General features: G+C 64.4%; 50 protein-coding genes and 1 riboswitch (1 of these 51 running past the window's edge). Of the genes, 27 read left to right on the top strand and 23 right to left on the bottom strand.

The features are described 5' to 3' along the window. The 5 genes from FJ967_RS27910 to FJ967_RS27890 form a co-directional block, all read left to right on the top strand. Positions 1–498, top strand: partial view of a phosphoserine transaminase gene (locus FJ967_RS27910; RefSeq protein ID WP_140735531.1) — the end only. It extends 678 nt beyond the left edge of the window; the window shows 498 of its 1,176 coding nt (coding positions 679–1,176); its start codon lies off the left edge, out of view; the stop codon is at positions 496–498. A 64-nt stretch (positions 499–562) separates the two neighbouring features. Further along, positions 563–2,164 carry a phosphoglycerate dehydrogenase gene (gene serA, locus FJ967_RS27905; RefSeq protein ID WP_140735530.1) on the top strand — a complete coding sequence of 534 codons (1,602 nt, stop codon included), beginning with the start codon at positions 563–565 and terminating at the stop codon, positions 2,162–2,164. Positions 2,165–2,654: 490 nt separating this feature from the next. After that, a complete protein-coding gene (locus tag FJ967_RS27900) occupies positions 2,655–3,341 on the top strand; it encodes a gluconate 2-dehydrogenase subunit 3 family protein (protein ID WP_246675415.1) in 687 nt (228 codons plus the stop codon). 2 nt (positions 3,342–3,343) lie between these two features. Next, the gene (locus tag FJ967_RS27895) at positions 3,344–5,110 is read left to right on the top strand and encodes a GMC family oxidoreductase (RefSeq protein WP_140735529.1); all 1,767 of its coding nucleotides are present in this window, start codon (positions 3,344–3,346) and stop codon (positions 5,108–5,110) included. Continuing rightward, a complete protein-coding gene (locus FJ967_RS27890) occupies positions 5,107–6,324 on the top strand; it encodes a cytochrome c (RefSeq protein WP_140735528.1) in 1,218 nt (405 codons plus the stop codon). Before FJ967_RS27895 ends, FJ967_RS27890 begins: the two co-directional genes overlap by 4 nt. Positions 6,325–6,337: 13 nt before the next feature. Here FJ967_RS27890 and FJ967_RS27885 read toward each other — a convergent pair whose 3' ends face one another. After that, entirely contained in the window at positions 6,338–7,234 is an 897-nt protein-coding gene (locus FJ967_RS27885) for a DMT family transporter (RefSeq protein ID WP_140735527.1), read from the bottom strand. A 212-nt stretch (positions 7,235–7,446) separates the two neighbouring features. Between FJ967_RS27885 and FJ967_RS27880 the strand changes: the two genes are divergently transcribed. Both FJ967_RS27880 and FJ967_RS27875 read left to right on the top strand, forming a co-directional pair. After that, entirely contained in the window at positions 7,447–8,745 is a 1,299-nt protein-coding gene (locus FJ967_RS27880; protein ID WP_140735526.1) for an adenylosuccinate synthase, read from the top strand. A gap of 75 nt (positions 8,746–8,820) precedes the next feature. Continuing rightward, positions 8,821–10,539 carry a hypothetical protein gene (locus FJ967_RS27875; RefSeq protein ID WP_140735525.1) on the top strand — a complete coding sequence of 573 codons (1,719 nt, stop codon included), beginning with the start codon at positions 8,821–8,823 and terminating at the stop codon, positions 10,537–10,539. Positions 10,540–10,562: 23 nt separating this feature from the next. On the opposite strand, the gene FJ967_RS27870 is transcribed toward FJ967_RS27875, so the two are convergent. Genes FJ967_RS27870 through FJ967_RS27855 form a run of 4 tightly spaced genes read right to left on the bottom strand, consistent with a single transcriptional unit; the run spans position 10,563 to position 13,640 of the window. Further along, positions 10,563–10,862, bottom strand: a complete 300-nt coding sequence (locus FJ967_RS27870; RefSeq protein WP_140735524.1) for a CcdB family protein — start codon at positions 10,860–10,862, stop codon at positions 10,563–10,565. Then, a complete protein-coding gene (locus FJ967_RS27865; RefSeq protein ID WP_140735523.1) occupies positions 10,862–11,104 on the bottom strand; it encodes a type II toxin-antitoxin system CcdA family antitoxin in 243 nt (80 codons plus the stop codon). The genes FJ967_RS27870 and FJ967_RS27865 overlap by 1 nt, the downstream gene beginning before the upstream one ends. A gap of 54 nt (positions 11,105–11,158) precedes the next feature. Beyond that, positions 11,159–12,979 carry an ABC-F family ATP-binding cassette domain-containing protein gene (locus tag FJ967_RS27860; protein ID WP_140735522.1) on the bottom strand — a complete coding sequence of 607 codons (1,821 nt, stop codon included), beginning with the start codon at positions 12,977–12,979 and terminating at the stop codon, positions 11,159–11,161. 1 nt (position 12,980) lies between these two features. Continuing rightward, positions 12,981–13,640: a thiamine diphosphokinase gene (locus tag FJ967_RS27855; RefSeq protein WP_140735521.1), complete on the bottom strand. Its 660-nt coding sequence runs from the start codon at positions 13,638–13,640 to the stop codon at positions 12,981–12,983. An 87-nt stretch (positions 13,641–13,727) separates the two neighbouring features. After that, a riboswitch (TPP riboswitch) is annotated at positions 13,728–13,842 on the top strand. A gap of 43 nt (positions 13,843–13,885) precedes the next feature. Here FJ967_RS27855 and thiB point away from each other — a divergent pair. The 4 genes from thiB to FJ967_RS27835 all read left to right on the top strand — a co-directional run bounded on the left by thiB (position 13,886) and on the right by FJ967_RS27835 (position 19,014). Beyond that, complete coding sequence (gene thiB, locus FJ967_RS27850; protein ID WP_140735520.1) at positions 13,886–14,884, top strand: thiamine ABC transporter substrate binding subunit; 999 nt, start codon at positions 13,886–13,888, stop codon at positions 14,882–14,884. 8 nt (positions 14,885–14,892) lie between these two features. Beyond that, positions 14,893–16,518, top strand: coding sequence for a thiamine/thiamine pyrophosphate ABC transporter permease (thiP, locus tag FJ967_RS27845; RefSeq protein WP_140735604.1), 1,626 nt, complete (start codon positions 14,893–14,895; stop codon positions 16,516–16,518). Beyond that, positions 16,511–17,287 carry a thiamine ABC transporter ATP-binding protein gene (gene thiQ, locus FJ967_RS27840; RefSeq protein ID WP_140735519.1) on the top strand — a complete coding sequence of 259 codons (777 nt, stop codon included), beginning with the start codon at positions 16,511–16,513 and terminating at the stop codon, positions 17,285–17,287. Before thiP ends, thiQ begins: the two co-directional genes overlap by 8 nt. A 320-nt stretch (positions 17,288–17,607) precedes the next feature. Next, complete coding sequence (locus FJ967_RS27835; protein ID WP_246675414.1) at positions 17,608–19,014, top strand: M48 family metalloprotease; 1,407 nt, start codon at positions 17,608–17,610, stop codon at positions 19,012–19,014. A 40-nt stretch (positions 19,015–19,054) separates the two neighbouring features. Here the strand turns inward: FJ967_RS27835 and FJ967_RS27830 are convergent, their stop codons facing one another. Continuing rightward, positions 19,055–19,918 (bottom strand): RNA polymerase factor sigma-32, encoded by an 864-nt coding sequence (locus tag FJ967_RS27830; protein ID WP_140735517.1) that lies wholly within the window; start codon positions 19,916–19,918, stop codon positions 19,055–19,057. A gap of 320 nt (positions 19,919–20,238) precedes the next feature. Here FJ967_RS27830 and FJ967_RS27825 point away from each other — a divergent pair, with 320 nt between their 5' ends. The 3 genes from FJ967_RS27825 (at position 20,239) to FJ967_RS27815 (ending at position 22,592) form a co-directional block, all read left to right on the top strand. Beyond that, complete coding sequence (locus FJ967_RS27825; RefSeq protein WP_140735516.1) at positions 20,239–21,012, top strand: amino acid ABC transporter substrate-binding protein; 774 nt, start codon at positions 20,239–20,241, stop codon at positions 21,010–21,012. Positions 21,013–21,150: 138 nt separating this feature from the next. Beyond that, the gene (locus tag FJ967_RS27820) at positions 21,151–21,831 is read left to right on the top strand and encodes an amino acid ABC transporter permease (RefSeq protein WP_140735603.1); all 681 of its coding nucleotides are present in this window, start codon (positions 21,151–21,153) and stop codon (positions 21,829–21,831) included. Beyond that, positions 21,828–22,592, top strand: coding sequence for an amino acid ABC transporter ATP-binding protein (locus FJ967_RS27815; protein ID WP_140735515.1), 765 nt, complete (start codon positions 21,828–21,830; stop codon positions 22,590–22,592). Before FJ967_RS27820 ends, FJ967_RS27815 begins: the two co-directional genes overlap by 4 nt. Positions 22,593–23,060: 468 nt before the next feature. On the opposite strand, the gene FJ967_RS27810 is transcribed toward FJ967_RS27815, so the two are convergent. The 6 genes from FJ967_RS27810 to FJ967_RS27785 all read right to left on the bottom strand — a co-directional run bounded on the left by FJ967_RS27810 (position 23,061) and on the right by FJ967_RS27785 (position 31,099). Beyond that, positions 23,061–23,642, bottom strand: a complete 582-nt coding sequence (locus FJ967_RS27810; protein WP_006327799.1) for a CarD family transcriptional regulator — start codon at positions 23,640–23,642, stop codon at positions 23,061–23,063. A 369-nt stretch (positions 23,643–24,011) separates the two neighbouring features. Continuing rightward, positions 24,012–24,350: a ferredoxin FdxA gene (fdxA, locus tag FJ967_RS27805; protein WP_140735514.1), complete on the bottom strand. Its 339-nt coding sequence runs from the start codon at positions 24,348–24,350 to the stop codon at positions 24,012–24,014. A gap of 235 nt (positions 24,351–24,585) precedes the next feature. Next, a complete protein-coding gene (locus FJ967_RS27800) occupies positions 24,586–24,972 on the bottom strand; it encodes an RNA-binding S4 domain-containing protein (RefSeq protein ID WP_140735513.1) in 387 nt (128 codons plus the stop codon). Between the two features lie 15 nt (positions 24,973–24,987). Beyond that, positions 24,988–28,338: a helicase-related protein gene (locus FJ967_RS27795; protein WP_140735512.1), complete on the bottom strand. Its 3,351-nt coding sequence runs from the start codon at positions 28,336–28,338 to the stop codon at positions 24,988–24,990. Positions 28,339–29,069: 731 nt separating this feature from the next. Then, on the bottom strand, positions 29,070–29,795 hold the full coding sequence (gene phbB / locus FJ967_RS27790) for an acetoacetyl-CoA reductase (protein WP_140735511.1): 726 nt from the start codon (positions 29,793–29,795) through the stop codon (positions 29,070–29,072). Positions 29,796–29,920: 125 nt separating this feature from the next. Next, on the bottom strand, positions 29,921–31,099 hold the full coding sequence (locus tag FJ967_RS27785; protein WP_140735510.1) for an acetyl-CoA C-acetyltransferase: 1,179 nt from the start codon (positions 31,097–31,099) through the stop codon (positions 29,921–29,923). Here FJ967_RS27785 and FJ967_RS27780 point away from each other — a divergent pair. Beyond that, positions 31,086–31,313 (top strand): hypothetical protein, encoded by a 228-nt coding sequence (locus FJ967_RS27780; protein WP_140735509.1) that lies wholly within the window; start codon positions 31,086–31,088, stop codon positions 31,311–31,313. The two genes, FJ967_RS27785 and FJ967_RS27780, sit on opposite strands and share 14 nt — an antisense overlap. A gap of 81 nt (positions 31,314–31,394) precedes the next feature. Next, positions 31,395–32,003: a polyhydroxyalkanoate synthesis repressor PhaR gene (gene phaR, locus FJ967_RS27775; protein WP_140735508.1), complete on the top strand. Its 609-nt coding sequence runs from the start codon at positions 31,395–31,397 to the stop codon at positions 32,001–32,003. Between the two features lie 99 nt (positions 32,004–32,102). Here phaR and FJ967_RS27770 read toward each other — a convergent pair whose 3' ends face one another. Both FJ967_RS27770 and FJ967_RS27765 read right to left on the bottom strand, forming a co-directional pair. Further along, positions 32,103–32,570, bottom strand: a complete 468-nt coding sequence (locus FJ967_RS27770; protein ID WP_181176170.1) for a GNAT family N-acetyltransferase — start codon at positions 32,568–32,570, stop codon at positions 32,103–32,105. 47 nt (positions 32,571–32,617) lie between these two features. After that, positions 32,618–33,037, bottom strand: coding sequence for a rhodanese-like domain-containing protein (locus FJ967_RS27765; RefSeq protein WP_140735506.1), 420 nt, complete (start codon positions 33,035–33,037; stop codon positions 32,618–32,620). Positions 33,038–33,123: 86 nt separating this feature from the next. Here FJ967_RS27765 and ftrA point away from each other — a divergent pair, with 86 nt between their 5' ends. After that, a complete protein-coding gene (gene ftrA, locus FJ967_RS27760) occupies positions 33,124–34,134 on the top strand; it encodes a transcriptional regulator FtrA (RefSeq protein ID WP_140735505.1) in 1,011 nt (336 codons plus the stop codon). 18 nt (positions 34,135–34,152) lie between these two features. Here the strand turns inward: ftrA and FJ967_RS27755 are convergent, their stop codons facing one another. Further along, entirely contained in the window at positions 34,153–35,292 is a 1,140-nt protein-coding gene (locus FJ967_RS27755) for a citrate synthase (protein ID WP_140735504.1), read from the bottom strand. A 93-nt stretch (positions 35,293–35,385) separates the two neighbouring features. Between FJ967_RS27755 and FJ967_RS27750 the strand changes: the two genes are divergently transcribed. Beyond that, complete coding sequence (locus FJ967_RS27750; protein ID WP_140735503.1) at positions 35,386–36,474, top strand: citrate synthase/methylcitrate synthase; 1,089 nt, start codon at positions 35,386–35,388, stop codon at positions 36,472–36,474. A 206-nt stretch (positions 36,475–36,680) separates the two neighbouring features. Next, positions 36,681–37,811 (top strand): patatin-like phospholipase family protein, encoded by a 1,131-nt coding sequence (locus tag FJ967_RS27745; RefSeq protein WP_140735502.1) that lies wholly within the window; start codon positions 36,681–36,683, stop codon positions 37,809–37,811. A 32-nt stretch (positions 37,812–37,843) separates the two neighbouring features. On the opposite strand, the gene FJ967_RS27740 is transcribed toward FJ967_RS27745, so the two are convergent. Beyond that, on the bottom strand, positions 37,844–38,836 hold the full coding sequence (locus FJ967_RS27740) for a methionyl-tRNA formyltransferase (RefSeq protein WP_140735501.1): 993 nt from the start codon (positions 38,834–38,836) through the stop codon (positions 37,844–37,846). 107 nt (positions 38,837–38,943) lie between these two features. Further along, a complete protein-coding gene (locus FJ967_RS27735; RefSeq protein ID WP_140735500.1) occupies positions 38,944–40,398 on the bottom strand; it encodes an aldehyde dehydrogenase family protein in 1,455 nt (484 codons plus the stop codon). A 230-nt stretch (positions 40,399–40,628) separates the two neighbouring features. Here FJ967_RS27735 and FJ967_RS27730 point away from each other — a divergent pair, with 230 nt between their 5' ends. The 4 genes from FJ967_RS27730 to FJ967_RS27715 all read left to right on the top strand — a co-directional run bounded on the left by FJ967_RS27730 (position 40,629) and on the right by FJ967_RS27715 (position 47,181). Further along, a complete protein-coding gene (locus FJ967_RS27730) occupies positions 40,629–41,705 on the top strand; it encodes a substrate-binding domain-containing protein (RefSeq protein ID WP_140735499.1) in 1,077 nt (358 codons plus the stop codon). 765 nt (positions 41,706–42,470) lie between these two features. After that, positions 42,471–43,637 carry an efflux RND transporter periplasmic adaptor subunit gene (locus tag FJ967_RS27725; protein WP_140735498.1) on the top strand — a complete coding sequence of 389 codons (1,167 nt, stop codon included), beginning with the start codon at positions 42,471–42,473 and terminating at the stop codon, positions 43,635–43,637. 82 nt (positions 43,638–43,719) lie between these two features. Further along, positions 43,720–46,890, top strand: a complete 3,171-nt coding sequence (locus FJ967_RS27720; protein WP_140735497.1) for an efflux RND transporter permease subunit — start codon at positions 43,720–43,722, stop codon at positions 46,888–46,890. 132 nt (positions 46,891–47,022) lie between these two features. Next, the gene (locus FJ967_RS27715; protein ID WP_140735496.1) at positions 47,023–47,181 is read left to right on the top strand and encodes a DUF3309 family protein; all 159 of its coding nucleotides are present in this window, start codon (positions 47,023–47,025) and stop codon (positions 47,179–47,181) included. 2 nt (positions 47,182–47,183) lie between these two features. On the opposite strand, the gene FJ967_RS27710 is transcribed toward FJ967_RS27715, so the two are convergent. Beyond that, on the bottom strand, positions 47,184–48,143 hold the full coding sequence (locus FJ967_RS27710) for an SDR family oxidoreductase (RefSeq protein ID WP_140735495.1): 960 nt from the start codon (positions 48,141–48,143) through the stop codon (positions 47,184–47,186). A gap of 112 nt (positions 48,144–48,255) precedes the next feature. Here FJ967_RS27710 and FJ967_RS27705 point away from each other — a divergent pair, with 112 nt between their 5' ends. Continuing rightward, complete coding sequence (locus FJ967_RS27705) at positions 48,256–49,164, top strand: LysR family transcriptional regulator (RefSeq protein ID WP_140735494.1); 909 nt, start codon at positions 48,256–48,258, stop codon at positions 49,162–49,164. On the opposite strand, the gene FJ967_RS27700 is transcribed toward FJ967_RS27705, so the two are convergent. The 3 genes from FJ967_RS27700 to FJ967_RS27690 form a co-directional block, all read right to left on the bottom strand. After that, on the bottom strand, positions 49,128–50,303 hold the full coding sequence (locus FJ967_RS27700; protein WP_140735493.1) for an MFS transporter: 1,176 nt from the start codon (positions 50,301–50,303) through the stop codon (positions 49,128–49,130). The two genes, FJ967_RS27705 and FJ967_RS27700, sit on opposite strands and share 37 nt — an antisense overlap. A gap of 126 nt (positions 50,304–50,429) precedes the next feature. Further along, positions 50,430–50,738, bottom strand: coding sequence for a DUF1244 domain-containing protein (locus tag FJ967_RS27695; protein ID WP_140735492.1), 309 nt, complete (start codon positions 50,736–50,738; stop codon positions 50,430–50,432). 81 nt (positions 50,739–50,819) lie between these two features. Further along, on the bottom strand, positions 50,820–51,617 hold the full coding sequence (locus FJ967_RS27690; protein ID WP_140735491.1) for an N-formylglutamate amidohydrolase: 798 nt from the start codon (positions 51,615–51,617) through the stop codon (positions 50,820–50,822). A gap of 245 nt (positions 51,618–51,862) precedes the next feature. Here FJ967_RS27690 and FJ967_RS27685 point away from each other — a divergent pair, with 245 nt between their 5' ends. From FJ967_RS27685 to FJ967_RS27675, 3 genes are all read left to right on the top strand, one after another. Further along, entirely contained in the window at positions 51,863–52,351 is a 489-nt protein-coding gene (locus FJ967_RS27685) for a DUF1036 domain-containing protein (protein WP_140735602.1), read from the top strand. After that, positions 52,348–53,781, top strand: a complete 1,434-nt coding sequence (pyk, locus tag FJ967_RS27680; protein WP_140735490.1) for a pyruvate kinase — start codon at positions 52,348–52,350, stop codon at positions 53,779–53,781. The genes FJ967_RS27685 and pyk overlap by 4 nt, the downstream gene beginning before the upstream one ends. Before the next feature lie 255 nt (positions 53,782–54,036). Next, positions 54,037–54,690 carry a L,D-transpeptidase gene (locus FJ967_RS27675; RefSeq protein ID WP_140735489.1) on the top strand — a complete coding sequence of 218 codons (654 nt, stop codon included), beginning with the start codon at positions 54,037–54,039 and terminating at the stop codon, positions 54,688–54,690. Here FJ967_RS27675 and FJ967_RS27670 read toward each other — a convergent pair. Both FJ967_RS27670 and FJ967_RS27665 read right to left on the bottom strand, forming a co-directional pair. Continuing rightward, positions 54,687–55,205: a hypothetical protein gene (locus tag FJ967_RS27670; protein ID WP_140735488.1), complete on the bottom strand. Its 519-nt coding sequence runs from the start codon at positions 55,203–55,205 to the stop codon at positions 54,687–54,689. The genes FJ967_RS27675 and FJ967_RS27670 overlap by 4 nt on opposite strands. 43 nt (positions 55,206–55,248) lie before the next feature. Then, positions 55,249–56,316: an alpha/beta hydrolase gene (locus tag FJ967_RS27665; RefSeq protein WP_140735487.1), complete on the bottom strand. Its 1,068-nt coding sequence runs from the start codon at positions 56,314–56,316 to the stop codon at positions 55,249–55,251. Positions 56,317–56,333 lie beyond the last annotated feature (17 nt).

Raw genomic sequence — 56,333 nt, 5'->3', positions numbered from 1 at the left:
ATTTTCCGGCTGACCTCCGGCGGCAAGCTGATCGAGGGCATCTTCAAGGGCGAAACCATCAACACCCCGTCGATGCTTTGCGTCGAGGACTATCTCGACGCGTTGAACTGGGCGAAGTCGATCGGCGGCCTCGATGCGCTGGTTGCCAGGGCCGATGCCAATGCCGCCGTGCTCGACCGGTTCGTGGAAAAATCATCCTGGCTCGGCCATCTCGCCGTCGCGCCGGCGACGCGCTCGAACACGTCGGTATGCCTGTCGTTCAGCGACCCGGACATCGCGGCGCTCGATGCCGACGGTCAGGCGGCTTTCGCCAAGGGGCTGGTCTCGGCGCTCGACAAGGAAGGCGTCGCTTACGACATCGGCTCCTATCGCGATGCACCGCCGGGCCTGCGCATCTGGTGCGGCGCCACCGTCGAGACCGCCGATCTCGAAGCGTTGCTGCCCTGGCTCGACTGGGCCTTTGCCAGCCAGAAGGCGTCGCTCAAAGCGGCCGCCTGAGATTTCATGGCGGCCCGCGGGCCGCCATTCCCCCCAATCATCCAATTCTTTCATGGAGGCCGCCATGGCGCCCCGCGTTCTCGTCTCAGACAAACTCTCCACCACCGCCGTACAGATCTTCAAGGACCGCGGCATCGAGGTCGACTACCTGCCCGATCTCGGCAAGGACAAGGAAAAACTGCTCGAAGTGATCGGCCAGTATGACGGCCTCGCGATCCGCTCCGCGACCAAGGTCACCGAGAAGCTGATCAACGCCGCGACCAATCTGAAGGTCGTCGGCCGCGCCGGCATCGGCGTCGACAATGTCGATATCCCAGCGGCAAGCCGCAAGGGTATCATCGTGATGAACACGCCCTTCGGCAATTCGATCACCACGGCCGAGCATGCCGTGGCGATGATCTTCGCGCTCGCGCGCCAGATACCGGAAGCCAACGCCTCCACCCATGCCGGCAAGTGGGAGAAGAACCGCTTCATGGGCGTCGAGATCACCGGCAAGACCCTGGGCGTCATCGGCTGCGGCAATATCGGCTCGATCGTGGCGACGCGCGGCGTCGGGCTGAAAATGCATGTCGTGGCCTTCGATCCGTTCCTGTCGGACAAGCGCGCCGAGGAGCTCGGTGTCGACAAGGTAGAGCTCGACGAACTGTTCGCCCGTGCCGACTTCATCACGCTGCACACGCCGCTGACCGACAAGACCCGCAACATCATCGACGCGGCGGCCATCGCCAAGATGAAGAACGGCGTGCGCATCATCAACTGCGCCCGTGGCGGGCTGGTCGTCGAGGCCGATCTGGTCGCGGCGCTGAAGAGCGGCAAGGTGGCGGGTGCCGGCATCGACGTGTACGAGGTCGAGCCAGCGGAACAAAATGCGCTGTTCGGCATGGAAAACGTGGTGGCGACACCGCATCTCGGCGCCTCGACAGCGGAAGCGCAGGAGAATGTCGCGCTGCAGGTCGCCGAGCAGATGGCTGACTACCTGATCAAGGGCGCAGTCTCCAATGCCATCAACATGCCGTCGATCACGGCGGAAGAAGCGCCGCGGCTGAAGCCCTTCGTCAAGCTCGCCGAAGTGCTCGGCGCCTTTGTCGGCCAGGTCACAGAGGATCCGATCACCGAGGTCGAGATCCTGTTCGACGGCTCGACCGCGACCATGAACACGCGCGCGCTGATCAGCGCCGCGCTTGCCGGGCTGATCCGGCCGCAGGTTGCCGACGTCAACATGGTCTCGGCGCCGATCATGGTGAAGGAGCGCGGCATCATCGTCGCCGAGGTCAAGCGCGACAAATCGGGCGTGTTCGACGGCTACATCAAGCTGACCGTCAAGACCGAGCACATGACGCGCTCGATCGCCGGCACCTGCTTCTCCGACGGCAAGCCGCGCTTCATCCAGATCAAGGGCATCAACCTCGACGCCGAGGTCGGCCAGCACATGCTCTACACCACCAACGCCGATGCGCCAGGCATCATCGGCCTGCTCGGCACTGTCTGCGGCGAGAACGGCGTCAACATCGCCAACTTCCAGCTTGGCCGCAACCGGCCGGGCGGCGACGCCATCGCACTGCTCTATCTCGACGCCCCGTTCCCGGAAAAGGTGCTGGCGCAGGTGCGAGACCACAAGTCGATCGACTCGGCAAAGCGGTTGCAGTTCGACGTCGGCGCGATCTAGGCGTCCCCCACACCCTCACGGGTGACACGCAGACCAATACGACGCCCCGTTTGCCGGCATGCAAGCGGGGCGTTTGCGTGTCCGCCGGCACCCATCCGGCGGGTTGCACCGTTGCCGCCAGACGCGATGCAGGATGGGATGGCAGGCCTGTTGCGGCCCAGTCAATCAGGCCATCGCCGGAGTGCGGTCGACGCCCCCTTGTCGCAACCGTCTCCAAGACTATATCGTTTAGTTGTCAGTACATTAGCGAGTTAGGATAAGCACAATGGCTGGCCTAATCTAACGATTTCGTGATCTGCTTGACGATCCCGGTTTCTTTCCGCAGGCTGACGCCAATTGACGAGCATGATCTGAACTTAACTTCTTTTGTCATGATTTCGCACCTAACGTAAGGCGCGCTGGTTTTGCTGTCGAGGAGGCTTCGATGGATCGTCACAATACTGTCCGATTGAGCCGGCGTCTTTTCTTATCTTCGGTCGCGATGTTTACGATGACGGCAACCTCGGCAAGCTTTGCCCGATCCCTGTCGGGCTCGCTGCCCTGGGTGCCACTGTCGTCCGATCCGCCGACGCAGGTGGTGCCTGGTGGCTGGCAATTCTTCACGCCCCAGGAAGCGGCCCTGGTCGAGGCCATCGTGGACCGCATCATCCCCGCCGATGATCTCTCGATGGGCGGCAAGGAGGCCGGCTGCGCCGTCTATATAGACCGGCAACTGATGGGCGCGTTCGGGACATCGAGCCGGCTCTACACGAAAGGGCCGTTCCTGCCGGGATTGCCCACGCAGGGATACCAAGGCGAAGCCAATCCGGCACAGCGCTACCGAGCCGGCCTTGCCGCCATCGACGCGTTCCTGAAGCAGCGCGACGGCAAGACGTTCGCCGAGCTCCAGCCTGCCGACCAGGATGCGTTCCTGACCGCCATGGAGGCCGGAAAGGTCGAGTTGCCCAATGGCGTCAAGGCCGCCGGCTTCTTCGGATTGCTGCTGCAGAACACGATGGAAGGGTTCTTCGCCGATCCGGTCTATGGCGGCAACAAGGACATGGTGTCGTGGCGCATGCTCGGCTTCCCCGGCGCGCGCTATGACTACAGGGATCACGTCAGCAAGCACAATCAGGCTTACCCGCGACCGCCCGTCTCCATCGAGGGCAGCCCGGAATGGCTCGTGAAAAGGAGCTGACCATGACGACGATACTGCCCCGCAAGGATGTCGTGATCGTCGGCCTCGGCTGGACGGGGTCGATCCTGGCGCATGAGCTCACCGACCAGGGCCTGGATGTGCTGGCCATCGAGCGCGGCCCTTGGCGCGACACGGCGACCGATTTCAACATCGGCTACGCGCAGGACGAACTGCGCTACAGCGTGCGGCGCGACCTGTTCCTGCAGCCGGCGGTGGAAACGCTGACGATGCGCAACGACCCCTCGCAGACGGCGCTGCCGATGCGCGATTTCGGCTCGTTCCTGCCCGGCAACGGTGTCGGCGGCGCCGGTGTGCACTGGAACGGCCACACCTGGCGGTTCTGGGATTCGGACTTCCAGATCAAGACCAACCTGACCAAGCGATACGGCGCGGCACGGATCGCTGATCTCCAGGTCGAGGACTGGGGCGTGACCGGCGCCGAGATGGAGCCCTATTACGACCAGTTCGAATATCTGGCGGGAATCTCGGGCAAGGCCGGCAACATCAAGGGCAAGCTGCAGGACGGCGGCAATCCGTTCGAGGATCCGAGGGCGCGGGACTATCCGAACCCGCCGATGGAGATGACCTACGCGCCGACCCTGTTCGCCAATGTCGGCCGGTCGATGGGGTTGCATCCGTTTCCGACGCCGTCCGCCAACATGTCGCGGACCTATGTCAATCCGCTCGGCATCACCATGGGGCAATGCACCTATTGTGGTTTCTGCGAGCGGTTCGGATGCGCCAATTATTCCAAATCGAGCGCCCAGACGACCATTCTTCCCGTCCTGATGAAGAAGGCCAATTTCGAGGTCCGGACCGACAGCGAGGTGCTGCATGTCGATCTCGCGGCCGGCGGCAAGTCCGCGCGCGGTGTCACCTATGTCGACACATCAGGGCAAGAATTCTTCCAGCCGGCTGATCTCGTGCTTCTATGCGCCTACGGCCTGCACAATGCGCGGCTGATGATGCTGTCGGGCATCGGCAAAATCTATGATCCCGTCACCGGCGAAGGTACGGTCGGGCGCAATTACTGCTACCAGACCAATGCCGGCGCGCAGGTGTTCTTCGACGACAAGAACTTCAATCCGTTCATTGCCGCGGGTGCGCTCGGCCAGACGATCGACGACTTCAACGGCGACGCCTTCGATCACAGCGGGCTCGACTTCGTCGGCGGCGCGGGCATCAACTGCATCCCGACCAATGGGCGTCCGATCGGGACAAGGCCGACGCTGCCCGGCACGCCCAAATGGGGCAGCGCCTGGAAGAAGGCGACCGTCGCGGGCTACAAGAGCACGCTCGGCTTTTCCTCGCAGGGCAGCAGCTATGCGACGCGCACCAATTATCTCGACCTCGACCCTACCTACAAGGATCGCTTCGGCAGGCCGCTGATGCGCATGACCTTCGATTTTCCCGACAACGACATCAGGATGTCGAATTATCTCTGCGACCGGATGGAGGAGATCGCCAAGGCGTCTGGCGGCAAGCAGTACAATGTCGCGCGCCGCAAGAAAGGCTGGGACAGCGTCCCCTATCAAAGCACCCACAATACGGGTGGCGCCATCATGGGAACGGACCCGAAAAGAAGCGCGGTCAACAGTTTCCTGCAAAGCTGGGATGTGCCCAACGTCTTCGTCATCGGCGCGTCGGCCTTCCCGCAGAATGCCGGCAAGAACCCGACGGGAACGGTCGGCGCGCTCGCCTTCCGCGCCGCCGATGCCATTCGCACCCAGTATCTGCGCAATCCCGGCGCACCGCTGGTGCAGGCATGAGGACGCCCGCTGCCACACTGTGTGCCGGCGCGGCGCTGCTGGCGATCACGCCGGCGCTCGGCGCCGATCAGGCCGACCAGATCATTCGCGGCCACTACCAGGCCGTGCTCGGCGATTGCGCGGGCTGCCACACAAGGCCAGGCGGCAGGCCGCTGGCCGGTGGCCTGCCGCTCGCGACGCCGTTCGGTGCCCTGGTCCCGCCCAACATCACACCCGACCACGAGACGGGCATCGGCAACTGGTCGCAGACCGATTTCCGCAACATGATGAAGACCGGCATCGGCCATGATGGCGTGCGGCTCTATCCCGCCATGCCATACCCCGCCTACACCAGGATGACCGAACAGGACATTGCCGACCTCTGGGCGTACCTCACCACGGTCGAGCCGGTTTCAAACAAGGTCGAGGCTAACCAGTTGCCATTCCCGCTGAACATCCGGCTGTCGATGTGGGGCTGGAACCTGCTGAACTTCAGCGAGGCAAGCTTCCAGGCCGATCCCTCCAAGTCCGCGGAATGGAATCGCGGCGCCTATATCGTGCAGGGAGCCGGGCACTGCGGCACCTGCCACACGCCCAAATCCTTCCTGGGCGCCGACCAGGACACCAGCTTCCTGCAAGGGGCGTCGCTGCAGGGCTGGTTTGCCCCCGACATAACCAACAATGCACAATCCGGCCTTGGCAAGTGGTCGGAAGCGGATGTGGCCACCTATCTCAAGACCGGCGTCAACGCGCATTCGACCGCGTCCGGTCCGATGGCCGAGGCGATCGAGAACTCGACCTCTGAAATGACGGATTCCGATCTCAAGGCCATTGCCGTCTATCTCAAGAGCCTGGGATCCGACACCGCCAACGCGCAGGCGCCCAAACCCGACGAGGCGCGGATGGTGGCGGGCGAGGCGATCTACCATGATAATTGCTCGGCCTGCCATGGCGGCGATGGCGCCGGGGCCGGGGCGTTGTTCCCGACCCTGGTCGGCAACTCCATCGTCGCGCAAGGCAATCCTGAAACGCTCGCCCGTGTCGTTCTCGCCGGAAGCCAGGCGGTGCACACGGCCGGCGCGCCAACGACGCCTGCGATGCCGTCGCTGGCATGGCGGCTGAAGGACCAGGAAATCGCCGACGTGCTGACCTATGTGCGCGGCAGCTGGGGCAATTCCGCTGCGCCGGTCGCGTCGGACGATGTCGCGGCGGTGCGCAAGGAATTGGTGCCGTAAATCCACATGCCCGTCAGGGACCGGGAGCCATCCTGCGCCCGCTATATTCGGCGAGCGCGATGCCGCCCAGTACGAGCACGAGCGCCAGTGCCTGATAGAGCTGGAAGGTCTCGCCGACGATCAGCACGGAAAGCAGCGTGCCGAAGATCGGCACCAGATTGATGAACAGGCCGGCGCGATTGGCGCCGATCAGTTCATTGCCCCTGATATAGGTCATCTGCGAGATCACCGAAGCGCCGATCGCGGTATAGGCGATGACGGCCCAGCCGCTGGCATCGGGCACGATCACCTTGCCGGCGGCGGCCTCCCACAGGAAGAAGGGCAGCGAGGTGATGAGTGCTGCAAACGACATGGCAAGCATCAGGCTCTGCCAGCGCATGGCCGGCTTCAGCCGCAACCCGACCGAATAGCCGCTGTAGAGGATGACGGCGACGAGCATGATGGCGTCGCCGAAATTGAGCTCCAGCGTCAGCAGCCGGCGCGGATCGCCATGGCTGGCGGTCAGGACGACGCCGAGGATGGTCAGCACCACGCCGGCGATCTGCGCCCAGTTCACGCGCAAACGGAAGAGAACGAAATTGGCTGTCATGATCAGGATCGGCATCGCCGCCTGCTCGATCGAGACGTTGATGGCGGTCGTGTAGTTGAGCGCCGTGTAGAAGATGGTGTTGAACAAAGTGAAACCACTGGCGCCCAGCGCCGCCAGCACGAACCAGTGCCTGCGCACGACAGGCCAATCCTCCTGGATCGTGCGCCAGCCGATCGGCAGCAGGATCGCGACCGCCAGCATCCAGCGCAGGAAGACCAGCGTCATCGGCGAGACATGGCCGACCGCCAGCTTGCCGGCCACCGAATTGCCGCCCCACAGCAAGGTGGTGAGCAGCAGGAACATGTAGGCGTTTCGATGCATCGCGGGCTTCCGGCCGCGAAATGGGCCGCGGTGTTTGCCGGCCTATTGCCCCCATCAGCCCAAGTAAATGATGTCAAAGCCGAAAATTGTTGTGCCTCAGGGCATTTTCGACGGCAAAGAAAGGTCGCACTCGCGAGGGCTTGACGCTATAGAGGCCTGTCGTTTCGAACCATATCCAAGCCGCGCGGCGGCGCTCTCAAGGGAAAAGAAACATGGCCAATGTGGTGGTCGTCGGCTCGCAGTGGGGCGACGAAGGCAAGGGCAAGATCGTCGACTGGCTGTCGGAGCGCGCCGATGTGGTGGTGCGGTTCCAGGGCGGCCACAATGCCGGTCACACGCTGGTCGTCGACGGCAAGGTCTACAAGCTGTCGCTCTTGCCTTCAGGCGTCGTGCGGCAAGGCAAACTGTCGATCATCGGCAATGGCGTGGTCTTCGATCCGCATGCTTTCGTCGCTGAAGTAGCCAAACTCAAGGCGCAAGGCGTCGAGGTGACGCCGGATCGCCTGAAAATAGCCGAAAACACGGCGCTTATCCTGTCCGTGCACCGGGAGCTGGACGGATTCCGTGAGGACGCCGCCTCCAATTCCGGAACGAAGATTGGCACGACGCGCCGTGGCATTGGCCCCGCCTATGAAGACAAGGTGGGCCGGCGCGCGGTTCGGGTGATGGACTTGGCGGATTTGGAAACGCTACCCTTGAAGGTCGACAGGCTGCTGACGCACCACAATGCGCTGCGTCGCGGGCTCGGCCATGGCGAAGTCACGCATGACGCGATCATGCAGGAATTGACCTCGGTCGCGAACGACATCCTGCCTTACATGGACCGGGTCTGGAAGGTGCTCGACGACAAGCGCCGCGCCGGCGAGCGCATCCTGTTCGAGGGCGCGCAAGGCACGCTGCTCGACATCGACCACGGCACCTATCCGTTCGTCACCTCGTCCAACACGGTCGCCGGCCAGGCGGCCGCCGGCTCGGGCGTCGGCCCTGGCGCCATCGGTTATGTGCTCGGCATCACCAAGGCCTACACGACGCGCGTCGGCGAGGGCCCGTTCCCAACCGAGCAGAAGAACGAGGTCGGCGAGTTCCTCGGCACGCGCGGCCATGAATTCGGCGTCGTCACCGGCCGCAAGCGCCGCTGCGGCTGGTTCGACGCGGTGCTGGTGCGCCAGGCGGTTGCGGTCAACGGCATCAAGGGCATCGCGCTGACCAAGCTCGATGTGCTCGACGGGCTGGACGAGATCAAGGTCTGCACCGGCTACCGTCTCGACGGCGAGACGATCGACTATCTGCCGGCCAGCCAGGGCGCGCAGGCGCGGGTCGAACCCATCTACGAGACGCTGGAAGGCTGGAAAGGCACCACCGCCGGCGCGCGCAGCTGGAACGACCTGCCGGCGCAGGCGGTCAAGTATGTCCGGTATATAGAAGAGTTGATCGGCGCGCCGGTGGCGCTGCTCTCCACCAGCCCGGAACGGGACGATACGATACTTGTGACCGATCCGTTTCAAGACTAGTTTCTCAAGCCTTTCCGGGCATTGCGGCTGATTTGCGGGGGCCGGCGCGGAAACAAAATACAGGTCGACCGAAGCATGGCAGATTTCGTTGCTGTTCTGAAGAAAACGATAGACAATCTCAGCGACCAGTCGCCGGAGATGCGGGCGAAGGTCTATGACAAGGCCCGCGCGACGATTGCAGCCAAGATTGCCCTGCGCGATCCGCCGCTTTCACCGTCGGATGTCGCCAAGCAGAAGCGCGGCCTGGAAGATGCGATCGCCAGCGTCGAGCGCGGCTACGCCAAAAGCGTGCCGGAAACGGACCCGCTGGCCGAACTGGAGCACATCTTTTCCTCCATCGACCGCAACAAGAACCAGCCAAGTCACGCCAAGCAGCCGGTGAAGGCCGAGGCCGCCATTCCAGCCCCGTCACCGTATCGGCCTGCCCCGGCGGCGCCGGAGCCGTACAAGCCGGCACCGCCCGCGCCAAGGCCCGCGCCTTACACACCCGCTCCCGCCGCAAAGGTCGAGCCAAGCTGGCAAAGGCCGGCGTCGACGCAACCTGCCCCCGATTTTTCGGAAAAGACCTTGCCGGGGATGGACGCGGACAGGGATGAAGACCAGGACGACGTCTTTGCCAATGACGAAGCGCCGGCATCCGGCGACGCTTTCGAGCGGCTTCGCCCGGCCGCCCGCAAGCGCAGCTACGGCGGGCTGATCGCCGCCGTCGTCGCGCTGCTGGTCGTTGCCGGCGGCGGTTACGGCATCTGGCTGAACAAGGATGCCTTCGGCAAGATGCTGGGCCTGGACGGCAACAAGGTCGTTGCCAAGACCGAACCGGTGAAACCGGCACCGGCCAAGCCTGCGACCGATGCCGCGGCGGCGCCGCCGGCGACAGGCGCCGAAGGCACGAAATTCACGCAGCGGCTGACGCCCGAGGGCGGCGAGACCGACCCCGGCCCGGCCGGTGGACAAAGTGGCATAGGCGAGGGTGAATCCGTCGCAGCGCTGACGACGCCGCCGACGGCAACGAATGCACCGGCCGCTTCGACGCCGGCCGTTCCCGTGCCGGCTGCCGGTACGCCCGCAGCAGGTGCGCCGGCCGCGACCACACCTGCGGCAGGCGCCGCGCCCGCGACGCCGCCCGCCGATGGTGCCGCACCCGCGACGCCGCCCGCCGATGCGGCCGCCGCCACACCGCCCGCACCGGCTGGCGCCGCACCGGCTGGCGCGGCTCCGGCCGCGACGCCAGCCTCCGTGCCGGTCGGCCAGAAGGCCATTTTCTATGAAGAGCGCACCAGCACCGCGCAGGGTTCGGCCGAGCCCGGCAGCATCGTGTGGTCGCTGGTGCAGGAATCGCCTGGCGGCGACTTGCCACCGGAGCCCGCGATCCGTGCAGAGGCGACCATTCCCGGCAAGGACATCCAGTTGCGCATGACGATCCGCCGCAACACGGACCAGACCCTGCCGGCGAGCCACATCATCGAAATGATCTTCCTGACGCCCGACGGCTTCGACGGCGGCGGTGTCGACAATATCCTGCGCGTCGCCATGAAGAGTTCGGAACAGGATGCGGGTTCCCCGCTGATCGGCATCCCGGCCAAGATCGCCGACGGTTTCTTCCTTGTCGCGCTCAACGACACCAAGGCCGACGAGGACGCCAACATGACCCTGTTGCGTGGCCAGGACTGGATCGACGTGCCGGTCGTCTACAAGACCGGACGGCGGGCGCTGCTGACCATGGAAAAGGGCATTCCCGGCGAGAAGGTGTTCGACGAGGCGATCAAGGCCTGGCAGGCCAAGACCGCGGGGTGAGCACTGCCCAGGGCTTCTGTTTTTCAGAACCCTTGGAACAGCATGTCGAGCGCGGCGACGATGTCGTCGTGATGCCTGGCGAGATTTCCTTCGGCCGCCCGCAGTTCGGCGGCCGTCAAAGCAGACATGAATTGGGTGACCATCACATGGTCCCTGCCATCGATCCTGAAGATCGGGTTTAGTCTGCGGGCCGGCAACGGTGCCGTTTCCGGCGGCAAGAGCGGAACGACTACCTTGGTGGCGAGGTGTTCCAGCAGATCGGACTGAACATCGAGAAGATAACCGTCGCTTCCAGCCATCCGGTAGAAATCATAACGGGCCATCAAAACAGCCGATATTTGGCCAGAGGCAGGCCGTTGCGCTTGACGTAATCGTTCGAGCTTTCGATCGCTGCCTTGTTCTCTTCCTGCCAGCGGCGCGTCTTTTCAGCAGAAATTGCTTTTGCGATTCCTTGCTCGGCAGCCCGAGACATGTTGATGCCCAAAGCCTTGGCCTCTTCGATCAATCTGGAGTCAATCGAGGTGTTGACCGATTTGCGCTGTGGTTTTGCCGTCGATTGAGGCATAGAGCACCTCTCTATGCGCATAAAGTAAGCACATATCTGCGTGTAGGCAACAGCCTACCCCTCCATCTCCTCGCGCAGCATTTCCAGTTCCAGCCATTCCTCCTCCAGCGCCGCCAGCGTGGCGCGCTCCTTGTCGAGGGCGGCGATCGTTTTCTGGAACGAGACCGGATCGCGCTCGTAAAAGGCGGGGTCGGCGATGTTGTTCTCCAGCCGCGAGATCGACGCGGTCACCGCCTCGATCTTCTTGGGCAGGGAATCCAGTGCGAACTTCTGCTTGAAGGACAGTTTCTTCGCCGGGCCTTTGGGCGCCGCCGGCTCGCTCTTGGCTGGCGCCGGCGTCTCGCCGTTCTCGGCCTTGGCGCGCGCCTTGCGGTCGTCGAGCCTGGTGCCGCCGCGTTGCGCCAGCATGTCGGAATAGCCGCCGGCATATTCCACCCAGCGGCCGCCGCCATCGGGCGCGATGACGCTGGTGACGGTGCGATCGAGGAAATCGCGGTCGTGGCTGACCAGGATGACGGTGCCGGCAAAGCCCGCGACCAGTTCCTGCAGCAGTTCCAGCGTTTCCATGTCGAGATCGTTGGTCGGCTCATCGAGCACCAGAAGGTTCGCCGGCCGCGCCAGCACGCGCGCCAGGATCAGCCGCGCCCGCTCGCCGCCGGACAACTCGCGTACCGGCGTGCGCGCCTGTTCCGGCTTGAACAGGAAATCCTTCATGTAGGAGACGACGTGGCGCTGCTCGCCATTGATGACGAGGTTCTCGCCGCGCCCGTCGGTCAGGTACTGAGCCAGCGTCTCCTGCGGGTCGACGGCCTCGCGCTTCTGGTCGAGCGTGGCGATCTCCAGATTGGTGCCGAGCCGCACCGAACCGGCGTCCGGCGCAAGTTCGCCGGTCAGCATCTTCAAAAGCGTCGTCTTGCCGGCGCCGTTCGGTCCGACCAGACCGACACGGTCGCCGCGCTGAATGCGGGTCGAGAAGCCCTTGACCACGGTGAGATCGCCAAAGCTCTTCTCGATGTTCTTCGCCTCGATCACCAGCTTGCCGGATTCGGCGGCGTCGCTCGCGACCATGGTTGCGGTGCCCTCGGCGCCGCGATGGCCGCGGAAGCGCTGGCGCATCGTCTGCAACTCGCCGAGGCGGCGCATGTTGCGCTTGCGCCGCGCCGTCACGCCGTAGCGCAGCCAGTGCTCCTCGCGCACGATCTGGCGACCGAGCTTGTGCTGCTCGCGCTCTTCTTCTTCCAGCACGAGGTCGCGCCATTCCTCGAAATGGCCGAAACCCTTGTCCAGCCGGCGGGTCTGGCCACGGTCGAGCCAGACGGTGGCGCGCGAGACGCGTTCGAGGAAGCGGCGGTCATGGGAGATGACGATGAGCGCCGAGGAGGTGCGGACGAGCTCTTCTTCCAGCCATTCGATCACCGAGAGATCAAGATGGTTAGTCGGCTCATCAAGCAGAAGGATGTCCGGTTCCGGCGCCATGACGCGGGCAAGGGCGGCGCGCCTTGCCTCACCGCCGGACAGGTCGCCTGGCCGTTCGTCACCCGACAGGCCAAGATGCTCCATCAGGTAGCTGGCGCGGTAAGGGTCATCGGCCGGCCCCAGTCCCGCCTCGACATAGGCGCGGACATTGGCGAAGCCGTCCATGTCGGGCATTTGCGGCAGGTAGCGCACCGTCGCCGAAGGCTGGCGGAACACCTCGCCGTCCTGCGGCTCGATCATGCCGGCGGCGATCTTGAGCAGCGTCGACTTGCCTGACCCGTTGCGGCCGACCAGTGCGATCTTGTCGCCGGCCGAAGCGGTCAGGGCGGCGCCATCGAGCAGCGGCGTGCCGCCGAAGGTCAGTCTTATCCCGTCGAGATTGAGAAGAGGCGGGGCCATGTCAGCTTTCGGGCAGTGGATAGGGATGGGCAAGCAGCAGCGCGCGGCCGTGGCCGAGCGTGATTTCGAGGCGGCCCCCGGTCCTGTCGAACTTGACCTCGTTGGAAATGGTCAGCGACGAACCGAACGCCACCTCGACCTTATCGAGCGGCCATTTGGCGCCGGTGACGGTCAAGCCTGAGAGTTCGGAAAAGCCGAGAATCGAAAACAGCGTGCCGTCGGCATAGTCGAAGCCGGCGGTTCCATGCAGCATGGGGACGCCTTCCTGGGCGCCGCTGGTCAAGAGCACATCCGTCCCGGCCTCGGCCAGCCGCAGGCCAAGCGCCAGATGCAGGAAGGCGTGGTCGGCGCGCTTGCCGCCGAAGGCGCCCGCCAGCACGAGACGGGTCGCCCCGCGGTCGAGCGCCGCCGCGATCGCCAGTTCGCCATCGGTCTTGTCCTTCTCCGCCGGAAAGGTCTGGCGGGGCACGGCGGCGAGATCGGCGGGCAGGCCGGCCGGCACCGAATCGAAATCGCCGACCCACAGTTCCGGGACAAGGCCCAGCATCCGCGCATGGCCGATGCCAGCGTCGGCGGCGATGACACGCGAGGCCTCGACCTGGCGGTCGAGCCGGGGCGTGCGGATGAGATCGCCGCCAAGCAGGATGGTGAATGTGCTCATATCCCGTCGCCCTTACCAGCCCGGCACGGGAAACGGAAGGCGGCAAACTCCCACTTGCGCGCCTCATCGGCCCGGCCTATGTGTCGAAACGCTCTAACGGGGTGCCGGACGCGAATTTCGTGGACCGGCTGAGAGGCAGTCTCGCCAACCCGCTGAACCTGATCCGGTTTGTACCGGCGGAGGGATTAGACGTTTCGGACAGTCCGACGCCTCAATTCCTTTCAACGCAAACGAAGGAGGCGCCGATGCGCACGTTTTTATACTCTCTTGTCTCGGCAGCGGTCGTGGCGCTGTCCGGGCCGGCCTTGGCCAAGGACAAGCTCACCGTCTACACCTATGAGAGCTTCACCGCAGACTGGGGCCCTGGCCCGGTGGTGAAGAAGGAATTCGAGGCCGAATGCGGCTGCGACGTCGAGTTCGTCTCGGTCGCAGACGGCGTCGCCCTGCTCAACCGCGTCAGACTCGAAGGCGCTTCGACCAAGGCCGACATCGTGCTCGGCCTCGACACCAATCTCACCGCCGACGCCAAGGCCACAGGCCTGTTCGCGCCGCATGGCCCGGTATCGGATGCCGCTGTGCCGGGCGGCTGGACCGACGACACCTTTGTCCCGTTCGACTACGGTTACTTCGCCGTCGTCTATGACACGGAAAAATTGAAGAGCCCGCCCAAGAGCCTGAAGGACCTGGTCGAGGGCAGTGCCGACGACAAGATCGTCATCCAGGATCCGCGCACCTCGACGCCGGGCCTCGGCCTGCTGTTGTGGGTGAAGTCGGTCTATGGCGACAAGGCGCCTGAGGCCTGGGCCAAGCTCAAGACCAAGGTTTTGACCGTGACACCGGGCTGGAGCGAAGCCTACGGCCTGTTCACCAAGGGGGAGGCGCCGATGGTGCTGTCCTACACGACCTCGCCGGCCTACCACATGGTCGCCGAGAATACGGAGCGCTATCAGGCGGCCTCGTTCGAGGAAGGCGAATACCTTCAGATCGAAGTCGCCGGCATCACCACCACGGGGGCGAAGAATCCGCTGGCGGCGAAGTTCATGGCGTTCATGACCGGGCCGAAATTCCAGGACGCAATCCCCGAGACCAACTGGATGTTCCCGGCCGGCAAGACCGACAAGCCGCTCAACCCGGCCTTCGACAGACTGGTCAAGCCGACCAAGACCTTGCTGTTCAGCCCCGAGGAAGTCGCCGCCAACCGCAAGGCCTGGGTCGATGAATGGCTGGCGGTGATGAGCAAGTAGGCGAAGCGATGGCGCTGGCGCGTCCGACCGATCCTCGCATCGCCGCCGGCGTCATCGCGCTGGCGGCGATCACGCTGCTGATCGGCGGAGCGTTCCTGGGGCTGCTGTTCGAAGGCGCGCACGATCTCTCCGGCGCCTGGGCGGCGTTCGATCCCTATCTGCTGCGTGTCGTGCGCTTCACGCTGTGGCAGGCGGCGCTGTCGACGCTGCTTTCGGTCGTGCCGGCGCTGTTGGTGGCGCGTGCGCTGTCGCGGCATCCGCGCTTCTTCGGCCGTGGCTTCATCCTGCAGCTTTTCGCCCTGCCCCTGGCGCTGCCGGCTATCGTCGCGGCGCTCGGTATCCTGGCGCTTTATGGCCGCGCCGGTTATTTCGCCGGCTTGTCCAGCGCCGTCGGCGGCCAGGACTGGCCGGGCATCTATGGCCTGTCGGGCATTCTCGTCGCTCATGTCTTCTTCAACCTGCCGCTGGCCACCCGCCTGTTCCTCGAGGCGTTGCAGACCATTCCCTCCGATCAGTGGCGACTGGCGAGCCAGCTCGGCATGGGAGCGCGGCCGGCGTTCCGGCTGATCGAGTGGCCGGCGCTGCGCGCCGCCTTGCCGGGTATCGCAGGCCTGGTCTTCATGCTTTGCGTCACATCCTTCACCATCGTGCTGACGCTTGGCGGCGGGCCGGCCGCGACCACGCTTGAGGTCGGCATCTATCAGGCGTTGCGCTTCGATTTCGATCCCGCGAGGGCGGTGACGCTCACTTTCTTGCAGATCGCCCTGACCTTTGTCGTGGTGCTGGTGCTGACGCGGCTTGGCGCCAATGTCGCCGGCGACGCCAACCTGCCGGTTGCGCCGCGCCGCTATCCCCAGGTCAACGGGGCTGAGGCCTCGTTGAACGCCGCGCTGATCGTGGGGGCGCTGCTGTTCGTCGCCGGGCCTATGGCCGCGACCGTGACAGCGGGGCTGAGCGCCGATATCGGCCGGCTGGCAGGCGAGGCCGCTGTCCGGCAGGCGACACTGACCAGCGCCGCGTTCGCCTTGCTGTCGGCGCTGCTCTCGGTGATGCTGTCGCTGGCATTGACCATGGCGCGCGGGGCGCTGGCGCTCAACCGGCGCTCCGGTCCAAAGACACTGCTCGAACACGCGACCGACACCGGCGCTGGCTTTGTCCTGGTGGTGCCGCCGATCGTCATTGGCGCCGGCTGGTTCCTGTTGCTACGCCATGCCGGCGACGTCTTTGCCATCGCTCCGCTCATGGTCGTCACCGTCAACGCTGTCATGGCGATGCCTTTCGCGCTGCGTGCAGTCCGGCCCGCCTATGACGCGGCAAGCGCGAGGCACGAACGGCTCTGCGCGCAGCTCGGCATTTCCGGCCTGGCCAGGTGGCGGCTCATCGACTGGCCGTCAATGCGGCGGCCACTGGCCACCGCCTTTGCCTTCGCCATGGCGCTGTCGCTCGGCGATCTCGGCGTCATCGCGCTGTTCGGCAGTGATTCCGTCCAGACATTGCCCTACCTTCTCCTGGCGCGCATGGGCAGCTATCGCACGCAGGACGCTGCCGGCCTGGCACTGCTGCTGGGCCTGGTCTGCCTGGCACTGGTGCTGGCAGCGGACCGGTTGGGAAAGGGGACGGCACGCGATGTCTGACAGGGCAACCGGCGGCAAGGGAATGCCGGTGCGGCTGGACAGGGTTTCGTTCAGCTATGGCGAGGCGCCACTCGGCTTCGACGTCGCGTTCACCGCGGCGCAGATCACCGCCATCATGGGGCCGAGCGGTTCGGGAAAGTCGACACTGCTCAATCTGGTGGCCGGGTTCGAGACGCCGCAGGCCGGCCGCGTCCTGATCGGCGGAGCCGATGTCGGCGCCGCGCCGCCGGCCGCGCGGCCGGTGTCGATGGTGTTCCAGGAAAACAACCTTTTTGCCCATCTTTCCGTCGAGCAGAATGTCGGGCTTGGCCGTTCGCCATCGTTGCGGCTGGCCGAAGCCGACCGCGCCGCTATCGCGGATGCCTTGGTCCGTACCGGCCTTGCCGGCAAGGAGAAGCGGTTGCCGCGAGAACTTTCGGGCGGCGAGCGCCAGCGCGTCGCCCTGGCCCGCGTGCTGGTGCGTGATCGTCCGGTGCTGCTGCTCGACGAGCCCTTCGCCTCGCTCGGGCCAGCCTTGCGCGACGACATGCTCGATCTGGTTGCCGGCCTCCACGCCGAGCGCGGCATGACGGTGCTGTTCGTTACGCACCAGCCGCAGGATGCCCGCCGCATCGCAGAGCAGGTGGTGTTTCTGGACAATGGCGCCGTCGCCGCCACGGGTACCGCGGACGATTTCTTCGCCGGGGCTGGTCCGGAGGCGTTCCAGCGCTATATCGGCGACAATGCCGGGCATGCCGTATCACGAGATATTGCCCGGAAGCCGACATAATTTACGGTCAAACCGGCTTCAGGCGAAGGGACGCTTGCTTGCCATGGTCTGCGTAGTGTGGCTAGGTCCGCCCTACTGGTCCGGCACAGGCCGTGATTTGCCTACAGCATCCGCCGCACGCCCCGAGGGACGCGTGACGGATGCTGTAGCAGTTGTTTTTTGCGCATGACGGTTCCGAAGATCGCCCCCGATTTTCATGATCATGCGCCAGGACCCGAAAGGAAGCCGTTCTGGCGATCGGCGTTGACAGACCAAGACTAAACCCGCTGGCGCGCTTTCTGGCGCTGGCCGGCTTTGCCGTGGCGCTCGCCAGCTGCCAGATGTTCACGCCTCCAGACGTGCAGGAATCCGGCTTCCAGCCATCCGACAAGCCGATCACGGTCGACAATGTCGTTGCCAACAGCAAGCTCGCCGAGATGGCCAAGGCGCAGCATCCACGTATCCTGGCCACTTATGGCGGTGAATATTCCGATCCCAAGCTCGAGCGCATGGTTGCCAAGGTCGTCGGCAATTTGACCGTCGTGTCGGCCAACCCGACCCAAACCTATCGCATCACCATCCTGAATTCGCCCAACGTCAATGCCTTCGCGTTGCCGGGCGGCTATCTCTACATCACGCGCGGCCTCCTGGCGCTGGCCAATGATTCGTCCGAGCTCGCCGCCGTCATCGCGCACGAGATGGGCCACGTCACCGCCAATCACGGCCTGCAGCGCCAGCAGCTAGAGGCCGAGGAAGGCCTGGCGACCAAGGTGGTTTCGGATGTGCTCGGCGACAGCCCGACGGCCAAGGCGGCGCTGATCCGCGGCAAGCTCAGGCTGGCGCAATTCTCGCGAAACCAGGAGCTGGAGGCGGATGCCATCGGCATCAAGTCGATCGGCGAAGCCGGTTACGATCCTTACGCCGCCGGCCGTTTCCTGCAGTCGATGTCGGCCTATACCGATTTCCGCTCGATATCGGGCGCCACCGATGCCAGCCTCGACTTCCTGGCCACGCACCCGAACACGCCGCAGCGCATCGATCTGGCGCAACGCCACGCCCGCAATTTCGGCGCCCCCGGCGTCGGCACGCGCGACCGCGATTCGTTCCTCGCCGGCATAGACGGCCTGCTTTACGGCGATACGCCCGAAGAAGGCTATGTGCGTGGCGAGACCTTCCTGCATCCAGGCCTCGGCGTGTCGTTCACGGTGCCGGACGGTTTCATCATCGACAATTCGGCGGCGGCGGTGACGGCGACCGGGCCCGGCGACATAGCGATCCGCTTCGATGGCGTTTCGATCGACAAGAACCGCGCCTTGACCGATTACATCAGAAGCGGCTGGGTCGCCGGCCTCGATGACACGAGCGTCAAGCAGGAAACGATCAACGGTAACGAAGCGGCGACCGCCCATGCCGGTGCCGAAGGCTGGCAGTTCGACATCGCGGTGATCCGCGCCGGCGGCCAGGTCTATCGCCTGCTTACCGCTGCCCCCTCCGCCAGCACCTCGCTGGAGACGGTGGCGCGTTCGGTCAGCGGGTCGTTCCGCATCCTGAGCCCGGCTGAAAAAGCTGCCTTGAAGCCGCTGCACATTCGCGTGCTTACCGTGCAGCCAGGGCAGACCATGGGTTCGCTCGCCGCGCAGATGGTGGGCGTCGACCGCAAGCTCGACCTCTTCCGCGTGCTCAACGCGCTGTCGCCAGGCGCGGCGGTTTCGGCCGGCGACAAGGTCAAGATTGTCACCGACAAATAGACGCCGGACGACGGATCGGGCTGCGGTCGCTACGGCGGGTTCAGGCGGCGGTCGCCAGGAATTCCGGGTTCTGCTTCACCAGCGCCACTTTCAGCTTTTCCATGGCGCGGGCCTCGATCTGGCGCACGCGTTCCTTAGAAATGCCGAGCGTCTCGCCCAGCGCCTCGAGCGTGGCGCCCTCGTCGCTCAGCCGGCGCTCCTCGATGATCCGGAGTTCGCGCGCGTTGAGCGCGCAAAGCGCTGCCTTCAGCCATACCGAGCGGCGTTCGACATCAATCGTGTCGCCGGCGACTTCATCGGGCAGGGGATCATCCGAGACCAGGAAGTCCATCCGCTCGGTGGCGCCGGAATCGTCGGCAAGAGGCATGTTGAGCGAAGAATCGGGAGCCGACAGCCGCGAATCCATCATCGCCACATCGGCTTCCGACACACCAAGCGCAACCGACACCTCGCGATAGAGCGTCTCGTTGGAGAGCGGCTCGGCGCCGTTCGCCAAACGGGCGCGCAGGCGCCGGAGATTGAAGAACAGGGCTTTCTGCGCCGAACTGGTACCGCCGCGCACGATCGACCAGTTGCGCAGGATATAGTCCTGCATCGAAGCGCGGATCCACCAGGTCGCGTAGGTGGAAAACCGCACCTCGCGCTCGGGCTCGAAGCGGGCGGCGGCCTCCAGGAGACCGACATGTCCTTCCTGGATCAGATCGCCGAGCGGCAGGCCGTAATGACGAAACTTGGACGCCATGGAGATGACCAGCCGCATATGCGCCACGGTAATGCAATGCAACGCGTTCTGGTCGTTGTCCTGTTTCCAGCGCAAGGCGAGCAGATGTTCCTCGTCGCGCTCGAGATAAGGCGCCTTCATCGCCGCGCGGACCATGATCCGTCCTGCCGTTTCTTCCATCATAAGGCGCTCCCTGGCTCAGGCGATGCGAATGACAAGTTGGCAGGCACCGGGTTGAAATGGCGGCGTCGTGCCCTACAGCAGCCAAAACTGCCACGCGCGGGAAAGGTTCCGCTAGCGCGGGCGAGCGAGCGATGACGTGCGGGCGATTTCGACGCGGTTGCCCGGAACCTCAAACGCTGCAAGATAATTCCTTTTTGAGAACTTGATTTCTTGAATCAGCTCTCTTTGAAATTTCATTCCTTATTTTTTCGACCTGCATCTGTCATTTTCCAGCCCTCACAACATGCCTGACATCAGGCCAAGGACGGGATCACAGAAAAATGAATTGGCTCAAGTCGCTCATTATCGCCGGAACGCTGCAGGCGCTCGCCGTTGCCTCGGGTCATCCCGGCGCCAATCTCGACCAGATCAAGCAGGCCGGCGTCATCAAGGTCGGTACGGAAGGCACTTACGCGCCTTTCACCTATCATGATGCTTCCGGAGCGCTGGTCGGCTTCGACGTCGAGATCGCCAAGGCGATCGCCGACAAGCTTGGCGTCAAGGTCGAGTTCCTCGAAGGCAAATGGGACGGCTTGATCGCCGGCCTCGACGTCAGCCGTTATGATGCTGTCATCAACGAGGTCGGCATCACTGACGCCCGCAAGGCCAAGTATGATTTCTCCGATCCCTACATTGCTTCCAAGGCAGTGCTGATCGTGCGCGGTGACAACACCGACATCAAGAGCTTCGCCGATCTCAAGGGCAAGAAGTCGGCCCAGTCGCTGACCTCCAATTTCGGCAAGCTGGCCGAAACGAACGGCGCCGAACTGGTCGGCACCGACGGCTTCGACCAGTCGATCCAGTTGCTCCTGACCGGCCGCGCCGACGCCACCATCAATGACAGCCTGTCCTTCCTCGACTTCAAGAAGCACAAGCCCGACGCCAATGTGAAGATCGCCGCCCAGGAAGAGAACGCCGATTACTCCGGCGTCATCGTGCGCAAGGGCGATCCGGAGCTGGTCGCGGCCATCAACAAGGCGCTGGCCGACATCAAGACCGACGGCACCTACCAGAAGATCGCCGACACCTATTTCGGCCAGGACGTGTCGAAGTAATTCACTCAGGGGTCCGGCTGCCGGCCCCCGAAACCTGCTCAGCGGCGGGCCGTCTTTGACGGCTCGCCGCTTTTGTCGTGATATGGCCGGCGCATTCGCGCTTCGATGACGCCGTTCGTCCATTCCGGAGGATCCTTCGTGCCGCACTGGCTGCAACTGATGCTGGAGTCGCTGCCTTCGCTGCTCTGGGCCGCCTTGATCTTCACCGTGCCGCTGACGCTGCTGTCCTTCGTGCTGGGCCTCACCGTCGGGCTGGGCGCGGCGCTGGGCCGGCTGTTCGGGCCAAAGCCGGTGGTCGCGCTCGTGCGCTTCTATGTCTGGATCTTCCGCGGCACGCCGCTCCTGGTGCAACTGTTCCTGATCTTCTACGGCCTGCCGTCGGTCGGCATCCTGCTCGACGCCTTCACCGCGGCGTTGATCGGCTTCACCCTCAACATCGGCGCCTATACATCGGAGATCATCCGCGCGGCGATCGGCTCGGTGCCCAAGGGCCAGTGGGAGGCCGCCTATTCGATCGGCATGACCTGGAGCCAGGCGATGCGGCGCACCATCCTGCCGCAGGCGGGGCGCGTCGCCGTGCCGCCGCTCTCCAACACCTTCATCTCGCTGGTCAAGGATACGTCGCTGGCCGCGGCCATCACCGTGCCGGAGATGTTCCAGGCGGCACAGCGCATCGTCGCCACCACCTATGAGCCGCTCATCCTCTATGTCGAGGCGGCGATCCTCTATCTGGCGCTGAGTTCGGTGCTGTCGGCCCTGCAGACACGGCTGGAGGACCGGCTCAACCGCTATGGCGGCTTCCTGGAGGCGCGCTCATGATCGGCCTCACCAACATTGAAAAGCGTTTCGGCGACAACCTCGTGCTGAAGGGGGTGAGCGTCACCATCGCCGAAGGCAGCGTCACCGCGCTGGTCGGGCCTTCGGGCGGAGGAAAGAGCACGCTGCTGCGCTGTATCAACCTGCTCGAGATCCCGACCTCGGGCACAGTGCGGATCGGTGACGAGACGCTCGAGTTCCGTCCGGGGGTGAAGGTGCCGGCGGCCGACATCAGGCGCCTGCGGCTGCAGACCGGCATGGTGTTCCAGAACTTCCAGCTGTTTCCGCACCGCACGGCAATCGAGAATGTCATGGAAGGCCTGGTCACGGTGCTGAAATGGCCGGAGGCACGGGCGCGCGAGCGGGCGCTCGCCCTGTTGGAAAAGGTCGGCATGGCACACAAGGTCGACGCCTGGCCGGCGACGCTGTCGGGCGGCCAGCAGCAGCGCGTGGCGATTGCCCGGGCACTGGCGCCATCGCCGAAGGTGCTTTTGTGCGACGAGCCGACTTCGGCGCTCGACCCGGAACTGGCGCAGGAGGTGGTCGACGTGCTGGGTCAACTCGCCAGCGAGGGAACGACCATGGTGATGGCGACCCATGATCTGCGGCTTGCCTCCAAAATCGCCCAGGAAGCCGTGTTCCTCGAAGCCGGCGTGATCGTCGAACAGGGGCCATCCGCCACGCTGTTCGGCAATCCGGAGCGCGAACGGACGAAGCGCTTCATCGCGACGCTGAAGCAGGAAGCGGCGCAGAAGGAAGGCTGAGTCCTCTACCTCCCCCTTGTGGGGAAGCCGGACCGAAGGTCCGGGTGGGGGCGGCGGCGCACTTGGCGCATGCATTGTCTTGTGCCGCGCTGGTCGACCCCCACTTCGTCTCGGCTTCGCCGAGCCATGCCGGGGCGAGCCACGGGTCTCGCCCGTCCTTCGGACCCCCCGATCGACGGGTAGAGGAAAGGCGCGAGCCTGTTGCCGCCAACGCTTTTCCAAAGGGGCTCCCTTCCTTTCCCTCCGGAGGGGGAAGGTGGCGCTGCGAAGCAGCGACGGATTGGGGGAACCACGTGGCAATCAAGCCCCGGGCCGATCAGTCACGCCAATCACAGATATGCACAGCGTAGTCCCACTTGTGAGGAGGGGTTAGGGTGGGGTACTCGTAGAGCGAAAGCCTCTCTGGTCGTCCAAAACAAAAAACCCGGCGCGAGGCCGGGTTTTTCGTGAACTCTAGGACAAAGGGATTCAGGCAGCTTCTTCCTGCTCGGCTTCCTCATTGTCGGCCTTGGCGCCGCGCTTGGGGCCCTTGTTGAGATTGACCTCGATCAGGCGCACGGCTTCGGTTTCCGACATGCGGTTGACGGCCGCGATCTCGCGGGCCATGCGGTCGAGAGCCGCCTCATAGAGCTGACGCTCGGAATAGGACTGCTCCGGCTGGTTGTCGGCACGATAGAGGTCGCGCACGACTTCCGAAATCGAGATCAGGTCGCCCGAATTGATCTTGGCATCATATTCCTGGGCGCGGCGCGACCACATGGTGCGCTTGACGCGGGCGCGGCCCTGCACGACCTTCAGCGCGCGCTCGACATAATCCTCTTCCGACAGCTTGCGCATGCCGATCGAGGTCGCCTTGGCGACCGGCACCTTCAGGCGCATCTTGTCCTTCTGGAAGTCGATGACGAACAGTTCCAGCTTGTGGCCAGCCACTTCCTGCTCGTCGATCGAAACGATCTGGCCGACGCCATGCGCCGGATAGACGATGTACTCGCCGGTCTTGAAACCGTGACGCGCGGCCGTGGACTTCTTCTGCGGGGTGATCGTTGCCATTACGCCCTGAACTCCTTGTTGTGGGCCGGCGGCGGTGCCGGCTGAACTCACGTGATCGGGGTCACCGATCATTAGCCGCACAACAGATGAACCCACCGGAAAAGCCGGGACCGGCAAACCGCACGAATTGCGACCGCCTGGCCCAGATTGCTCTGGTCCGGAGTGGGATTTTCACCTTTCAGTGATTTGGGGCGTCTGCGCCATAAATCGACGTTGTGTCACCGGCATGTTTCGTTGGTGTAACACAAAAAGTCGGAAGAATCAAGGTTTTGCTGCATAAGCGAAGGCCACAGCTCTGCCCCGCCTGTCAAGGCGGTTAATGCACCATGCCTCTTACGCAGCGTCATACCGGTCGAAACGGTAGCGCTGTCAGTCGCCTTCGCCGGGTTCGGCGGAGAAATACTTCTCGAACTTTCCGGTCTCGCCGTCGAAGGTCTTGGCGTCAGCCGGCGGCTCCTTCTTGGCGGTGATGTTGGGCCATTTCTCGGCATATTCGGTGTTGATCTGCAGCCATTTGTCGAGGCCGGACTCGGTGTCGGGCTTGATTGCGTCGGCCGGGCATTCCGGTTCGCAGACGCCGCAGTCGATGCACTCGTCGGGATGGATGACGAGCATGTTCTCGCCTTCGTAGAAACAGTCGACCGGACAGACTTCGATGCAGTCCATATATTTGCATTTGATGCAGTTGTCGGTCACGACATAGGTCATCGGTCGGCTCCGGGACGTCCCGTTTTTGTTGGCTTTTTCCGTGAGGTAACGCCTTTAGCGGCGGCTTGCAAGGGTCGCTATTCCCAGTCGGGCGGGGGTTTGGGAATGGAAATCCAGAAGGGCGGCGCCGCAAGAGCCTGACATGCCGCGCCGGCGGGCTCGTTTGCCGGTGCCGGTTTGGCTTTCGGTTGGCGTTGTCCTGGCCGAGCGCACCCCAGCGCCGGGTTGACAGGGCTCAATCGTCGTCGAGCAACCGGTCGGTCTGGCGGCGTTCTTTTTTGGTCGGGCGGCCGCTTCCTGCCTCGCGCAGCGCCGGAATGGCATCGGGTGGCGCGTCGCCCTTCGGTGCGGGCGGCGGCGACATGTCTTCGTAAAGCGTGCGGGCTTCTTCGGCCGGACCGCGCCGCGCACCGGTGCCCAGCACCTTCCAGACGAAGATGCGCCGATCCAGCGTGATGGTGAGCACATCGCCCGGCTTGACCAGATCGGAAGCCTGCGCTGCTTTGTCGCGATTGATGCGCACGCGTCCGGCGACCACCAGCTTGGCGGCCAGCGAGTGCGATTTCACCGCGCGCGAGAAGAACAGCCATTTGTCGATGCGCTGGCGGCCTTCGACAACCATGGTCTGGCGCCGGGTCTACTTCTTCAACTGGTCGCGCAAGGCGGCGAGTTTGGCGAAGGGCGAGTCTGGATCGAAGCGTACCGGGCGCTCCTCGCGCGGCTTGGGCTGGAACGCAGGCTTACCGCCTTGCGGTCCGCCCTTGCCTTCCGGCCTGCCACCCTTCCAGTCCGGCCGGCCCTCGCGGCGGTCGGGACGATCGCCCTGCGGGCGGCCGTCGCGGCGCTGTTCGCCTTCGGTGCCCGGCTTGGGCTTGAACTTCGAGCGGTCGAAGCGCGGCTTGCCGGCACCGTCACGCCGGCCTTCATGCGCGGGACGCTCTCCTGGTGCGGCGGGTGCACCGGCGACATCGCCCGGCGCATTGCCACGGCCGCGTGGCTGGCCGTTGCGCTGGCGATTGTTGCGGCCTTCGTGGTGACGCGGGCGCTGGTCGAAACGCCCTTGCCGCCACAGCAGGATGGGCTTTGGCGCCTCGGCTTCGACGGCCGGCTCAGCAGCAGCTTCCGCCACTTCCGCCGATGTGGAAGCTTCAGCGGCCGGTTCCGATGCTGCTTCGTCCCCTGGCGCGGCTTCAAGCGCGGCCCGGGGTTCAACCGGCGCCGGCTCGGCGGCCTCGACAGCAGCTTCGGCTGCAGGCGTCTCTTCATCCGCAGCCGTCGCATCCGAGTGCTCTTGCGCAACGGCTTCAGCCGGGGTGTTGTCGGCAACGATTTCAGCGTGACCCTCCGGCTGGGTCTCCTGGGCGGTTGCCGCATCCGGCGAGGGCTGCGACCCGTCGACGGCTGACACTGCCGCCTCTTGTGCTGCCTCGGCTTGTTCGGCGCGCGCGGCTTCTTCGGCCGCGAGCTTGGCCACGGCGGCTTCCCGCGCGGCACTGTCTTGCGCTTCGAGGCGTGCCTTGACTTCCGCCGCCGGCTTCGGCTCGGCGCGATAGCCGAGGCCCTTGAGGATCTCTTCCATGTCGTCGGCGGTCGCGCCGAGGATCGACATCATCGGCGGCGTCACCATGAAGGCCTGGCCGTCATAGGCGCCGTCCGGACGCTGGCCGAGGCCGGGCTTCCAGTTGGTCGCCGGCCGGATCAGGTCGGCCAGACGCTCCAGAATGTCGATGCGCACGGCGCGACGGCCGAGATTGCGGTAGCCGGCAAGCTTGTAGAAGGCCTTGTCGAAGGCCGGATCGATGACAACCGAGGTGCGGCCCGACGCCAGTGCATGGACGACGTCGCCGAAGCCGGGCTTGTCCTTGCCATCGTTCTTCAGCACCCACAGCAAGGTCACCAGTCCGGCCGGCGCGGGCTTGATCAGCGCCGGCACGAAGACATGATAGGCGCCGAAGCGCACGCCGAGCCGGCGCAGTGCCGCGCGGCCTTCCTGGTCGAGCGACTTCATCTCCTCGGCAATGTCGCGGCGGTTGATGAGACCGAAATTCTCGACCAGCTGGAAGGCGATGCCACGGCCTATGCCGGAAATCTGCTCGGCGTTCTTCAAGTCGACCAGCGGCTTCAGCAGGGATTCTATCTGGAAATTGACGAAGCGTTCGGCGCGCGCGGCGACCTTGTCGCGCGCCGGGCCGGTCAGCTGTTCGTCGGCCAACAGCACCAGCCGCGGCTTCAGCGTGTCCTCGCCTGAAACCAGCGTGCCGATCGGCGCACCGATCCAGCGCAACGTGCCGTCGGAGCCAAGCGCCAGGTCGCCATTGGCGCAAGAGCCGAAGCGTTCGGCACGCGCCTCGAATTCGGCGGCCAGCGCCTTCTGCGCGGCCGTGCGCACGGCCTTGGCGTCTTCGCCGCCGGCAGTCTGGTCGGCAGTGAAGCGGAACCCCTGCAACTCGCCGACATGATGGCCTTCGACAAGGACGGTTCCGGTAGGGCTAATTTCGGCTTCAGGCATTGTATTTTCTCTAAGGCGCCGCATGAGGACGGAAGTCCTGCGGTCTACGAAGCGTTTCGTCAACCGCTCATGCAGCGCATCCGACAATCTGTCTTCGATTTCGCGCGTCTTTTCCTGCCAGTGTGCCTGATCGGCCAGCCAGCCGGGCCGGTTCGACACGAATGTCCAGGTGCGGATCTGGGCGATGCGGTGCGACAGCGTGTCGATGTCGCCCTCGGTGGTATCGGCGCGGCGCACCTGCTCGGCCATGTAGTTTTCGTCGACATGGCCGCGCTTGGCGAGGTCCATGTAGATCGAGGCGATGAGGTCGGCATGCTGGGCCGGTGCGATCTTCCTGTAGTCGGGGAGCGCGCAGGCCTCCCACAGCAGGGCAACCCGTTTGGTGTCGGTGGCAAGCGCGCGGATGTCGGCGTCGCGGGACAGATATTCCAGCGCCTGCGCGTCGACCGCTGGCAGCGCGCGCGTCAGTCCCTCCACCGGCGCGTTGGTTTCAATCGAGCGCTTCAGCGCGTCCAGGCTGGCGAAGTCGAATTGGGCGGTGCGCCATTGCAGCACCTTGACCGGCTCGAAGTCATGGCTCTCGATCTTCTGCACCAGGTCCTCGTCCAGCGGATCGACCTGGCCGGTGACGCCGAACGTGCCGTCGCGCAGATGGCGGCCGGCGCGCCCGGCGATCTGACCGAGCTCGGCCGCCGTCAGATTGCGATACTGGTAGCCGTCGAACTTGCGGTTCTGGGCGAAAGCGACGTGGTCGAGATCGAGGTTGAGGCCCATGCCGATGGCATCGGTGGCGACGAGATAGTCGACATCGCCCGACTGGAACAATGCCACCTGGGCGTTGCGGGTGCGCGGCGACAGCGCCCCGAGCACAACCGCCGCGCCACCTTGCTGGCGGCGGATCAGTTCGGCGATGGCGTAGACCTCGTCGGCGGAAAAGGCGACGATCGCCGTGCGCCGGGGCAGGCGGGTCAATTTCTTGGACCCGGCATAGGCCAGGTGCGACAGCCTCGGCCGCGTCACCACCGAGACGCCCTTCAGCAGGCGCTGGAGAATGCCGTGCATGGTGGCGGCGCCGAGCAGCAGCGTTTCCTGACGGCCGCGCAGATGCAGGATACGGTCGGTGAAAATATGGCCGCGCTCGAGATCGCCGGCAAGCTGGACCTCGTCGATGGCGACGAAGGCGGCGTCGGTCTCGCGCGGCATGGCCTCGACGGTACAGACCGAATATTTCGCGCCCGGCGGCTGGATCTTCTCCTCGCCGGTGATCAGCGCGACCTTGTGGGCGCCGACCTTTTCGCAGACCCGGCCGTAGACTTCCCGCGCCAGCAACCTCAGCGGCAAGCCGATGACGCCGGTTTCGTGCGCCACCATGCGCTCGATGGCCAGATGGGTCTTGCCGGTGTTGGTCGGCCCAAGCACGGCGGTCACGTCGCGGCCCGACAGGATCAGCGGCTCGGTGTGTTTGTGCTGAATGTTCATCGGCTCGGAAGTAAGGCTTTCTGGCCTCTCGTGGTCGGGAGCGTGCCTGGACGGCGCGTGTGACAGCCGACACATAGGGATTTCGAGTGCGAAGCGAAAGCGGAATGTTCCGGCGCCGCTTCGGAAGACGCCGGCCTTACCCGCAAATCAGCCCGCGCTTAACAGGTGGAACGAGTCTGGAACGAATCGGCGACGAATCGCTGACTCCGGGAGATTCAGCTTTTGTTCACGGCTAGATATGGATTCTATGACGATGACTCTCACCACATGCTGAATCCGAAAACTGGCCCGTTTTATGCTAGGCGGGGCTTGGCGTTAAGGTTTGCCGCCGAACGAGGGCCGCGGCTCGACGAGCGCCCTTCAAGAGTATGAAATTGTTAATCTTTCTGAACCGGACGTTAAGGAATTCCAGGCAATTCTGGCCATTAATGTTAATATTGCGCTCAAAGGCGGAACGAATCGGCGACAAATCGGCGCCAGCGCTATTTTCTTGGTTTGTTCCGTCAATATCTTGTGTTGTGAACAGCTTATCCACCGACAATCCACAGGCCTGGCCACAGGTTTTGCGCTGGCGTCGCCAACGCCGTTAACCTTTGCGTGCCGGATTGGGGCATCGCGCCGCAGCGCGTTTTTCCGAGACCGCGGGCCTCAACGGGAAGCGGACCGGTTTCCCGGTCCGCTTCCCGCAAGGCACAAATCCATCCGCAGCCATTGGCTGCAGCTTGAAAGCTTCAGGCGAAGTACTGGCCGCCATTGGCGGTGAGGGTCGAGCCGGTGATGAAGCCGGCATCCTCGGAAGCGAGGAAGACGACGCAGCGCGCGATCTCTTCCGGTTCGCCGAGGCGGCCGACCGGTATCTGCGGCAGGATGCGTTCGTTGAGCACTTTCTCGTCGATCGCCTTGACCATCTCGGTGGCGATGTAGCCGGGGCAGATGACGTTGACGGTGATGCCCGCGCGCGCGCCTTCCTGGGCGAGCGCCTTGGAGAAGCCGATGTCGCCGGCCTTGGCGGCGGAGTAGTTGACCTGCCCGGCCTGGCCCTTCTGGCCGTTGATCGAGGAGATGGTGATGACGCGGCCGAACTTGCGGTCGCGCATGCCGCCCCACAGCGGATGCGTCATGTTGAAGACGCCGGAAAGGTTGGTGTCGATGACCTCCTTCCACTGCTCGCGCGTCAGCTTGTGAAACATGGCGTCGCGGGTGATGCCGGCATTGTTGACCAGCACCGAGACCGGGCCGAGATCGGCCTCGACCTGTTTGATGCCGGCTGCGCATGCGTCATAGTCGGCGACCGACCATTTGTAGACCGGGATGCCGGTCTCGGCCTTGAATTTCGCCGCCGCCTCGTCATTGCCGGCGTAGTTCGCGGCAACCGAATAGCCGGCATTCTTCAATGCGATCGAGATCGCCGCGCCAATGCCGCGTGATCCGCCCGTGACGATTGCAACCTTGGTCATGTGTCCTCCCTTTGGTCGGAAGAGCAAGTCGGGAGTAGCCAATAGTGGGTAGGGATTTGATGTCCCGCCGCACTGAAGCGATTCTTCCCTATTCGCTACTCCCTATTCACTACTCACTTCTTTTTTCAGAGTGCTTCGACGCACATGGCGACGCCCATGCCGCCGCCGATGCAGAGCGTGGCGAGGCCCTTCTTGGCGCCGCGGCGGCGCATCTCATGGACCAGTGTGTTGAAGACGCGCGCGCCCGAGGCGCCGATCGGATGACCGATGGCAATGGCGCCGCCATTGACGTTGACGATCGAAGGATCCCAGCCCATGCCCTTGTTGACGGCGCAGGCCTGCGCGGCAAAGGCTTCGTTGGCTTCGACGAGGTCAAGGTCGCCGACCGACCAGCCGGCCCTTTCCAGAGCGCGCTTCGAAGCCGGGATCGGGCCGGTGCCCATGATTGCCGGATCGACGCCGGCGGTTGCCCAGGAGGCGATGCGCGCCAGCGGGGTGATGCCGCGCCTTGCGGCTTCCGCCTCGCTCATCAGCAGTGCGCCGGCCGCGCCGTCATTGATGCCGGAGGCGTTGGCGGCGGTCACCGTGCCGTCCTTGTCGAAGGCCGGCTTCAGCTTGGTCATGGCATCGAGCGTGGCGCCATGGCGGATATATTCGTCCTGATCGACTGTTGTGTCGCCCTTCCTGCCCTTGATGGTGAAGGCGACGATCTCGTCCTTGAACTTGCCGGCCTTCTGCGCGGCCTCGGCCTTGTTCTGCGAGGCCAGTGCGAACTGGTCCTGGTCGTCGCGGGTGATCTGGAACTGGCGCGCCACGTTCTCGGCGGTGTTGCCCATGTGATAGCCGTTGAAGGCGTCCCACAGCCCGTCCTTGATCATGGTGTCGATCATCTTGTAGTCGCCCATCTTGACGCCGGCGCGCAGGTGCTCGGCGTGCGGCGACAGCGACATCGATTCCTGACCGCCGGCGACGATCACCTTGGCGTCGCCCGTGGCGATCTGCTGCATACCGAGCGCGATGGCGCGCAGGCCCGAACCGCAGACCTGGTTGAGGCCCCAGGCGGTGGTTTCGATGGGCAGGCCGGCAAGGATCGAGGCCTGGCGGGCCGGGTTCTGGCCCTGGGCCGCGGTCAGCACCTGGCCGAGGATGACTTCGTCGACCTCGCCCGGCTCGACGCCGGCGCGCGATAGCAACTCCCTGATGACGACGGCGCCGAGTTCATGGGCAGGCGTGGCGGCGAAGGCGCCGTTGAAGGAGCCGACGGCCGTGCGCGCGGCGCTGGCAATGACGATGGAATCGGACATTTTGTTCTCCAGACTTCAAGGTGTTGTTGTGCCGTTGAGGACTTTTCTTGCCGTTTCCCAACCCCAAGTCAAACCGGAAATCGGCATGGCGCCCATGCGCCGCAAGCAGGTTGCATCTCGCCGCGCCGGCGGCATGGCCGCTGCTGCGCAGCATATTTTGCCTGCTATGCAGCATTATATGATCCCGCACTGCACAAACCGCTTGGAATTGTGAGGCTTTTGCGCATATCCTCAAAAAGGGCGCAATCGTTACCGGCTGCTTACTCAGGCGTGCCGGTGTCCGGGGAGGATGCAGATGGCCGCAAAAGACGACCCGATCATTATCAAGAAATACGCCAACCGCCGCCTCTACAATACGGGGACGAGCACTTATGTGACGCTCGAGGATCTGGCCGAGATGGTCAAGAAGGGCGAGGAATTCACCGTCCAGGACGCCAAGACCGGTGACGACATCACCCATCCGGTGCTGACGCAGATCATTTTCGAGCTGGAGAACAAGGACGGGCAGAACATGCTGCCGATCCCGTTCCTGCGCCAGCTGATCGCCTTCTACGGCGATCAGATGCAGATGATCGTGCCGAGTTTCCTCGAACAGTCGATGATCGCCTTCTCCAAGGAGCAGGAGCGGTTCCGCGAGCAGATGAAGGGAGCTATCGGCAAGTCGCCGCTCGATGTGATGAAGATGGCGACGCCGATGAAGGCGCTGGAAGAACAGACACGGCGCAACATGGAAATGTTCCAGAACGCGATGCGGCTGTTCACGCCTTTTCCGCCGGCCGGCTCGGCGCCTGCCGCGGCTCCCGCGGAGCCGCCGAGAAAGGAAGCGCCGGAAAAGCCGGACGATCTTCAATTGCTGAAGGATCAGATCGCGGCCATGCAGCGCAAGCTCGACACGATGTCGTGAGCGGCCGACGTTTCGCCGAACGCAGGTCGCCAGCCTGACAGATCGATGACGAGAACCGTCAAGCGCTGCGCCTGAGGGCCGGCGAAGTCTGTTCGCGCCCTATCCGTCGATGGTCAACAGCCAGGGATCCCAGATTTCATCCGCCCGCGCGCCGAGCGAGCGATAGAAGGCCTTGGCCGGCATGTTGGATCTCAGCACCGTCCATTTGACGGCGGATGCGCCGATGCCGACGGCATGATCGCGGAGCCGTGTCACAAGGGCGTGGCCGACAGACATGCCGCGAGCCGACTCGGCCACATAGAGTTCCTTGAGGACGACGACCGGCTTCAGGTCGTAGGTCCAGGGGATGAGATAATGAACGGCAATGCCTGTTATCTCGTTGTCGACCTCAGCCACCAACACGCCGAAGCGGGGCGATGGCCCCAGCCCATGCTCGATGACATCGGCCTCGGTGACGCGGAATTTGTCGTCATAGCCCTCGAAGACCGCCAGGGCCTGCATCAAGGCGAGCACCGCGCCGACATCCTGCCGCGCGAACGGACGCACGATCATCGCGGCCTTGGACATGTCTTTCTGTCCTCTCCTGTCGAGGATGCTTGGATCCACAGTGACCATCATGGACGCAGAACGCCAGGCTCCTTGCCCGAAGCGAAAGGGAGATCCTCATCCTGCCAGCCGGTAATGCCACCGATCATGATCTTGACCGGCAGGCCGAGGCCGGCCAGCTTGAACGCCGCCCGGTCCGCGCCATTGCAATGCGGGCCGGCGCAATAGACCACGAACAGCGTGCCGGCCGGCCATTCTCCCATCCGCTCGGCAGAGATGTCGCGGTGCGGCAGATGCCGCGCGCCCGGCACGTGGCGGCGTTCATAGGCCTGCGGCGACCCGACCACGTGCAGGAGCACGAAGTCCGGCTCTCCGCCGCGCAGGGACGCGGCGACGTCGGAGCAGTCGGTCTCGACCGAAAGCCGGCGCAGGAAGTGGTCCCGGGCAATTTCCGGCGATGCCGCCGGTACGTCTGTCACATGGCTCATCAGGTTTCTCCATCGCTGATGGAGCAGACGTAACGCACCGAGCCGGGCAATTGCAGTTGGCAGCTTTGCCATATAGCGTCAAGATTATGCCAAACCGTCTCGCCAATCCATCCCCGGCCAATCCACCCGCCAGCAACCGGCTTGTTGTGGCAATCGCCTATGACGGGCTCTGCACGTTCGAGTTCGGCGTGGCGGCCGAGGTGTTCGGCCTGCCCAGGCCTGAAATGGGCCCGGACTGGTACCGTTTTGCCGTCGCCGGTATCGACGCCGGTGAAATGCGCGCGATGGGCGGCGTGCGTGTCCTTGCCGACGGTGGACCGGACCTGATCGGTGAAGCCGGCACGGTGATCGTACCTGGATGGCGCGGCGTGGATTGTCCGGTGCCGGCGCTGCTGATCGAAGCGCTTCGCAAGGCCAGCGCACGAGGCGCACGGGTTCTTTCCATCTGCTCGGGCGTCTTCGTGCTTGCCGCAGCCGGCCTGCTCAAAGGCAAGAAGGCGACCACGCATTGGCGCTACGGCGAAAAATTGATGGAGCGATACCCTGATATCACCGTGGTGGCGGATGTCTTGTACATCGACGAGGGCAATGTCCTGACATCGGCCGGCAGTGCGGCAGGCATCGATCTCTGCCTGCACCTGGTGCGCCGCGACTTCGGCACCAAGGCGGCCAACATGGTGGCGCGTCGCCTGGTCGTGCCGCCGCACCGCGATGGCGGCCAGGCGCAGTATGTCGAGCGTTCGGTGCCCGAGCTTCATGAACGCAGCCGGCTTGGACCGCTGATCGACAAAATGCGTGCAGACATTTGCGCCGACTATCCCGTCGCCATCCTGGCTGGTCTGGCCGGGATGAGCGAGCGGACATTCCTGCGCCGGTTCGCCGCCGCCACCGGGGTCACGCCGGCGCGCTGGCTGCTTTCCGAACGGCTTTCGCGCGCGCGCACGCTGCTGGAAGACACTGATATGCCGATCGACCATATTGCCGAGACCGCCGGCTTCGGCGCGGCCGCGACGTTGCGGCATCACTTCCGTCGGCAATTCGCCACGACGCCGGCCGCCTACCGGGCGCGGTTCGGGACAAACGTCAATTCCGGCTGACGCAGCTGGCGCCTGCTGTCAGGGCAGCAAACCCTCATAGCGGCCGCGCGGCCGTATGATGCTGCCGCTCGCTATCTGTTCGACCATGTGGGCGGCCCAACCGACACTGCGTGCCAGCGCGAACAAGTGGAACGGCGCATCATGCGGCAGGCCAAGGCCGCGCGTCAGCACGGCCAGGGCGAAATCGATATTCGCCGGGGCGCCGGTCGCGGCAATGGCCGCTTTTTCCAGCGACCGCAATGTCTCGTCATTGTTGTCGATGGCCGCCAGAAGCGCGGTCGCCCGGGGATCGCCCTCGGCATAAAGCGGATGGCCGAACCCGGGCAGCGGCCGGTCATGACCGAGCCAGCGCCGGATCGTGGCATCGGCTCCATGCCGCGCCGCGTCTTCGGCAAGCTGCATCACCGCTTCGCCGGCACCGCCGTGGCGTGGGCCGGACAGTGTCGCCAGACCCGCCAGCAGGCAGGCGGCGGGTGGCGCGCCGGTCGAGGCCGCGACGCGGGCTGCGAAGGTCGAGGCGTTGAGTTCGTGATCGGCGAGCAGCACAAGGGCGCGCCGGATCGCGACCGCGCCGTCATCACCCACCGACCAGCCTCGCGCCAGTCGCCGATGCACCGGATCCGGCCCCGCCTCGGCACCGAGGGCGCCGGCCAGCACGCCGATCGCATGCGCCGCGTCGGCGCATAGCGAGGCGGCACTGCGTCCAAGCGAGGGCCGCGCCTGGCCGGCAAGCAGCGCGAGTTGCTCAAAGGCGAAGGCACGACCGATCCGGGGCGATGACTCCGTTGGCGCCTGGAAACGGACCGCTTCAGGCAGGACCCAAAGCAGCCCGGCGGTCTCTTCCAGCGTTGCATGGTCCGACAGCGCAACGGCGTCCTGGCCCCGATAGATGAGCTGGCCGTGCCAGACGGTCGAAATCGCGGTGGCGATCGATGGCTCACCCCAGGCAATCGCGCTTTCGGCGATGGCCGAGGGGCTTCGCCCGCGTGCGCGCCGTGTCGCCAGCGCGGCGATGTCGTCGGCGCGATACTCGCTGCGGCGCGGATCGGCGCGGTCCGGCCGCATGCCGACGCGCCCCCGGCTGACATAGGCATAAAGCGTCTGCGGCCTCACCCGAAGCCTCTCCAACGCTTCGTCCCGCGACAACCATTCCGACATTTTCGGCTCTGATATTGATTCTATTGATCAAGATTGATGGAAACGTTCCCCAGCCTTATCTCCGATCCCGAAAAGCTTCAAGGAGACATGTCTATGGCGAATGGGCTCGACGATGTGGTGGCAGCCGAAACGGTGCTGTCCGACGTGGATGGTCTGGGCGGCCGCCTGACGATCCGTGGCTATTCGCTTGGCGAACTGGGTGGGCGATGGAGTTATGCTCAGGTCGTGCGCCTGCTGCTTGACGGGTTCTTCGACGATCTGCCCGATGATGTCGGACTGGCGGCAATGCTGGGTGAGGCACGCGTCGGGGTGTTCGACCGGCTCGCGTCTGCGCTGCCCTTGCTGGCGCCGCTTGACGTCTACAGTGCCATGCGCGCCGGCATGGCGTTGCTGCCGGATGGCGAGACGCTGACGGATGCCTTGCGGCTGATCGCGGCGCCCGCCGTGCTGACGCCGGCGCTCTTGCGCGTGGGGCGCGGCGAGCAGCCGGTCGCACCCGACAGCAAGGCAGACCATGCCGCCGACATGTTGCGAATGCTCGAGGGATCGGTTCCGTCGCCCGATCTGGCCAGGGCGCTCGACACCTATCTGGTGACGGTCTGCGACCACGGCCTCAACGCCTCGACCTTCGCCACGCGCGTGGTTGCCTCGACGCAGGCCGGCCTGACGTCATCGGTGCTTGCCGGTCTTGGCGCACTCAAGGGGCCGCTGCATGGCGGCGCGCCCGGCCCGGTCATCGAGATGCTCGATGCCATCGCCGCGCATGGCGACGCGGCCGGCTGGCTGCGTAACGAGATCGCGCAAGGCCGGCGCATCATGGGCTTCGGCCATCGCATCTATCGGGTGCGCGACCCGCGCGCCGATGTGCTGAAAGCGGTGGTGCGCAAGCTGGGCGGCGAGGGTGAAACCGGCCGCAGGCTGGCCTTCGCCGAGACGGTCGAGCAGACGGCGCTCGAAGTGCTTCGGATCGCCAAGCCGCAGCGTTCGCTGCAGACCAACGTCGAGTTCTACACGGCGCTGGTGCTGGAAGCGGCGGGTTTCCCGCCACAGGCTTTCAGCAACGTGTTTGCAGCCGGACGTGTTGCCGGCTGGATCGCGCATGCGCGCGAGCAGCAGACGACAGGACGGCTGATCCGTCCGCAATCGCGCTATGTCGGCCCGGTGCCGGAACTCGTCGCCTAGGGTTCAGGTCTGTTTCGAACCGTACGGCCTCTCCGCATGCAGCGGAGGGGCTTTTCGCATGACCGAAATTTCATGTGATCACGCGACCGTGTTCGTGTTCTTGCCTTGGTCCATCCTTATATGCTGCATTGCAACATAAGTCGGCGACAATTGCTCCCTTCCCGTAACGTTGGGGCAGGCCGGCGCATCAGGATAACAGGAACGCCATAACGAAGAACGGCAAGGCGGAGGAAAAGAAGAAGATCAACATCGCGCTCCAGGGCGGCGGCTCGCACGGCGCCTTCTCCTGGGGTGTGCTCGACCGGCTGCTGGAAGACGGCAGGCTGGAGATCGCGGCGGTATCCGGCACCAGCGCCGGCGCCATGAACGCGGTCGCCCTGGCCGATGGTTTCGTGCGCGGCGGGGTCGAGGGCGCGCGCAAGAAGCTGGACGATTTCTGGCGCGCCGTGGCGGCGAAGGGCCGGTTCAGCCCGGTACAGCGCATGCCATGGGATGTCGCCTGGGGCAACTGGTCGATCGAGAACACGCCGGGCTATGTCTTCTTCGACACCATGTCTCGGGTGTTCTCGCCTTACGTCGCCAATCCGCTCGGCCTCAACCCGCTGCGTGACGTGGTAGCGCAGGAGATCGACTTCAGGAATGTCCACGCCTGCAAGTCGATGGAACTGTTCATCTCGGCGACCAATGTCGAGACGGGTCAATTGCGTGTCTTTTCTGACGGCGAGATCGATCTCGACACGGTGATGGCCTCGGCATGCCTGCCGCAATTGTTCCGCGCCGTGGAGATCAAGGGCGTGCCCTATTGGGACGGCGGCTATGGCGGCAATCCGGCGCTCTATCCGTTCTTCAAGACGGCGGCCACCGAGGACGTGCTTCTGGTGCAGATCAATCCGGTGGTGCGCGAGGGGACACCGAGAAGCGCCAACGAGATCCAGAACCGTATCGCCGAGATCACGTTCAATGCCGGGCTGCTGCGCGAATTCCGCTCGATCGCCTTCGTCAAGGAACTGATCGCCGCCGGCCGCCTGCCGCATGGAGAATACCGCGACATCCGCATGCATCGCATCGATGCCGATGAGGCGTTCAAGGATCTGTCGGCCTCCTCGAAGGTCAATGCCGAATGGGCCTTCCTGACCTATTTGCGCGACCTTGGCCGCACCGCGGCCAGCGACTGGCTGGAGGAGAATTACGATGCCGTCGGCAAGCACGCCACGCTCGATCTTTCCGGCGAACTCGATGACGGTTTCAAGCCGGTGCGCGGTCCCGCACCCGGCCGCCGCGTCAAGGAATTTCTCGCCGTGCGCAAGAACCCGCAGGCCGAGCGCCGGCGGGCCTGAGCCCGCCGGTCTTTCCTGTCACTCGGTTGCGATCAGGCGTCGGCGACGTTCCGTTCGGCCTTGGCCGGTGCTGCCGGCTTTGCCGCCGGGGCGTCGGTCCCCAGTTTCGAACCGGCCAGCAGGCCTTTCGACCGGGCGAATTCGGCGCCGGACATCTTTGCCCCGCTTTCGGTGCGGACCTTGAAAATTTCGAGATTGCCGCCCTGGACGGTGACCTGCAGGCTTTTCTCGCCAACCCAACTGATCTCGCCCGGCTTGCCGACTACGTCGGCGAACTTGCGGGCCACATGTTTCCTGACTTCGAACAGGCGGACTTTCTCGCCGTTCACCGTCGTCCAGGCGCCAGGCGCCGGATCGCAGCCGCGAATGAGGTTGTGGATGGTGTCGATATGGCTGTTCCAGTTGATCCTCGCCTCGGCGTCCTTGCACCAGCCCTCATAGCTCGCCTGGGATTCGTCCTGCGGGATTTCCTGGTGCTTGCCGGCGACGACGAGATCGGCGGCGTCGAGCATGGCCTGGACGCCGAGCGGGAACAGCCGGTCGAAATAGACGCTGCCGAGCGTGTCCTCCGGGCCGATGCCGACGGTGACCTGCAGCAGCACCGGGCCTTCGTCGAGACCGTCGGTCGGGCGGAAGATGGTGAGGCCGGTCTGGCCGTCACCCTTGATCAGCGGCCAGTTGATCGAGCTCGGACCACGATACTTCGGCAGCAGCGAGGGGTGATACTGGATGGTGCCATGCTTGGGGATGTTGACGAAGCTCTGCGGGGCGAACTGCAGGACGTAGGCCATGACCGCCAACTCCACGTCGAGTTCGCGCAGCGCCGTCTCGGCCGCTTCGCCCTTCAGGCTCGGCAGCTGGAACAATTTCAGGCCGTGCTCTTCGGCCGCGAGGCGCAGCGGGTCGGGCCTGGAGCCGGGCTTTTCAGGGGCGCAGAAGACGCCGGCGATCTCGTCGCCGCGCGCCAGGAAGGCTTCAAGCACGCTTTTGCCGAAGGCCTGCTGTCCGATGATTGCAATGCGCATGATGGTCTTCCTTGTGCGTTGGACAAAGTTCGGGTGAGCCCTCGCTCCCCTGTGGTCGCGAAGGTGGATGTCGGTTCGTAACGTGAGGCTTCAGGCGGGCAGGAGGATCACTTGCCGGTCTGGATCCATACGACCTTCTGCTCGGTGAAATTCTCGATCGCGGCGTCGCCATGCTCGCGGCCGAAGCCGGAATCGCGCGACCCGCCCCAGGGCAGGCGGATGTCGGTCGGGCCATAGGTATTGACCCAGACCGTGCCGGCCTTCAGCTCCCTGGCGAAGCGATGGACACGGCCGATGTCGGAGCTCCAAACGCCGGCGGCGAGGCTGTAGACGGTGCCGTTGGCAAGCCTGAGCGCATCGGCTTCGTCGGTGAATTTGATGACCGTGGCGACAGGTCCGAAAATCTCTTCCTGCGAGATGCGCATCTGGTGCTCGACATTGGCGAATACCGTCGGCTTGACGAAATAGCCGACATCGCCATGGCGGCTGCCGCCGGTGACCACGGTTGCGCCTTCATTGCGGCCGACCTCGATATAGTCGAGTACGCGCTTCATCTGCACCTCGGAGACCAGCGGGCCCATCGCCGTCGAGGCTTCCAGCGGGTTACCGATGCGGGTGGATTCGGCGCGGGCCGCGAGCCTCTGGACGACTTCGTCATAGATCGACTCATGTGCCAGGATGCGCGAGCCTGCCGAACAGACCTGGCCGGTGTTGAAGAAGATGCCGGAGCCCGCTGCCTTGACCGCGGCATCGAGGTCGGCATCCGGGAAGATGATGTTGGCGGACTTGCCGCCGAGTTCCAGCGTCACGCGCTTCAGATTGCCGGAGGCGCCCTGCAGGATCTGGCGTCCGACGACCGGCGAGCCGGTGAAGGTGATCTTATCGACATCGGGATGATCGACCAGCGCCTGGCCGGCGACCTTGCCGAAGCCAGGCACGACATTGAGGACACCGGCGGGGAAGCCGGCTTCGAGCGCCAGTTCCCCGATCTTGAGTGCGGTCAGCGGCGTGATCTCGGCGGGCTTCAGCACGACCGTGCAGCCGCAGGCCAGCGCCGGCGCGATCTTCCACATGCCGATCATCAGCGGAAAGTTCCACGGGATGATCGCGGCGACGACGCCGAGCGGCTCGCGCACGGTGTAGGTGAGCGCATCGGTACGCGCCGGAATGACCTGACCGTTTATCTTGTCGGCCATGCCGGCATAGTAGGTCAGCGTATCGAGGACGGCTGGCAGATCCTGGCGGCGAATGGCCGAGACCGGCTTGCCGGAATCGAGGCTCTCCAGATTGACCAGCTCTTCCTCGTCTCGGCGGATGAGGTCGGCGAGCTTCAGCATCAACTGCCCGCGCTCGGCGGCGCGCAGACGCTTCCATGGGCCTTCGAACGCCGCGCGGGCTGAGCGCACGGCGGCGTCGACATCGTCCACGCCAGCCTCGGCGATCTTGGCGATCACCTCGCCGGTGGCGGGGTTCACCGTTTCGAAAGTGCGACCGGACAGCGCCGCGACGCGGCGCCCATCGATCAACAGATTGTGTGTCTGGTCGGAGGCGCGGGTGAGCATGCGGCTTTTCTCCCAATATATGAACTTGATTGCATATGTGGCGAGCGAAGCCACGACCTGCCTTGTCGCAGCGAAACCTACATCCACGGCAAATCCCTGGGAATATGATATTTGTTGCCTATCATCCCAGGCAAAGATATGAAGGGCGGCTCCTATCTCGTGCTGGTCAAAGATATGATGTTGAGTTCATATATCTCTACTGCACATCCGCTTCCGGGAGGAGAAGGCCGATGATCAAGATCGAGATCGACCCGGTATGGCGCTTCCGACGGCGCGAAGATCAGCAATCGTTGCAGATCATGCTGGATTTCCTGGCCGAGATACGTGCGACGGGAAAGATCACCTCGGCCGCCGACAAGGCTGAGATTTCCTATCGGCATGCCTGGAACCTGATCGAGAAATGGTCCGATTTCTTCAACATGCCGCTGGTGGTGCGCAAGCAGGGCAGCGGCACCAGCCTGACGCCGTTCGGCGACAAGCTGGTCTGGGCCGGGCAGCGCCTGGAGGCCCGGCTTCGTCCCTTGCTGCAGAACCTGTCGCAGGAGCTGGAAACCGAGATCAACCAGATGCTGCCGCATGGCCCGCTGGTGTTGCGGGTTCACGCCAGCCACGGTTTTGCCGTGCCGAAGCTGCGCGAGATTCTCAGCCGCGAGCCCGATATCGGCGTCGATTTCCGCTATGTCAGCAACCAGAACTCGCTGGCCTCGCTTGCTCATGATGGTTGCGATCTCGCCGGCCTGCATCTGCCGCAGGGCGAACTGCGCAAGCGGGCGATCGCCGCCAGCAAGGGCTGGCTGACGCCGAGCGTCCACCGCGTCATCTCCTTCGTCACGCGCGAAATGGGTCTCATGGTCAGGCGCGGCAATCCGCTCGGCATCACCTCGCTGGAACGGCTGCTCGATCCGTCGATCCGCTTCGTCAACCGCGATCCCGATTCAGGCACCAGGCTCTTGTTCGAACAGCTGCTGGCGCAGCACGGGCTCGATGGCACGCGCATCAACGGCTACGAGCATTCCGAATTCACCCATGCCGCGGTCGCCGCCTATGTCGCCAGCGACCTCGCCGACGTGGCCTTCGGCGTGGAGGCAGCCGCCAGGCAGTTTGGGCTCGATTTCGTGCGAATACTGACCGAGGACTATTTCTTCGTCTGCAAGAAGCAGATCCTCGAAGTGGAGGCTGTGCGGCGTGTGCTGTCGATCATGCGCGGCGAGGAGTTCCATGCCGCCATATCGCAATTGCCGGGCTATCGCGTGAAAGATGCCGGGTCGATCAAGACGATCAGCGAGGTCTTCCGGAAATCGGAATGAGCGCGGCACGGTGCGGCGGGTCGACAACCCAGGCGTGTGCGCCTCGCCATCATCATGCTGACGCCTGCTGCCACCATGGCGATGATAGGATCCCCCGAAGCGGTCGAAGCGGCGGACGCAGCGCGCGATACGCAATTGCCAACGGTGCGCCGCGCGGACGCCGTTCCGGCGTCGGCATCTCGGCGCGCGCCACGTTGCGAACACCACGCCACCTCGGTCCGATGAAGCCCGACACTCGGCGCATCTGACATTTTCAACATCGGGCGTGTCTCCGGCGGACCGGGGCCCGGCAATGCCGGCAGGCCGGCCCGCCGCTCATTTCGCAAGCAATTCCAGCATGTTGATCAAGCAAACAAGCATCGCCGGCCATCATCTTTCGCAGGGCCGGCCGGCCTCGATCGATTGTTGGCGACCTGCCTGTGGTCGGAGACACGGCAGGGAATGCGACTGAATTCCTGGGATTGCCGGCGGCATTCAGGCGGCCGCGAACCGATCGGCGGCGGCAAGGTTCGGGCGCGTCGCGAGCCGGCTGCAGTCTTCGTCGAACCAGCCTGGCAAGTCTTGAACACCGTTTCATGGCGGCCACACCTTGTCCGGCTACGCAATGCTGCTGCAACTTTCGGACTATATTGCGATGCAACTTTGATGTAGAAGCGCGCTCGCCTATCACGGCAATTTGAACACGGTCAGGCGCGCACCCATATCGGCGACGCGCCCGCGTCATGAAGGCGCGGTGCTGGCCGAACCCGCAGTGGAAAAATGACGATGCCTAAAATCAGGTTTCACAAGCTTGCAGCCATTGTTGTGCTCATCGGTTTCGCAGCCTGGATGGCGACTGGCGAGTTCTCCTCGGTCGGCAGCGCCGCCGCCGACGGCCAGAAGGCGGGAGACCCGGCAAAGGCGCCGGATGCCGCCAAGCCCAAGGCTGACGCAGAGCCGAAAGCCGCACCGCGCACGGTCGCGGTGGTGACGCCACCGCGCAAGACCTATGCGCGCGCCATCCGCATTTCGGGGCTGACCGAGGCCGACAAGCGTGCGGTGCTGGCGACCCGCGTTGCCGGCGTCATCGAAAAGCTGCCGGTGAAGCAGGGCGATCACGTCAAGACCGGTGACCTGGTGCTGATGCTGGCCGCGGAAGAAAAGATTTCGATGGTCGACAATGCCAGGCAGCTGGTGACACAGCGCAAGGCGGAACTCGGCGCGGCCGAGCGGCTGGCCAAAACGGGCAATTTGCCGAAGCTGCAGCTCGATACCGCACGCTCGAACCTGACCCAGGCGCAATCCCAGTTGGATACCGCGCAGGCCGAACTCGACCGCAACGAGGTCAAGGCGCCCTTCGACGGTGTCATCGACCGGGTGCCGGTGGAACTCGGCAGCTCGGTCATGCAGGGCGGCGAGGTGGCGACCATCCTCAAGCTCGATCCGGTCATCGCGCGCGGTGAGATCAGCGAGCGCGACCTCGGCTATCTCAAGCTCGACGACAAGGCCGCCGTGCGGCTGGTCAGCGGCAAGACCGTCGAAGGTACCGTGCGCTACATCAGCCGCGATGCCTCGTCGGCAACCCGCACCTTCCGTGTGGAGATCGCCATCCCCAATGCCGATGGCTCGGTGCCCGCCGGCATGACGGCCGAGATCGCGCTCAGCGCGCAGCCGACCGACGCGGTCATGCTGCCGCGCTCGGTGGTGACGCTGGGTGACAGGGGCGATCTGGGCATCCGCGCTGTCGACAAGGACAACAAGGTGGTGTTCTTCCCGATCGACCTGGTCGACGATTCGCCCAGGGGTCTCGTGCTTGGCGGCATTCCCGCCGATGCGCGCGTCATCGTTGCCGGCCAGGAACTGGTCAAGGAAGGCGACATGGTCAAGCCGGTCGACGCCGACCAGGCGACCATCCAGAAACTGTTGGGCGAAGCGACTGCGGGAACGCAGTAGCCTGAGCTTGCGACGGATGCCCCCGGGCGGGGACAACCGGCTGCAATGCAGCTCCTGAAATCTTGAGAATAGGCGTTAGCCAATGGATATCGTCAAACTCGCGATCAACAATGCCCGCCTGACCATATCGGTCCTGGTCTTCCTGCTGCTGGCGGGCTGGGTTGCGTATGAGTCGACGCCGAAGGAAGCGGAACCGGACGTTCCTATTCCGATGATGTATGTCAGCCTGATCTATCAGGGCATTTCGCCGGAGGATTCCGAGCGGCTTCTGCTGCGCCCGATGGAAAGCAAGCTGAAGAGCCTGAAGGGCCTCAAGGAAATGCGTTCGGCCGCGTTCCAGGGCGGCGGCTATGTGCTGGTCGAGTTCCAGCCGCAGACCAATCTCGCGACAGCGCTGCAGGACACGCGCTCCAAGGTGCAGGACGGCAAGGCCGACCTGCCGCAGGCGGCCGAAGAGCCTGTCGTCACCGAGGTCAACATCTCCGAGTTTCCCGTCCTCGTCGTGACGCTGTCGGGCGAATTGCCCGAGCGCGTGCTGACAGCCGCCGCGCGCGAATTGCGCGACCGCATCGAGGAGGTGCCCGGCGTGCTGGAAGGTTCGCTGCAGGGTTCGCGCGACGACCTCGTCGAAGTCGTCATCGATCCGATGAAGCTGTCTTCCTACGGACTGCAGCTCGACCAGGTGATGCAAGGTGTCGGGGCTTCCAACAGTCTCGTCGCCGCCGGCAATCTCGAGGGGTCGGAAGGCAAATATGCGGTCAAGGTCCCGTCGCTGATCGAGACGCCCGAGGACGTCGCCAACCTGCCGGTCGTCGCTACGCCCAATGCCGTGGTGCAGGCCAAGGACATCGCCACGATCCGTTCGACCTTCAAGGACGCCGAGACGATCACCCGCCTCAACGGCAAGCCGGCCATCGCCATCGAAGTCAAGAAGCGCATCGGCGCCAATCTGATCGACACCCTGACCAAGGTCAGGGAAGTGTCCGACGCCTTCGTCAAGACAATGCCCGAAGGCATGAACGTCACCTACACACAGGACAAGTCGGTCTTCGTCAATCAGTTGCTCGGCGACCTCCAGAACCACGTGATGATTGCCGTCATCCTGGTGTTCATCGTCATCCTCTATGCGCTGTCGGGACGCGCCTCGCTGCTGATCGGGCTTGCCATTCCTTCATCCTTCCTGATCGGCATCCTTTTGTTGGCGATGATGGGCTACACGATCAACATGATCGTGCTGTTCAGCCTCATCCTGGCGGTCGGCATGCTGGTCGACGACGCCATCATCGTCACCGAATTCGCCGAGCGGCGCATGGCCGAAGGCATGCCCAAGGCAGAGGCCTTCACGCTGGCCGCCAAGCGCATGGCTGGTCCAGTGATCGCCGCGACGATGACGCGCATCGCCGCCTTCTCGCCGCTTCTGTTCTGGCCCGGCATCATCGGCGACTTCATGAAGTACATGCCGATCACGCTGATCGTCACGCTATCGGCCTCGATGCTCTATGCGCTGGTGTTCGCGCCGACGCTGGGCGCGATCTTCGCCAAGCCGCCCGAGCATCATGAGGACGCCAATCGCGACGGCTGGTACATGGCGCTCGTCAAGCAGGCGGTTCGCTTCCCCATCACCGTCCTGGTGCTTACCACCGTGTTGCTGACCGGTGTCGGCTTCGCCTATTCGAAATATGGCGCCGGTGTCGAGTTCTTCCCCAGCGTCGAGCCCGATTACGGCCTGCTCTATGTGCATGCCCGCGGCAACCTTTCGCTGGCCGAGATGGATACGGCGACCAAGATCGCCGAAAACCGGCTGCTCGGCTGGCCCGGCGTCAAATCGGTCTACACCCGCGTTGGCAAGACGCAGGGCGGTGGCCAGGACGTGCCGGAAGATGTGGTCGGCGTCATCCAGTATGAGTTCATCGATTGGCGTGAGCGCAAGTCCGCGAACCAGATCCTGGACGAGCTGCGCGGCGTCATGGCCGGCATTCCCGGCGTCGATGTCGAGGTTCGCGTGCCGGAAGCCGGTCCGCCGACCGGCAAGGCGATCCAGATCAGGCTTTCCGCCGTCGACCCCAAGGGCCTCGACGATCAGGCCCGCGCCGTGGCGGCGCGCATTGCCAAGGTGCCAGGCGTCATCGATGTTTCCGACGGCCTGCCGCCTCCCGGCGTCGACTGGGCGCTCGATGTCGACCGCGCCAAGGCGGCGCAGTACGGCATCAGCCCGACCGCGGTCGGCACGGTGGTACAATTGGTGACCAACGGGTTGAAGCTCTCGGAATACAGGCCCGCCGGCGCCGACGACGCCGTCGATATCAGGCTGCGCCTGCCCGAGGACCGGCGCACGCTGTCGACGCTGGACGAACTCAGGGTGCAGACCTCGCAGGGCTCTGTGCCGATCTCGAATTTCGTCGTGCGCAAGCCCGAGCCGACCGTCGGTACCCTCAACCGCATCGACGGCGCCCGCACGGTGGTCGTCCAGGCCAATGTCAGCGCCGGAACACAGGTCGCGGCGGTGCAGGCCGAGGTCACCAAGGCGGTCGCCGACATGAAGCTCGACAGCGGCATACGCTGGAAGCTGGCGGGATCGAACGAGGACAGCGCCGAAGCCAGCGCCTTCCTCGGCAAGGCCTTCGGCGCGGCGATCTTCCTGATCTTCCTGGTGCTCCTGATGCAGTTCAACAAGTTCACCAGCGTGCTTCTGGTGCTGTCCTGCGTGGTCATGGCGACGATCGGCGTGTTCCTCGGCCTGCTCCTGACGGGCGAGGCTTTCGGCATCGTCATGTCGGGCATCGGCGTCATCGCGCTGGCCGGCGTGGTGGTGAACAACAACATCGTCTTGATCGACACCTATGACCGGCTGCGCGAGGAAGGCTGGGACAAGATGGAGGCGGTGCTGCAGACCTGCCGCGAGCGCGCCCGGCCAGTCGTGTTGACGGCGGTGTCGGCGATCCTCGGCGTGTTGCCGATCGCTTTCGGCCTCGGGCTGGAAATCTTCCATCACGAGACGACGATCAACGCGCCGTCGACGCAATGGTGGATTTCGCTGTCCTCGGCAATCGTCTTCGGCCTGTCCTTCGCCACCCTGCTGACGCTGGTGGTGACACCGTCGATGCTGATGATCTTCACGCGCAGCAAGAACAGCCGCTTCTACGCGTTCTTCCGGCGCGTATTCCGGCGCGGCAAGGGCAGGATTTCATCGCAGGCGCCGACGGTCGATGCCGGTGCCGAACCGGCCATCGCCTTCCCGAAGGCGGCGGAGTAGGCCGGCCTGCCGGCTGGACGATCCCGACAGAACGGCAAAGGCCGCCCGGAACAACCGGGCGGCCTTTCGCATTCTCCCTCCACGGGTGATGCCAGGCATTGCCTTGACGCAACGCAAAGCGGGGAATTCGTCATGCCGATCAGCACCATCGTCATCATCGTCCTGATCCTTGTCCTCATCGGCGCGGTACCGGCGTGGCCGCATTCGCGCTCCTGGGGCTATGGACCCTCAGGCATTGTCGGCGTGGTGCTGGTGGTGGTCCTTGTGCTGTTGCTGATGGGGCGGCTTTGAAGTCAGGCAGCTTTGGCGGCGCCATTCACCGTGGCGATGCCGATATCCCTCAGAGCCTCGGCGACCGCCTGATCCAGCGGCGTGTGCGGGATTTCACCGATGATGCTTTCCAGCCGCGTCGAGGCCAACTGGTGAGGCTCGAAGCGCAGGTAGGACATCGAGACGATCTCGCGCCACATCGCCACGAACGGGCTGCCGGCACGCAACACCCACCAGGGCATCGCGGTCATCTTGAGCGGATGGCCGACGGCCTTCTCGGCGGCGGCCTTGATCTGCAGGTCGGTAACCGCGTGGCCCAGAAAGTTCAGCGCCTCATAGGAGCCGAGCTTGTCGAGGTTCTTGGCCAGCGCGACGAAGCCGACCGCGAAATCCGGCAGATAGGCCCATTCATGCACGAGGTCGACCGGGCCGGGCGCGGTGTAGCTGCCCTTGCCGATCTTGGCCGCGACGACCAGGTCGAACCAGGAGCCGCTGCCGGTGCCGCCGAAGAAGTCGCCGGCCCGCAGAATGACGGTGCGGACATGTCCGGCCTCGGCCTCGCGGCGGAACAGGTCTTCCATGGCGCAGCGGATGCGACCCTTTTGCGTCGTCGGGTGGAACGGCGTGTCTTCGGTGATCACCGCCGGCATCGGCGAGCCGTAATTGTAAACGGTGCCGGGGAAGAGATGCAGCGCGTTGTTGGCATGGCAAGCGGCAATGACATTCTCGGCCATCGGCAGGCATTTGCCCCAGTCGGTGTAGATCGGGTTGAGGCCGTTGAAGATGATGTCGACGCCTTCGGTGGCGCGGATCAGTGATTGACGGTCCAGCGCATCGCCGGCAACCGCCGTCGCGCCCTTGAGTTCGGCCGGAACCTTGCCGGTGCGGGTGACGGCGCGGACATCGAAGCCGGCATCGATGAAAGCCTTGCCGACCACGCGGCCAAGCCGGCCATTGGCGCCGAGGATTGCGATCTTGGTCATTTGAGTTCTCCTGCTTGGGTTTGCTGGGGTGTCGTTGTTTGCAGGACGAATATCGCCTCCTCACAAACGAATAGAAATTGACTACGTATGGAGTTTTGATATTCAAAAATGAATGGCGGACATCGACTGGAACCTGATCAAGAGTTTCGTCACGGTTGCGGAAACCGGCAGCCTCTCGGCCGCGGCGCGAAGACTATCCGCCAGTCAGCCGACGCTTGGCCGTCACATCGGGGAGCTGGAACAGGCGCTCGGCGTCACGTTGTTCCGGCGTGGGCGCAGTGGTTATGCGCTGACGGAGGCCGGCGCCACGCTGTTCGAGCGCGGCAAGGCGGTCAGCGAACAGGCGAGTGCTTTTTCGCTGCTGGCGCTGGGCTCGGTCGAGGCGATCGAAGGCACGGTGCGGATTGCCGCCAGCGAGGTGGTGGCCGCCTATGTGCTGCCTGACATGATGGCGCGGCTCGGCATCGAGGAACCCGGCATCGAGGTCGAGATCGTCGCTTCGAACCAGGTCGAGAATCTGTTGCGAAGGGATGCCGACATTGCCATCCGCATGGTCAAGCCGGCGCAGAATGAACTGGTGGCGCGCAAGGTCTGCGACATCGCGCTCTGCGCCTGCGCGGCGACATCCTATCTCGATCGGCGCGGCCGTCCGCTAGCGCCGGCCGATCTCGTCAATCATGCCTTGATCGGCTTCGACCGCAGCGACGAAATCGTCCGCGGTTTTGTCCAGCATGGTGTCCCGGTCACCCGTGGCAGTTTCCGCTTCAGGGCCGACAACCAGATCGTGTTGTGGGAAGCGGTGCGGGCGGGAAACGGCATCGGCCTTGGCCAGGAGCCGTTGGCCGTCCGCGATCCGCTGGTGGAAAAACTGTTGCCCGGCCTGCCATTGCCGGCGCTCCCGGTATGGCTGGCCATGCACCGCGACGTGCGCAGCAGCGTGCGCATCCGCCGCGTGGCGGACTTCCTGCATGAGGAACTGAAGCGTTACTCGGCGGGTGCCGGAGCGAATTCGGCACGGTGAGCCAATCCGGCCATCAGCAGCACGACGATCAGCAGGGCCGACATTGCGATGAAGATCGGGCCGAAGCTGAAATGTTCGGCGACGAAGCCGATCGCCGACGGGGCCACCAGTATGCCGGAATAACCCATGGTGGTGACGACGCTCATCCCGGTGCCCGACGACATGCCTTCCTGGTTGCCGCCGGCCGAGAAGATGATCGGCACCATGTTGGCGATGCCGAAGCCGCAAAGCGCAAAGGCCGATATGGCAATCCAGGGCGAGGGCGAGAGGCCGGCGATAAGCATGCCGGCGGCGGCGATGACGGCCGAGCCGCGCAAGGTCGTCACCGCGCCGAAGCGATTGCGTACGCCGTCGCCGAAAAAGCGCATGATCGCCATGACGCCGGAGAAGGCGGCGTAACCCAGGCTGGCGACGGCAAGGTCGGCGCCGAGTTCCTGCCTCAGATAAAGCGCTGCCCAGTCAAGCACGGCACCTTCGGAAATCATCGACAGCAGCGCCATGAGGCCGACCAGGTAGACGATGGGGTTCGTCGGCAAGGTGAATTTGTGGTGCTCGGCGGCCTGCGGCTTGTCCTCGGCAACGAGGTAACTGGCCGCCAGCACGACTACCACAAGGGCAAGCGCGGTCACCACAGTGGCGTGGGCGAGGTAGCCGTAGCGCTCGATGGCGAGGCCGCCGAGCCCGCCGCCGGCAAAACCGCCAAGGCTCCAGAAGCCGTGCGAGGAGGACATGATCGCACGGGACAGTTTTCGTTCCACCACCACCGCATTGGCGTTCATGGCGACATCCATGCCGCCGATCGCGCCGCCGAAGACAAACAGGGCGGTGGCGGCCAGCGGCACGTTGGGCGCCAACGCCACGACCAGCAGGCCAAGGCTGCCGCACAGACCGAACCAGCGCAGCACGGTGCGCGAGCCATGCTTCGAAATCAGGTGGCCGCACCAGGTCATGGCGGTGACCGCTCCGGCGCCGAACAAAAGAATAAGCAGGCCGAGGGTAAATTTAGAAATGTCGAGCCGTGTCAGGAAAACCGGGATTTGCGGCGCCCAGCTGCCGGTCACGAAGCCCGCGGCGAGGAACATGGCGGCCACGGCCCATCGTCCGCGAATGGCAGTCTGCATGGCGTTCGACGCGTTCATGGAGCGAATCCGGTCAAAAAATGGCTTTGCGCGGCAAATTAGATCGATTCAATTCGCAGTCAAGCGCCGGGACCGAGGAAGCGCTTGGACCAAAGAGCGCAGCAGGGATGCATGGCCTTTGCCGACCTAATGATCCTTCGGCCGCCTTGCCTCGAACTCGGCCTTCTTGGCCTCGGAAGCCTCTGTCTGATGACGCGCTTGCCAGTCGGCATAAGGCATGCCGTAGACGATCTCGCGCGACTGATCCTTGGAGAGATCGACGCCTTCGCCATTGGCCGCCTCGCGATACCAGTTCGACAGGCAGTTGCGGCAGAAGCCGGCGAGGTTCATCAGGTCGATGTTCTGCACGTCGACACGGTCCCTGAGATGCTCGACCAGCCGGCGAAAAGCGGCGGCCTCGAAGTCACGCTTCTGTTCGTCGCTGAGTTCGGTCATCGTAACGTCCTTTCGGCCTTTTGGTCCTTGGCGCATTCCTGTCGCTGTCCGAAAGCCGCAGCCGGGTTTCGGCGACACGCATCAGAGCGGCCCGGTGCGCGAGCCGAATTGCCTGACCTCGTGTATATCGGCACGGCGGTCGATCGCGTCAACGATCGGGGCCAGGCGGCCGGCCCAGGCGAGGATGCCTTCCTGGTCCGCTATCAGGTCCTGGCGGATCTCGATCAGCGCGTGGGCATAGCCGTTGACGATGGCATGCTTGAACATGGTGTCGCCGCGCAGCGCCCCGTCATAGGGCTCGTTGTCGCCGACGACGAGGCTGCCGTCGGCAGCAAGCCTGTCGATCAACGGGCGCGCTACACGGTCGTCCCTGTCCCAGAGGATGCCGACATGCCAAGGGCGCTGCCGGCCCTGCATGACCGGCGTGAAGGAGTGCACGGAGAAGATGAACGGCGCCTTGCCGCTGGCTTGCGCGACCGACGCGATCATGGCGCCGACCGCATCGTGATAGGGACGGTAGAAGCGATCGAGCCGCGTTTCGCGTTCCTCCCGCGCCAAGGGATAATTTCCCGGGATTATGGTGCCGTCGTAGAGCTGGCGAATGAGGGTTGGATCGTCCTCGCCCCTGTTGGGGTCGATCAGCAGCCGCGAGAAATTGGCGAGCACCGCCGGCGCGTCCAGCAGGGCCGCCAGTTCGCGCGTTACCGCCTCGACGCCGATGTCGTAGGCGATGTGGCGGTCGAACTCGGCCGAAGGCAGCCCCAGGCTGCCATACTCCTCTGGCAGGTCGCGGCGAGCATGATCGGCCAGAAGCACGATGCCCCGCTTGCGGTCGCCCTCGACAATGTCGAAGGGCGCGAAAACTGTGGATCGGGTCATTGGCGGAAAATGGTCGTTCGCTGGCTTTCGGGGAGGATGCTATCGTCATTCCACGAAGACGACGTGTGCGCAATGCCGTTGTTTGGCCAAGGTTTCCCGGGAAATCTTGCAAGGGGCGGCGGATCGTGCGCCGGGAGCCTTCCTAAATCGATTGGAATTGGTCAAAACGGCGCGTTGACATGCGCCCGGACATTTCCGAAAAGGGGCGCAGAGAGATGCTGATGTGGTTCTTGAGGGGTTTTGGGATGGGTTCCGCCGGCCGGCAGCGCGCGCGCTTTGCCTTGGCCATGCCGCTCCTGACGCTCGCCGCGGGGCTGTCCGCGATGGTCGCGGCTTCACCGGCGCGCGCCGATTTCCGCGTCTGCAACGCCACGCAGAACCTGGTCGGGGTGGGCATCGGCTACCGTGCCAAGGCCGGCTGGATCACGGAAGGCTGGTGGCACATCGAAGGATCGAGCTGCAAGACGTTGATCGAAGGGCCGTTGTCATCAAGGTTTTACTATCTTTATGCAGAAGACGCCGAGCGCGGTGGACGCTGGGACGGCCCGATCAACATGTGCGTGGCTGAAAAAGAGTTCAAGATCGCCGGCGTAAACGACTGCGTCGCCCGGGGCTTCCAGCGCGCCGGATTCCAGGAATATGACACGGGCGAGCAGGCAAGCTGGATGGTCCAGTTGACCGACGAGCCCGCAACGGGAGGCGCCCCAGCCGCCCCGGGAACGAATAGTCAATGAGACGTAGCCGCAAGGTCAAGATCCTAGCCACAATCGGTCCGGCATCCTCTTCCGAGGAGATGCTGAAGAAGCTGTTCGAAGCGGGCGCCGATGTGTTCCGCATCAATATGAGCCATACCGATCACGAACTGATGCGCACGTTGGTCGCCCGCATCCGCGCCGTCGAGGAAAAGGTCGGCCGGCCGATCGGCATCCTGGCCGACCTGCAAGGTCCCAAGCTGCGTGTCGGCAAGTTCGCCAATGGCAAGGAAGTGCTGACGCTCGGCCAGACGTTCACGCTGGACGACAATCCCGAGCCCGGCACCTCGACCCGGGTCTACCTGCCGCATCCTGAAATCCTGAGTTCGGTCGAAGCAGGCCATCGCCTTCTGATCGACGACGGCAAGCTCGAACTCAAGGCGGTGAAGAGCGACGGCAAGTCGATCGTCTGCACCGTCATTGCCGGCACCACCATTTCCGACAAGAAGGGCGTCAGCCTGCCCGACACCGACCTGCCGGTCGGCGCGCTGACCGAGAAGGACCGCAAGGACCTCGATGCGGTGCTGGCGACGGGCGTCGATTGGGTCGCGCTGTCCTTCGTGCAGCGGCCGGAGGATCTGGCCGAGGCGCGCAAGATCGCGCGCGGCCGGGCGCTGATCATGGCCAAGATCGAAAAGCCGCAGGCTGTCGCCAGGCTGGCCGAGATTATCGAACTGTCCGATGCTCTGATGGTTGCCCGCGGCGACCTCGGCGTCGAGATGCCCTTGGAAGCGGTGCCGGGCATCCAGAAGCAGATCACGCGCGCCGCGCGCCGCGCCGGCAAACCGGTGGTGATCGCCACGCAGATGCTGGAATCGATGATCACCGCCCCCGTGCCGACGCGCGCCGAAGTGTCCGACGTTTCGATCGCCGTCTTCGAGGGCGCCGACGCCATCATGCTGTCGGCGGAATCGGCGGCGGGTGCCTATCCGGTCGAGGCGGTCGCGATGATGAACCGCATCGCCACCAAGGTCGAAACCGATCCGACCTATGCCGGCATCATCAACGCCCAGCGCTCCGAGCCGGAGGCGACCGGCGCCGACGCCATTTCGCTCGCCGCCCGCGAAATCGCCGAGACGCTGAAGCTGTCCGCGATCATCACCTATACCGCATCCGGCACCACCGGCCTGCGCGCCGCGCGCGAACGGCCGCAAGTGCCGATCGTGGCGCTGTCGCCGATCCTCAACACGGCGCGGCGGCTGTCGCTTTTGTGGGGCACGCATTGCGTCGTCTCGCCCGATGCCACCGACCTCGACGACATGGTCAACCGCGCCTGCCGCATTGCGCTGGAAGAAGAATTCGGCAAGCCGGGCGACCGCGTCATCATCACCGCCGGCGTGCCGCTCAGGACGCCGGGATCGACCAACATGCTGCGCATCGCCTATGTCGGATCGGAAGCAGCCGGCCGATAGCCGATTTAGCCAGGGCACACGGTTCCCGGTGTGGCCGCGGTACAACAACAGCGCGGACAATCATCGCGGCCCCTGTCTTCGACACAGGGTCGCCGCGATCGACCTTAGAAGGCGCGGTAAGGCGGCATTGAAAGCCGCTCCGCCCGCCTTTTCCATCGTTTGAAAGTATACTGAATGTCCTGTTCCGTTTCACGCCGGTCGCTTTTGACCGGACTGTCGCTTGTTGGGGTTTCGGCGATCTCGGCTTGCGCCCAAATGCCCAGGCAGTCGATCAGCCTGGCCGGACCGCTCGGCACGGCGCCGCCCGAACCAGCGCAGCAACCGCTGCCGGTCGAGGCCGCCGCCCCCGAGCCCATGGCCCCGGCATCGCCCGATTATGCCAGCATGTATGCGGCGGTCGAAGACGGCGGCCATGCGCTGCCGGCGATCCCCTTCGCCAAGGTCGACGGGCGATTCCTGCGGCAGATCGTCAACGACCCGACAGGCGAAAAGCCCGGCACGCTCGTGGTCAACACGACCGAGAAATATCTCTACCTCGTGCTCGAGGACGGCAAGGCCATGCGCTATGGCGTCGGGCTGGGGCGCCAGGGCTATTCGTGGAAGGGCCGTGCGATCGTCCAGTGGAAACGCAAATGGCCGACCTGGACGCCGCCTTCGGCGATGATCCGCAGGGATCCGAAGCTGGAGAAATGGCGCCAGGGCATGCAGCCGGGTGTAACCAATCCGCTGGGGTCGCGGGCACTGTACATCTTCAAGGACGGCGTCGACACGCTTTACCGGATCCACGGATCGCCGGACTGGAAGTCGATCGGCAAGTCAGCCTCCTCCGGCTGCGTGCGAATGTTCAACCAGGACGTCATGGACCTCTACGACCGCGTTCCCGGCAAGACGCCGCTCTTGGTCATCTAGCGCAGCGCGCCTTGCAACCGTGCGGCCGCGGATTGCGCCCCGGCGGGCTTCGACCCGTTGGCGATTGCGAACGCCCTCGCGGCCGCCTCGCGGTGATCAACGCGCTGAAGGAACCGGCATGCGCGGGCAACGGGGTCGTGCAGATATTGATCCGGTCCCAGCATTTTTCGCTGGTTGAGTTGCGCCGTGTCGAGCAAGTCGAACTCGACCCTGGCGATCGCGCATTGCCAGCCGGGATGCCGGGAGGCCCACCCTTTTCGGTGGTGTTCAAGCAGGCGATCGCGACCGGAGTAGCCGTGATAGTCGAAAGCGACGACGCCGTCGGTGACATAGATATGGTTTCCCGAAAAGTCTTCGGCTGGAAGGATCCGCTCCGCGTAGAAACCTTCAAGAGGCGGGTGTTCGAGGTATGCGCCCGCCAGGATGGCGCACGCGCCATGGCCGAAGAAAATACGGTCCGGCAGTGCCCATCGCCGTTCCGGATTTCGTTTGACGCCGTGCTTCAGGATATACATGTCGCTCCAGTTTCCATGGCGCAAGGCGTCCGGCGGACAAGCATCAGGTTGGCGCGAGTTCCGCCTGAGGTTCCTTGATGTCGGCGCATTTGCCGGCGCCATAGGCATCGCTGGCGATCCTTGTCTCGACCGTCCTGGCCAGCGCCTCCAGATCGACATCCATGCCCGCGACTTTCTCGATGGCGCCAACGACCAGGTCCGGAGCGATCCAGTCCGGTTTGTGGCCAAGATTGTGCACCCAGATCAATTCGGCGCCGGCGATGTCCCTGGCCAGGCCGACGGAGTGGATGCGGGCATAGACGACCTTGTCGCGATCGCCCGATACAACCACGGTCGGCGCCTTGATCTCATTGTAGTGCGGTGCGGCGTCAAGCGCATAGCGATAGAGCCCGGCAACGTCTCGGGCATTGGCGCGAAAGGCCGATGGCCGCAGTACCAATGGGATGGAGGCCGCCGCGAGATAATTGTCCGGCACCTTGTTGGGCGAGAAGACGCAGGTCGTGGCATCGGCCATCTGCAGCGTCCCGGCCGGATAGGTCAGCGTTTCAGAAAACAGCCGGCCGATCACCGGAACGGTGGTCAGGTCGTAGTACCAGGACGTCGCGCCGCCCGGCCAGGGATGGGTAGCCGGCGCCAGGAAGACCAGCCCGAGCGTCTTGTCGGCATGTTCGCGGCCAAATGCCGAAGTCACCACGCCGCCGAAGGAATGGCCGACGATGATGGCCTTTTTGATGCCGAGATGGTCCATCAACGCGGCGATGGTAGCGGCCTGCGCCGAGGGGTTCTCATTGTTGGCTGGCCCGCGCCCGGACCAACCGAAGCCCGGCCGGTCGAAGAACAGCATTTCGGCGCGGCCTTCGAGGACCGGCTCGAGCGGCAGCATCTGGTCCTTCAGGTTGGCGCTGGCGCCATGGATGAAGACGATGGGCGGCAGATCCGCATTGGCTGGCGCGGGAAAGTGAACGTAATGGATACGGGCGCCGTTGATGTCGGCGAAGGCGCCGACCGGCGGATTGCGGCGCTCGATCAGCCATGAGCCGACGCGGGTGACGCCGACAAGGGCAAGGACGAGTGCGAGGAGGAAGGCGAACGCGGCGTAGATAAGGTTCATGCGGGGAGATACGGGGG

The sequence above is a fragment of the Mesorhizobium sp. B2-3-4 genome (genome assembly GCF_006442315.1).
Classification (GTDB): domain Bacteria; phylum Pseudomonadota; class Alphaproteobacteria; order Rhizobiales; family Rhizobiaceae; genus Mesorhizobium.
The sequence above is the reverse complement of the archived record's forward strand: the minus strand, read 5'-3'. Positions and strand labels throughout refer to the sequence as shown.

What these genes read in the sequence shown, in the direction of transcription:
- FJ967_RS27785 (WP_140735510.1), bottom strand. Translation starts at nt 31,099, where the DNA reads ATGTCCGATTCCATCGTCATTGCCAGCGCCGCGCGCACGGCCGTCGGC.
- thiB (WP_140735520.1), top strand. Translation starts at nt 13,886, where the DNA reads ATGCGCACGTTTTTATACTCTCTTGTCTCGGCAGCGGTCGTGGCGCTG.
- FJ967_RS27675 (WP_140735489.1), top strand. Translation starts at nt 54,037, where the DNA reads ATGCCCAGGCAGTCGATCAGCCTGGCCGGACCGCTCGGCACGGCGCCG.
- FJ967_RS27700 (WP_140735493.1), bottom strand. Translation starts at nt 50,303, where the DNA reads ATGAACGCGTCGAACGCCATGCAGACTGCCATTCGCGGACGATGGGCC.
- FJ967_RS27715 (WP_140735496.1), top strand. Translation starts at nt 47,023, where the DNA reads ATGCCGATCAGCACCATCGTCATCATCGTCCTGATCCTTGTCCTCATC.
- FJ967_RS27750 (WP_140735503.1), top strand. Translation starts at nt 35,386, where the DNA reads ATGGCGAATGGGCTCGACGATGTGGTGGCAGCCGAAACGGTGCTGTCC.
- FJ967_RS27870 (WP_140735524.1), bottom strand. Translation starts at nt 10,862, where the DNA reads ATGGCCCGTTATGATTTCTACCGGATGGCTGGAAGCGACGGTTATCTT.
- FJ967_RS27705 (WP_140735494.1), top strand. Translation starts at nt 48,256, where the DNA reads ATGGCGGACATCGACTGGAACCTGATCAAGAGTTTCGTCACGGTTGCG.
- FJ967_RS27885 (WP_140735527.1), bottom strand. Translation starts at nt 7,234, where the DNA reads ATGCATCGAAACGCCTACATGTTCCTGCTGCTCACCACCTTGCTGTGG.
- FJ967_RS27735 (WP_140735500.1), bottom strand. Translation starts at nt 40,398, where the DNA reads ATGCTCACCCGCGCCTCCGACCAGACACACAATCTGTTGATCGATGGG.
- FJ967_RS27825 (WP_140735516.1), top strand. Translation starts at nt 20,239, where the DNA reads ATGAATTGGCTCAAGTCGCTCATTATCGCCGGAACGCTGCAGGCGCTC.
- FJ967_RS27895 (WP_140735529.1), top strand. Translation starts at nt 3,344, where the DNA reads ATGACGACGATACTGCCCCGCAAGGATGTCGTGATCGTCGGCCTCGGC.
- FJ967_RS27720 (WP_140735497.1), top strand. Translation starts at nt 43,720, where the DNA reads ATGGATATCGTCAAACTCGCGATCAACAATGCCCGCCTGACCATATCG.
- FJ967_RS27835 (WP_246675414.1), top strand. Translation starts at nt 17,608, where the DNA reads ATGTTCACGCCTCCAGACGTGCAGGAATCCGGCTTCCAGCCATCCGAC.
- phaR (WP_140735508.1), top strand. Translation starts at nt 31,395, where the DNA reads ATGGCCGCAAAAGACGACCCGATCATTATCAAGAAATACGCCAACCGC.
- FJ967_RS27855 (WP_140735521.1), bottom strand. Translation starts at nt 13,640, where the DNA reads ATGAGCACATTCACCATCCTGCTTGGCGGCGATCTCATCCGCACGCCC.
- FJ967_RS27795 (WP_140735512.1), bottom strand. Translation starts at nt 28,338, where the DNA reads ATGAACATTCAGCACAAACACACCGAGCCGCTGATCCTGTCGGGCCGC.
- thiP (WP_140735604.1), top strand. Translation starts at nt 14,893, where the DNA reads ATGGCGCTGGCGCGTCCGACCGATCCTCGCATCGCCGCCGGCGTCATC.
- FJ967_RS27755 (WP_140735504.1), bottom strand. Translation starts at nt 35,292, where the DNA reads ATGTCGGAATGGTTGTCGCGGGACGAAGCGTTGGAGAGGCTTCGGGTG.
- FJ967_RS27685 (WP_140735602.1), top strand. Translation starts at nt 51,863, where the DNA reads ATGGGTTCCGCCGGCCGGCAGCGCGCGCGCTTTGCCTTGGCCATGCCG.
- FJ967_RS27900 (WP_246675415.1), top strand. Translation starts at nt 2,655, where the DNA reads ATGACGGCAACCTCGGCAAGCTTTGCCCGATCCCTGTCGGGCTCGCTG.
- FJ967_RS27815 (WP_140735515.1), top strand. Translation starts at nt 21,828, where the DNA reads ATGATCGGCCTCACCAACATTGAAAAGCGTTTCGGCGACAACCTCGTG.
- FJ967_RS27670 (WP_140735488.1), bottom strand. Translation starts at nt 55,205, where the DNA reads ATGTATATCCTGAAGCACGGCGTCAAACGAAATCCGGAACGGCGATGG.
- FJ967_RS27890 (WP_140735528.1), top strand. Translation starts at nt 5,107, where the DNA reads ATGAGGACGCCCGCTGCCACACTGTGTGCCGGCGCGGCGCTGCTGGCG.
- FJ967_RS27865 (WP_140735523.1), bottom strand. Translation starts at nt 11,104, where the DNA reads ATGCCTCAATCGACGGCAAAACCACAGCGCAAATCGGTCAACACCTCG.
- fdxA (WP_140735514.1), bottom strand. Translation starts at nt 24,350, where the DNA reads ATGACCTATGTCGTGACCGACAACTGCATCAAATGCAAATATATGGAC.
- FJ967_RS27725 (WP_140735498.1), top strand. Translation starts at nt 42,471, where the DNA reads ATGCCTAAAATCAGGTTTCACAAGCTTGCAGCCATTGTTGTGCTCATC.
- phbB (WP_140735511.1), bottom strand. Translation starts at nt 29,795, where the DNA reads ATGACCAAGGTTGCAATCGTCACGGGCGGATCACGCGGCATTGGCGCG.
- FJ967_RS27665 (WP_140735487.1), bottom strand. Translation starts at nt 56,316, where the DNA reads ATGAACCTTATCTACGCCGCGTTCGCCTTCCTCCTCGCACTCGTCCTT.
- ftrA (WP_140735505.1), top strand. Translation starts at nt 33,124, where the DNA reads ATGCCAAACCGTCTCGCCAATCCATCCCCGGCCAATCCACCCGCCAGC.
- thiQ (WP_140735519.1), top strand. Translation starts at nt 16,511, where the DNA reads ATGTCTGACAGGGCAACCGGCGGCAAGGGAATGCCGGTGCGGCTGGAC.
- FJ967_RS27730 (WP_140735499.1), top strand. Translation starts at nt 40,629, where the DNA reads ATGATCAAGATCGAGATCGACCCGGTATGGCGCTTCCGACGGCGCGAA.
- FJ967_RS27830 (WP_140735517.1), bottom strand. Translation starts at nt 19,918, where the DNA reads ATGATGGAAGAAACGGCAGGACGGATCATGGTCCGCGCGGCGATGAAG.
- FJ967_RS27780 (WP_140735509.1), top strand. Translation starts at nt 31,086, where the DNA reads ATGGAATCGGACATTTTGTTCTCCAGACTTCAAGGTGTTGTTGTGCCG.
- pyk (WP_140735490.1), top strand. Translation starts at nt 52,348, where the DNA reads ATGAGACGTAGCCGCAAGGTCAAGATCCTAGCCACAATCGGTCCGGCA.
- FJ967_RS27770 (WP_181176170.1), bottom strand. Translation starts at nt 32,570, where the DNA reads ATGTCCAAGGCCGCGATGATCGTGCGTCCGTTCGCGCGGCAGGATGTC.
- FJ967_RS27695 (WP_140735492.1), bottom strand. Translation starts at nt 50,738, where the DNA reads ATGACCGAACTCAGCGACGAACAGAAGCGTGACTTCGAGGCCGCCGCT.
- FJ967_RS27740 (WP_140735501.1), bottom strand. Translation starts at nt 38,836, where the DNA reads ATGCGCATTGCAATCATCGGACAGCAGGCCTTCGGCAAAAGCGTGCTT.
- FJ967_RS27710 (WP_140735495.1), bottom strand. Translation starts at nt 48,143, where the DNA reads ATGACCAAGATCGCAATCCTCGGCGCCAATGGCCGGCTTGGCCGCGTG.
- FJ967_RS27880 (WP_140735526.1), top strand. Translation starts at nt 7,447, where the DNA reads ATGGCCAATGTGGTGGTCGTCGGCTCGCAGTGGGGCGACGAAGGCAAG.
- FJ967_RS27860 (WP_140735522.1), bottom strand. Translation starts at nt 12,979, where the DNA reads ATGGCCCCGCCTCTTCTCAATCTCGACGGGATAAGACTGACCTTCGGC.
- serA (WP_140735530.1), top strand. Translation starts at nt 563, where the DNA reads ATGGCGCCCCGCGTTCTCGTCTCAGACAAACTCTCCACCACCGCCGTA.
- FJ967_RS27765 (WP_140735506.1), bottom strand. Translation starts at nt 33,037, where the DNA reads ATGAGCCATGTGACAGACGTACCGGCGGCATCGCCGGAAATTGCCCGG.
- FJ967_RS27810 (WP_006327799.1), bottom strand. Translation starts at nt 23,642, where the DNA reads ATGGCAACGATCACCCCGCAGAAGAAGTCCACGGCCGCGCGTCACGGT.
- FJ967_RS27690 (WP_140735491.1), bottom strand. Translation starts at nt 51,617, where the DNA reads ATGACCCGATCCACAGTTTTCGCGCCCTTCGACATTGTCGAGGGCGAC.
- FJ967_RS27800 (WP_140735513.1), bottom strand. Translation starts at nt 24,972, where the DNA reads ATGGTTGTCGAAGGCCGCCAGCGCATCGACAAATGGCTGTTCTTCTCG.
- FJ967_RS27875 (WP_140735525.1), top strand. Translation starts at nt 8,821, where the DNA reads ATGGCAGATTTCGTTGCTGTTCTGAAGAAAACGATAGACAATCTCAGC.